Annotated in this window: 41 protein-coding genes, 1 tRNA gene and 4 pseudogenes; 16 read left to right on the plus strand and 30 right to left on the minus strand. The window is 71.9% G+C overall.

Features of this window, described 5'->3' with window-relative positions; genetic code table 11:
• Positions 1–16 precede the first annotated feature (16 nt).
• The 3 genes and pseudogenes from ACFXMF_RS26925 to ACFXMF_RS26935 form a co-directional block, all read right to left on the minus strand.
• Positions 17–802, minus strand: a complete 786-nt coding sequence (locus ACFXMF_RS26925) for a 3-oxoacyl-ACP reductase (protein WP_379990409.1) — start codon at positions 800–802, stop codon at positions 17–19.
• Positions 803–2,260 carry an aldehyde dehydrogenase family protein gene (locus tag ACFXMF_RS26930; protein ID WP_379990408.1) on the minus strand — a complete coding sequence of 486 codons (1,458 nt, stop codon included), beginning with the start codon at positions 2,258–2,260 and terminating at the stop codon, positions 803–805. It lies immediately after the preceding gene.
• An 11-nt stretch (positions 2,261–2,271) separates the two neighbouring features.
• Positions 2,272–3,141, minus strand: a pseudogene (locus tag ACFXMF_RS26935) (hypothetical protein).
• 82 nt (positions 3,142–3,223) lie between these two features.
• Between ACFXMF_RS26935 and ACFXMF_RS26940 the strand changes: the two are divergent.
• Together ACFXMF_RS26940 and ACFXMF_RS26945 are read left to right on the plus strand one after the other, a co-directional pair.
• Complete coding sequence (locus ACFXMF_RS26940; protein ID WP_360320879.1) at positions 3,224–3,967, plus strand: FCD domain-containing protein; 744 nt, start codon at positions 3,224–3,226, stop codon at positions 3,965–3,967.
• 142 nt (positions 3,968–4,109) lie between these two features.
• A pseudogene (locus tag ACFXMF_RS26945) lies at positions 4,110–4,826 on the plus strand (gamma-glutamyl-gamma-aminobutyrate hydrolase family protein); the annotation flags it as partial.
• A 252-nt stretch (positions 4,827–5,078) separates the two neighbouring features.
• Here ACFXMF_RS26945 and ACFXMF_RS26950 read toward each other — a convergent pair.
• The 5 genes from ACFXMF_RS26950 to ACFXMF_RS26970 all read right to left on the minus strand — a co-directional run bounded on the left by ACFXMF_RS26950 (position 5,079) and on the right by ACFXMF_RS26970 (position 9,001).
• Positions 5,079–6,113, minus strand: coding sequence for a Sua5/YciO/YrdC/YwlC family protein (locus ACFXMF_RS26950; protein WP_360320876.1), 1,035 nt, complete (start codon positions 6,111–6,113; stop codon positions 5,079–5,081).
• Positions 6,114–6,339: 226 nt separating this feature from the next.
• Positions 6,340–7,167 carry a phosphotransferase gene (locus tag ACFXMF_RS26955; RefSeq protein WP_360320873.1) on the minus strand — a complete coding sequence of 276 codons (828 nt, stop codon included), beginning with the start codon at positions 7,165–7,167 and terminating at the stop codon, positions 6,340–6,342.
• A gap of 2 nt (positions 7,168–7,169) precedes the next feature.
• On the minus strand, positions 7,170–8,147 hold the full coding sequence (locus tag ACFXMF_RS26960; RefSeq protein WP_360320870.1) for a hypothetical protein: 978 nt from the start codon (positions 8,145–8,147) through the stop codon (positions 7,170–7,172).
• On the minus strand, positions 8,140–8,331 hold the full coding sequence (locus ACFXMF_RS26965; RefSeq protein ID WP_360320867.1) for a hypothetical protein: 192 nt from the start codon (positions 8,329–8,331) through the stop codon (positions 8,140–8,142). The genes ACFXMF_RS26960 and ACFXMF_RS26965 overlap by 8 nt, the downstream gene beginning before the upstream one ends.
• 151 nt (positions 8,332–8,482) lie before the next feature.
• Positions 8,483–9,001 (minus strand): YceI family protein, encoded by a 519-nt coding sequence (locus ACFXMF_RS26970; RefSeq protein ID WP_360320864.1) that lies wholly within the window; start codon positions 8,999–9,001, stop codon positions 8,483–8,485.
• 303 nt (positions 9,002–9,304) lie between these two features.
• Here ACFXMF_RS26970 and ACFXMF_RS26975 point away from each other — a divergent pair.
• Together ACFXMF_RS26975 and ACFXMF_RS26980 are read left to right on the plus strand one after the other, a co-directional pair.
• Positions 9,305–9,484: pseudogene (locus tag ACFXMF_RS26975) on the plus strand (response regulator transcription factor); the annotation flags it as partial.
• Between the two features lie 29 nt (positions 9,485–9,513).
• Positions 9,514–9,957, plus strand: a complete 444-nt coding sequence (locus ACFXMF_RS26980) for an SRPBCC family protein (RefSeq protein WP_360320861.1) — start codon at positions 9,514–9,516, stop codon at positions 9,955–9,957.
• A 109-nt stretch (positions 9,958–10,066) separates the two neighbouring features.
• Here ACFXMF_RS26980 and ACFXMF_RS26985 read toward each other — a convergent pair whose 3' ends face one another.
• Complete coding sequence (locus tag ACFXMF_RS26985; protein WP_360320858.1) at positions 10,067–12,265, minus strand: MMPL family transporter; 2,199 nt, start codon at positions 12,263–12,265, stop codon at positions 10,067–10,069.
• A 255-nt stretch (positions 12,266–12,520) separates the two neighbouring features.
• On the opposite strand from ACFXMF_RS26985, the gene ACFXMF_RS26990 reads away from it, so the two are divergent.
• Positions 12,521–13,237 (plus strand): rhomboid-like protein, encoded by a 717-nt coding sequence (locus ACFXMF_RS26990; RefSeq protein ID WP_360320855.1) that lies wholly within the window; start codon positions 12,521–12,523, stop codon positions 13,235–13,237.
• Positions 13,238–13,304: 67 nt separating this feature from the next.
• Positions 13,305–15,425: a glycogen debranching protein GlgX gene (gene glgX / locus ACFXMF_RS26995; protein WP_379990407.1), complete on the plus strand. Its 2,121-nt coding sequence runs from the start codon at positions 13,305–13,307 to the stop codon at positions 15,423–15,425.
• Between the two features lie 64 nt (positions 15,426–15,489).
• Here glgX and ACFXMF_RS27000 read toward each other — a convergent pair whose 3' ends face one another.
• Entirely contained in the window at positions 15,490–17,502 is a 2,013-nt protein-coding gene (locus ACFXMF_RS27000; protein WP_379990406.1) for a phosphocholine-specific phospholipase C, read from the minus strand.
• Positions 17,503–17,540: 38 nt separating this feature from the next.
• Positions 17,541–18,977: a hypothetical protein gene (locus tag ACFXMF_RS27005; protein WP_360320847.1), complete on the minus strand. Its 1,437-nt coding sequence runs from the start codon at positions 18,975–18,977 to the stop codon at positions 17,541–17,543.
• Positions 18,978–19,771: 794 nt separating this feature from the next.
• On the opposite strand from ACFXMF_RS27005, the gene ACFXMF_RS27010 reads away from it, so the two are divergent.
• Positions 19,772–20,164, plus strand: a complete 393-nt coding sequence (locus tag ACFXMF_RS27010; RefSeq protein ID WP_360320845.1) for a DUF2267 domain-containing protein — start codon at positions 19,772–19,774, stop codon at positions 20,162–20,164.
• Between the two features lie 24 nt (positions 20,165–20,188).
• Here ACFXMF_RS27010 and ACFXMF_RS27015 read toward each other — a convergent pair whose 3' ends face one another.
• Positions 20,189–20,791, minus strand: coding sequence for a TetR/AcrR family transcriptional regulator (locus ACFXMF_RS27015; RefSeq protein WP_360320843.1), 603 nt, complete (start codon positions 20,789–20,791; stop codon positions 20,189–20,191).
• 170 nt (positions 20,792–20,961) lie between these two features.
• Positions 20,962–21,642, minus strand: a complete 681-nt coding sequence (locus ACFXMF_RS27020) for a class I SAM-dependent methyltransferase (RefSeq protein ID WP_379990768.1) — start codon at positions 21,640–21,642, stop codon at positions 20,962–20,964.
• Positions 21,643–21,782: 140 nt separating this feature from the next.
• Between ACFXMF_RS27020 and ACFXMF_RS27025 the strand changes: the two genes are divergently transcribed.
• Complete coding sequence (locus tag ACFXMF_RS27025) at positions 21,783–22,649, plus strand: SAM-dependent methyltransferase (protein WP_360320837.1); 867 nt, start codon at positions 21,783–21,785, stop codon at positions 22,647–22,649.
• Positions 22,650–22,706: 57 nt separating this feature from the next.
• Here the strand turns inward: ACFXMF_RS27025 and ACFXMF_RS27030 are convergent, their stop codons facing one another.
• Entirely contained in the window at positions 22,707–24,152 is a 1,446-nt protein-coding gene (locus ACFXMF_RS27030) for an amidase family protein (RefSeq protein ID WP_360320834.1), read from the minus strand.
• A 261-nt stretch (positions 24,153–24,413) separates the two neighbouring features.
• Between ACFXMF_RS27030 and ACFXMF_RS27035 the strand changes: the two genes are divergently transcribed.
• Positions 24,414–25,532: an MBL fold metallo-hydrolase gene (locus tag ACFXMF_RS27035; RefSeq protein ID WP_360320831.1), complete on the plus strand. Its 1,119-nt coding sequence runs from the start codon at positions 24,414–24,416 to the stop codon at positions 25,530–25,532.
• 153 nt (positions 25,533–25,685) lie between these two features.
• Positions 25,686–26,249 (plus strand): hypothetical protein, encoded by a 564-nt coding sequence (locus tag ACFXMF_RS27040; RefSeq protein ID WP_360320828.1) that lies wholly within the window; start codon positions 25,686–25,688, stop codon positions 26,247–26,249.
• Positions 26,250–26,266: 17 nt separating this feature from the next.
• On the opposite strand, the gene ACFXMF_RS27045 is transcribed toward ACFXMF_RS27040, so the two are convergent.
• Complete coding sequence (locus ACFXMF_RS27045; protein WP_379990770.1) at positions 26,267–27,739, minus strand: MFS transporter; 1,473 nt, start codon at positions 27,737–27,739, stop codon at positions 26,267–26,269.
• 77 nt (positions 27,740–27,816) lie between these two features.
• Between ACFXMF_RS27045 and ACFXMF_RS27050 the strand changes: the two genes are divergently transcribed.
• On the plus strand, positions 27,817–28,401 hold the full coding sequence (locus tag ACFXMF_RS27050; RefSeq protein ID WP_360320822.1) for an XRE family transcriptional regulator: 585 nt from the start codon (positions 27,817–27,819) through the stop codon (positions 28,399–28,401).
• Positions 28,402–28,456: 55 nt separating this feature from the next.
• On the opposite strand, the gene ACFXMF_RS27055 is transcribed toward ACFXMF_RS27050, so the two are convergent.
• From ACFXMF_RS27055 to ACFXMF_RS27080, 6 genes are all read right to left on the minus strand, one after another.
• Positions 28,457–28,576 (minus strand) — tRNA-OTHER (locus ACFXMF_RS27055).
• A gap of 133 nt (positions 28,577–28,709) precedes the next feature.
• Positions 28,710–29,189 (minus strand): carboxymuconolactone decarboxylase family protein, encoded by a 480-nt coding sequence (locus ACFXMF_RS27060; RefSeq protein ID WP_360320819.1) that lies wholly within the window; start codon positions 29,187–29,189, stop codon positions 28,710–28,712.
• A gap of 2 nt (positions 29,190–29,191) precedes the next feature.
• Positions 29,192–30,265: a dihydrodipicolinate reductase gene (locus ACFXMF_RS27065; RefSeq protein WP_360320816.1), complete on the minus strand. Its 1,074-nt coding sequence runs from the start codon at positions 30,263–30,265 to the stop codon at positions 29,192–29,194.
• 111 nt (positions 30,266–30,376) lie between these two features.
• Positions 30,377–30,808, minus strand: a complete 432-nt coding sequence (locus tag ACFXMF_RS27070; RefSeq protein WP_360320813.1) for a GNAT family N-acetyltransferase — start codon at positions 30,806–30,808, stop codon at positions 30,377–30,379.
• Between the two features lie 70 nt (positions 30,809–30,878).
• The gene (locus tag ACFXMF_RS27075) at positions 30,879–31,337 is read right to left on the minus strand and encodes a hypothetical protein (RefSeq protein WP_360320810.1); all 459 of its coding nucleotides are present in this window, start codon (positions 31,335–31,337) and stop codon (positions 30,879–30,881) included.
• A 69-nt stretch (positions 31,338–31,406) separates the two neighbouring features.
• Positions 31,407–31,919, minus strand: coding sequence for a methylated-DNA--[protein]-cysteine S-methyltransferase (locus tag ACFXMF_RS27080; RefSeq protein WP_360320807.1), 513 nt, complete (start codon positions 31,917–31,919; stop codon positions 31,407–31,409).
• A gap of 178 nt (positions 31,920–32,097) precedes the next feature.
• On the opposite strand from ACFXMF_RS27080, the gene ACFXMF_RS27085 reads away from it, so the two are divergent.
• Positions 32,098–33,084 carry an alpha/beta hydrolase gene (locus ACFXMF_RS27085; RefSeq protein WP_360320804.1) on the plus strand — a complete coding sequence of 329 codons (987 nt, stop codon included), beginning with the start codon at positions 32,098–32,100 and terminating at the stop codon, positions 33,082–33,084.
• Positions 33,085–33,206: 122 nt separating this feature from the next.
• On the opposite strand, the gene ACFXMF_RS27090 is transcribed toward ACFXMF_RS27085, so the two are convergent.
• A complete protein-coding gene (locus ACFXMF_RS27090; RefSeq protein WP_360320801.1) occupies positions 33,207–34,070 on the minus strand; it encodes a universal stress protein in 864 nt (287 codons plus the stop codon).
• A 91-nt stretch (positions 34,071–34,161) separates the two neighbouring features.
• The gene (locus ACFXMF_RS27095) at positions 34,162–34,581 is read right to left on the minus strand and encodes a CBS domain-containing protein (protein WP_360320798.1); all 420 of its coding nucleotides are present in this window, start codon (positions 34,579–34,581) and stop codon (positions 34,162–34,164) included.
• A 151-nt stretch (positions 34,582–34,732) separates the two neighbouring features.
• On the opposite strand from ACFXMF_RS27095, the pseudogene ACFXMF_RS27100 reads away from it, so the two are divergent.
• Positions 34,733–34,870 (plus strand): annotated as a pseudogene (locus ACFXMF_RS27100) (TetR family transcriptional regulator); the annotation flags it as partial.
• Between the two features lie 406 nt (positions 34,871–35,276).
• Here the strand turns inward: ACFXMF_RS27100 and ACFXMF_RS27105 are convergent.
• The 6 genes from ACFXMF_RS27105 to ACFXMF_RS27130 all read right to left on the minus strand — a co-directional run bounded on the left by ACFXMF_RS27105 (position 35,277) and on the right by ACFXMF_RS27130 (position 40,002).
• A complete protein-coding gene (locus ACFXMF_RS27105; RefSeq protein WP_360320792.1) occupies positions 35,277–36,134 on the minus strand; it encodes a metal ABC transporter permease in 858 nt (285 codons plus the stop codon).
• Positions 36,131–37,060 carry a metal ABC transporter permease gene (locus tag ACFXMF_RS27110; RefSeq protein ID WP_360320789.1) on the minus strand — a complete coding sequence of 310 codons (930 nt, stop codon included), beginning with the start codon at positions 37,058–37,060 and terminating at the stop codon, positions 36,131–36,133. The genes ACFXMF_RS27105 and ACFXMF_RS27110 overlap by 4 nt, the downstream gene beginning before the upstream one ends.
• Before the next feature lie 7 nt (positions 37,061–37,067).
• Positions 37,068–37,841 (minus strand): metal ABC transporter ATP-binding protein, encoded by a 774-nt coding sequence (locus ACFXMF_RS27115; protein WP_360320786.1) that lies wholly within the window; start codon positions 37,839–37,841, stop codon positions 37,068–37,070.
• A 1-nt stretch (position 37,842) separates the two neighbouring features.
• Positions 37,843–38,880: a metal ABC transporter substrate-binding protein gene (locus ACFXMF_RS27120; RefSeq protein WP_379990771.1), complete on the minus strand. Its 1,038-nt coding sequence runs from the start codon at positions 38,878–38,880 to the stop codon at positions 37,843–37,845.
• Positions 38,881–39,190: 310 nt separating this feature from the next.
• Positions 39,191–39,421: a hypothetical protein gene (locus ACFXMF_RS27125; protein ID WP_360320780.1), complete on the minus strand. Its 231-nt coding sequence runs from the start codon at positions 39,419–39,421 to the stop codon at positions 39,191–39,193.
• Positions 39,422–39,543: 122 nt separating this feature from the next.
• Positions 39,544–40,002: a hypothetical protein gene (locus tag ACFXMF_RS27130; protein ID WP_360320777.1), complete on the minus strand. Its 459-nt coding sequence runs from the start codon at positions 40,000–40,002 to the stop codon at positions 39,544–39,546.
• Positions 40,003–40,202: 200 nt separating this feature from the next.
• Here ACFXMF_RS27130 and ACFXMF_RS27135 point away from each other — a divergent pair, with 200 nt between their 5' ends.
• The 3 genes from ACFXMF_RS27135 to ACFXMF_RS27145 all read left to right on the plus strand — a co-directional run bounded on the left by ACFXMF_RS27135 (position 40,203) and on the right by ACFXMF_RS27145 (position 41,922).
• Positions 40,203–40,805 (plus strand): helix-turn-helix domain-containing protein, encoded by a 603-nt coding sequence (locus tag ACFXMF_RS27135; RefSeq protein ID WP_360320774.1) that lies wholly within the window; start codon positions 40,203–40,205, stop codon positions 40,803–40,805.
• 30 nt (positions 40,806–40,835) lie between these two features.
• The gene (locus ACFXMF_RS27140) at positions 40,836–41,465 is read left to right on the plus strand and encodes a class I SAM-dependent methyltransferase (RefSeq protein WP_360320771.1); all 630 of its coding nucleotides are present in this window, start codon (positions 40,836–40,838) and stop codon (positions 41,463–41,465) included.
• A 220-nt stretch (positions 41,466–41,685) separates the two neighbouring features.
• Positions 41,686–41,922, plus strand: a complete 237-nt coding sequence (locus tag ACFXMF_RS27145) for a DUF2795 domain-containing protein (protein ID WP_360320768.1) — start codon at positions 41,686–41,688, stop codon at positions 41,920–41,922.
• A 66-nt stretch (positions 41,923–41,988) separates the two neighbouring features.
• On the opposite strand, the gene ACFXMF_RS27150 is transcribed toward ACFXMF_RS27145, so the two are convergent.
• On the minus strand, positions 41,989–42,483 hold the full coding sequence (locus ACFXMF_RS27150; protein ID WP_379992752.1) for a hypothetical protein: 495 nt from the start codon (positions 42,481–42,483) through the stop codon (positions 41,989–41,991).
• Positions 42,484–42,547: the final 64 nt, after the last annotated feature.

Below are 42,547 nucleotides of genomic sequence, written 5' to 3' on the forward strand. Positions count from 1 at the left end.
GGCTCCCGCGCGCGGGCTACATCGGGGTGACGTACGCACCCGCGATGCCGCCGTCGACCAGGAACTCGGCGGCGTTGACGAAGGACGAGTCGTCACTGGCCAGGAACGCGACCGCGGCCGCGATTTCCTCCGGCTCGGCGAATCGGCCGACCGGGATGTGCACCAGCCGACGGGCCGCCCGCTCCGGGTCCTTGGCGAACAGCTCCTTGAGCAGCGGGGTGTTCACCGGCCCCGGGCACAGCGCGTTGACCCGGATGCCCTCCCGGGCGAACTGCACGCCCAGTTCCCGCGACATCGCGAGCACACCGCCCTTGGACGCGGTGTAGGAGATCTGCGAGGTCGCCGCGCCCATCACCGCCACGAAGGACGCGGTATTGATGATCGAGCCCCGGCCCTGTTCCCGCATGTACGGCAACGCGGCCTTGCAACACAGGAACACCGAGGTCAGGTTGACCTCTTGGACCCGGCGCCACGCGTCCAGGCCGGTGGTCAGGATCGAGTCGTCGTCGGGCGGCGAGATGCCCGCGTTGTTGAACGCGACGTCGACCGAACCGTAGGTGTCGAACGCGGTCTTGAACAGGGCCTCGACCTGCTCGGCGTCGGTGATGTCGACCCGCACGAAGAGCCCGCCGACCTCGTCGGCGGCGGCCTTGCCGGATGCCTCGTCGATGTCGGCGCACACCACGTTCGCGCCTTCGGAGGCCAGTCGCCGGGCGGAGGCCAGGCCGATACCGCTGCCCGCTCCGGTGACGACGGCGGTGCGGCCGACCAGGCGGCGGCACACGGGGGTCTGCTCGGTCACTCAACTCTCCTCGGTGCTGGTGGACGCGGTGCCGGTGGATCCGGTACCACAGGACTCGCTGCTGATGAACACGTTCTTGATCTCGGTGAAGGCCGCCAACGCGTCCGGACCCAGCTCACGGCCCAGCCCGGACTGCCCGAACCCGCCGAACGGGGTCGAATAGCGCACGCTGCTGTGCGAGTTGACGGACAGGTTCCCGGCCCGCACCGCCCGCGAGACGCGCAGCGCGCGACCGACGTCCCGCGTCCACAACGACCCGGACAGGCCGTACGCGGTGGCGTTGGCCAGCCGGATCGCGTCCGCCTCGTCGTCGAACGGCAGGACCACCGCGACCGGGCCGAAGATCTCCTCCACGGCCGTGCGATCCTCGGCGGACTCGGGCGTGAGCACCGTCGCCGGATACCAGAAGCCCTTGCCGGCGGGCGCCTCGCCGCGGATCGCCGCCGGCGCGTCCTGCGGTACGTAGGAGCGCACCCGCTCGCGATGCGCGGCGGAGATCAGCGGGCCCATCTGCGTGTCCGGGTCCCCGGGGTCGCCGACCCGGAAGGCCCGCACCGCCGGTTCGAGCAGGTCCATGAAGCGGTGGTAGACGTCGCGCTGCACCAGGATGCGGGTACGCGCGCAGCAGTCCTGTCCGGTGTTGTCCAGGAACGCGCCCGGCGCGGCGGCCGCGGCGGCCTCGATGTCCGCGTCGGCGAAGACGATGTTCGCGCTCTTGCCGCCCAGTTCGAGGGTGACCCGCTTGACCCCGGCGGCACACCTGGCCATGATGTCCCGGCCCACGGCGGTGGATCCGGTGAAGACCACCTTGGCCACGCCGGGGTGTTCCACCAGCGCCCGGCCGGCAACCGGGCCGGCTCCCGGCAACACCTGGAACAGGCCCTCGGGCAGCCCGGCGACCAGGCCCAGTTCGGCCAGCCGCAGGGCGCTCAGCGGGGTGGTCTCGGCGGGCTTGAGCATCACCGCGTTGCCGGCCGCGAGCGCGGGGGCCAGACCCCACGCGGCGATCGGCATCGGGAAGTTCCAGGGCGCGATCACCGCGACCACGCCGAGCGGCTCGTGGAAGGTGATGTCCAGGCCGCCGGCGACCGGGATCTGCCGGCCGGTCAGCCGTTCGACGCCGCCGGCCGCGTAGTCCAGCAGGTCGCGTACGTTGCCCGCCTCCCAGCGGGCGTTCCCGATCGGGTGGCCGGCCTCGCGTACCTCCAGTCGGGCGAGTTCCTCGACGTGCTCGTCCACGACGACGGCGAAGCGGCGCAACACGCGGGCCCGCTCGCCGGGCGCGAACGCCGCCCACTTCACGGCGGCGCGGCCCGCCCGGGCCACCGCCGCGTCGACGTCGTGCGCCGAACTCGCCCGGACGGTCGCGATGACCTCTTCGGTGGTGGGATCGAGGATGTCGTGCTGGTGCGGCCCGTCGGGGTCCGGTCGGTCGTGGCGTTCGTGCTGCTGGGACACCGCTTTGATCCTCACATGCGCTCGAAGGAGCGGAATCGCTCCCGGTCGGTCACTGCCGTGTCGTACGCGTCCTGTTCGACCTGCGCCGTGTGCAGGTGGTGGGCCACCACCTCGGCGCCGAAGGCGTGTTCGGCGATGGTCGAGGAGCCCCACGGCTCGGCGGCCCCGCCCGGCGTGCCGAGCACGTGCGGCGCGTCGCCGGTGTAGGCGTCGCCGGGTTCGAGTTCGTGCTCGATCCCGTGCAGGCCGGCCGCGATCATCGCGGCGACCGCGAGGTGGGGGTTGACGCCGCCGCCGGGAAGGCGGTTCTCGAAGCGGTGCGCGTGGCCCGCAGCGCACACGTGCGGTCGTCCGGCCCCCGGGCGACCTTCGACCCGCCCGGTGCCCAACACCGAGTGCTCGACGTTGTATCGGTTGGCCGGCGTCAGGCCGCGGTAGGCGCGGTCCCAGCCGGTCGCGTGCTTGTCCCTGAACAGGATGAACTCGAGTTCGGTGGCCGCGTGTGCGGGCCGGCCGTACTCGGCGAGCCGGCCGAGTCGGCGCCGCAGAATCTGCCGGGGCGAGGCCGCGACCGGGGAACCGTCGTGCCGCAACAGGTCCGCGTCGAGCTGCGCGGTGCCGGGATGCCACGGGGTGCGGCGCACGGTGGCCGGGTCGGGGCACATCACGAAGTCACCGTATCCGCGTTCCCGGGACGACATCGCGTAACCGGCCACCGTGTTCATGTCGGATGTCCGCCGCGAGCAGGTGGTCGCAGCCCTCGGCGCCGTGGGCGAGCGCGTCGTCCAGGCTCGGTGAACGCCGGGACCACCGTGTCGATTTCGCCGGTGTCGACGAGCGCGCAGTCCGTCGACGGACGGCGGGGGCGTTCGGTCTGCCAAGGGAGTGCTTCCTGTCGGTCCAACCGGAAGCCATAAGGTATGGCGGAGAACCATTGATTGGGAAGAGCTGGAGGGAGGGATCGTGGACGAGCAATCCGGGCCGGGCCCGAGCGACGGTCTGGCGCCGCTGTTGCGGCCGGTGCGGGTGGGCAACGGCTTCGAGGAGGCGCTGGAGCAGATCCTCCAGGTGATCCGATTGGGCCTGGTGTCCGAGGGCGACCGGCTGCCCTCCGAACGCGATCTGGCCGATCGGCTCGGGGTCAGCCGGGTGACCCTGCGCGAGGTGCTCAAGGTGTTGGCCGATCAGGGCATCGTGGAGAGCCGCCGGGGTCGCTACGGCGGCACGTTCGTGCACGAGCGCCCGGGGCCGGTCGGCGACGGGTCGGCCGCCGAGTTGCGCCGCCGGATCGCGACCGTGGACGTGGAGGACACGCTGCGCTTTCGCGAGGTGCTGGAGGTGGGTGCGGCCGGGCTGTGTGCGGCGCAGGGGCTGGACCGGGCCCAGGCCGTGCGGTTGCGGGAGGCGCTGGCGCAGACCCGGGACGCGCCGCTGGCCGAGTACCGACGGCGGGACACGCTGCTGCATCTGACCGTGGCCCGGTTGTCCGGCTCGCCGTCCCTGGCCGGGCAGTACGCGGCGGTACGGGCCACGGTGAACGACCTGCTTGACTGCATACCGCTGCTCGTACGTAATCTGGAACACTCGCAGCACCAGCACACCGCACTGGTCGAGGCGATCCTGGACGGCGATCCGGACGCGGCGGCCGAGGTGATGCGCGAGCACTGCGCCGGAACCGCAGCCCTGCTGCGCGGCTTCCTCGCCTGATCCGGGCGCCCCGGCCGCCGGCCGCACCCGCCGGCGCGAAGGACGTCCTCCACAGGCTTGCGCCGCGACGGCCTGTCGAGTAAAGGTGTGGTATCGAACCAATGATTGACCGCCGCAATCCCGAGGAACCGAGCGACCCTGTATGACCAAACCACTGATCGGTATCAGCACCTACCACGAGGAAACCGCCCGCTGGGGGGTGTGGCGGCTACCGGCGATGTTGCTCCCTGTCGACTATCCGACGCACTTCCAACGTGCGGGCGGCCTGGCGGTGCTGTTGCCGCCGGACGCCCCGGAGGCGGCGGCCGAGGCGGTGGCCCGGGTGGACGCCGTGGTGATCGCGGGTGGTCCGGACGTACGGCCCGCCCGTTACGGCGCCGAGCCGCATGCCCGAACCGGTGTCCCGGACGAGGCCCGGGACGCGTGGGAGAGCGCGTTGATCGAGGCGGCGCTGGCCTCGAACACACCGCTGCTGGGGATCTGCCGCGGCATGCAACTGCTCAACGTGGTGCTGGGCGGCACGCTGATCCAGCACGTGCCGGACGTGGTCGGCCACAGTGGGCACACCGGCCCGCCCGGCCGCATGGTGGCGCACGTCGTCACGCCGGTTCCCGGCACGCTGTTCGCTTCGCTGGGCACCGAGGCGTACGAGGTGCCGACCTACCACCACCAGGCGGTGGACCGGCTCGGCCGGGGCCTGGTGCCCGGTGCGCGGGCCTTGGACGGCCTCGTCGAGGCGGTGGAGCTGCCGGGCGAGACGTTCACGATGGGGGTCCAGTGGCATCCCGAGGCCGGAACGGACGCGCGGCTGGCCGACGCGCTGATCGCCGCCGCCCGCCGGCCGCGGCCGATGCCGGTGCCGGAGCCGATGTCGGAGCTGATTCCGGTGCCGGAGCCGATGTCGGAGCTGACGTCGGAGCTGATTCCAGTGCCGGAGCCGATGTCGGAGCTGACGTCGGAGGTACCGTCGGAGCCGATTCCGGTCTCGGAGCCGCTGTCGGAGCCGGCGGCCTGAGGCGCGCACCCGACGGTCGCATTCGCCCCCTCCTGGGGCCGGCGCACCGGCGATCCCGCGGCATCGCTCACCGCCGCGCCCGCCGCCGCCCCGGGCTCATCCGACGGGCGGTGGCGGAGCGGTCGGCCGATCGTGGGTGAGCAGGCCGTCCGCGAGCGGCGCGAGCCGGGCCGGCGCCTCGGCGTCGTCGGTCACGATCGGCTCGCCGGGCGCATCGCCACCGGCGAGCGCGAGCAGCCGCGGCCCGGGCCGATCGTCGACCAGTCCCAGCAGCAGATGGTGCACCGGCGTGTACGGCAACATGAAGCCCAGGTCGGGACGCCCCGGGGCGATCGCCTCCGGCAGCGCCGACTCGTCGGTCCGGCGGAGCCGCAGCGGCACGATCGGCCGGGTCGCGCCGGTGAGCGACTCGCGTTCGAGGCCCCCGATCACGGCATGCGGCTCGATCTCGCCGAGCGAACGGGCCAGCACCGCGAACGGTTCGTCCGCCCGCCCGGTGCGCTCGCGCAGCCGCGCCACCGCCTCCTCGTCGGCCGCGGCGCAGAGCAGGTGATAGCCGCCGATGCCCTTGACCGCCAGGATCTCCCCGTCGGCGAGCATCCGGCGCGCCTCGTCCACGGTGCCGAAGCCGATCGGGGCACCCTGCGCGTCGATCAGGGACAGCCGCGGCCCGCAGGCGTGGCACGAGAGGGAGGGTGTGCGAAAACGCCGGTCGCCGGGGTCGGCGTACTCCCGGGCGCAGTCCGCGCACATCGGGAAGTCCGCCATCGTGGTGTGCGCACGCTCGTAGGGCAGTGCGGTGGCGATGCCGATCCGGGGACCGCAGTCGGCGCACGTGATGAACGGATGCAGGTGGCGACGATCGGTGGGGTCGGCCAACTCGGCCAGACAGCGCGCGCACGTGGCGACGTCCGGCGGGATCCCCGCACGGCGCGCGGCACCCGGCTCCACCGACCCGGACGCCGCGGTCGTGCACGCGGTGTCGCCGCCGATCGCGGGTTCCTCGTCGGTGATCGCCGCGACCGCGACGGGCGCGGGCGGGTCGCTTTCGAGCCGGCGGCCGCCCGAGCCGTCGCCGGCCGCATGATCGTGCCCGTGCCCGGGTTCGTCGAATTCCACCGTCTCGTGCATCGGCTCTCCTGGTTCGCCGGTCCGGCACCTCGGCCCACCGGCTCGACGTGCCCGAGCCCGGGGCTCCATTACAGGCACCGTCGGTGATCCGTCCCGGCACCCACGCCGTGACCGCCTCCCGGCGTACACCATTCGCCGCAACCCGCGACTGGCCCGGTCCGGCGGATCCCGGTGGATCGGGCCGCGTCGTCCGGTGTCGGGCGGCGCGGGCCCACCGGGATCCGGCCTACGTCGTCACCGGGCTCACCACCGCCCGGTCCGCCGGGTCCAGGGACATCGTCGCCTCCAGGAGCGCCTCCAGCGCGGGGTCCGACCACGGGCGCACGGCGGCCAGTGGTGGACGATGCCGCCCGGTGGCGATGTCCTCCAGGATGTCGGCGGCGCCGATCCGCCCGCCGATCACCCGGTCGGTGGCCGGCGCCCGGCCCGTCCACGCCGCCCGGAACGAGGCGCCCAGGCTGTACAGCTCGGCGGCGTCGGTGAGGCGCACGTGGTGTCCGGGGCCGGTGTCCAGGAGTTGCCGGGCGATCTCGGGGGCCGTGGTCAGGTCCATCCCGCCCCGGTAGGGGACCGGCAACGGGAGCAGATCCGGGTGGTGGGTCAGATCGTGGTCGATGAACTCGATCCCGGCCCCCGGGGTGACCAGGATGTTCATCGGCTGGATGTCCCCGTGGTGCCAGCCCATCACATGCAACCGCGCCAGCGCCGCGAACGCCTGCCGGGCCAGCACGAACAATCGATCCGGGAGGCCGGGGCCGGTGCGCCGGGCCGACTCGCACCAACGCCACAGGGTCACCCCGGGGCGCCACTCGACCGCCGTCCACACGCCGTCGTCGACGTGCCCGTGCGCGCCGCCGACCGGATACAGGCCCTGCCCGCGCAGGATGGTCAACACGCGCGCCTCGTGGTGCAGCGACGCGGCGTCGGCCGGCCCCCTGGCCGTCTTGATCCGCCACCCTCCGGCCCGCCAGGCATGCGTGTGATGCGAGGTCAGCGGGCGTGGCCGGTCGGCGATGCCGAGGGTCTCCAACGCGGCGGCGAGCAGCGGATCCATGGTCACAGTCTGGCGGACGCGCAGGTTCCGATGGTGCCGCGCCGGGCCGGGCCCACGCACAGGGTGCGGGCGATCTGTGCCGAGATGGGCAGGCCGGTGGCACTCTCGATCCAGCCGAACTCGCCCACGCAGTTGGTCTCCAGATAGGTCCAGCCGGCCGAGGTGACCACGAAGTCCAGCGCGGCGTACGCCAATCCCAGGTCGCGCACGTGCTCGACGCAGGCCCTGGCGATCTCCGCCGGCGGATCGATCGCCCGGTATCGGGCCGCCTCCAGCGGGACGGCCCGCCAGTCGAGCGCGCCGTCCGTCGTGATCGCCGCGGCGAACACCCGGTCGTCCACGACGGTCACCCGCGCGTCGAACAGTCGATCCTCGACCAGGGCTTGCAGGTAGTGCAGGGTGCCGGCGATGCCGGTCAGATCATCGGAGAGGTGGATCCGGGTGGTCGGGATGAAGGTGGTGTGCCGTTGGGTGAGCGCCTTGACCACGACCTTGTCCCGGTGCGCCGCGATGAACGCGCGAGCCGCCTGCGGATCGCTGGTGAACAGCGTGTCCGGCACGGTGAATCCGTTGCGCGCGGCGGTCGCCAGTTGGGTGGGCTTGTGCAGCGAGGCCGCCACGACGGTGGGATCGTCGATCCACACCTTCAGCGGGTGGGCTCGCAACAGGCCCAGCAGTGCGGTGGTGTTCTCGTCCGCGCGCCAGCGTTCCTCGGCGCGGGCCAGTGCGTCCGGCCGGGTGGGTTTGCGCCAGTAGACCGCACAGCGCTCGTCCAGGGTCACCGACACCCGCCCCGAGGTCAGCACGGTGTGCCAACGGCCGGCGGCGAACCGGCCGGTGACCAACGGGCGTTCGCGCATGCGGCCCGGATCCAGGCGGAGCAGGGCCACGGGGCCGCCGAGGAGGTGCGCGGCCACCATGTCGGCGGTCAGATCCTCCTCGGTGGCCACGATCACGACGCTCGCGTCGCGATCAGTCATCCTTCTTGTATCCCCTGGGCTCCTGGGTTCCGGTGTAGGTGCCCGAGTCGACCGCGTGGATCAACAGCGTGCCGCCCGGGGTGACGTTGACGCACAGGTCGGGATCGTAGTGATGCCGGGGCAGTGCGGGCGCGGCTCGGGTGGGGACGGGGGCCCTGCGGCCGAGAATCAAGGGACCGGGCATGACCTCTCCTGACTGTGGGTGTCCGACGAACCCGAACGGTGCGTCATCTTCATCAACGCCCGGATGGGGCACATCAGTTGCACCTGCATGGCAAAAAGAGACGACCGACCCGGAGCAATCCCGGCCGAAGCCGTGCCGAACGGACGGGCGATCAACGGATCTGCGCGCAGGTGATCTCGACGACCAGGTCGAGATGTCGGCCGGCCATGCCGCGCGAGGCGGTCACCCCGAACGCGGTGCGATCGACGCGGGCGGTCGCCCGGACCGAGAACGCCCGGGGCAGCACGTCGATCGCCACTATCGACACCGGCACCGCTCGCGCGACACCCCGCACGGTGAGTGTGCCGGTCGGCATGTCACGGTCCAAGCGATCGGCGGCGAAGCTGATCGTGGGATGTCGGTCGGCGTCCAGGAAGCGGGCCGAACGCACCACCTTGTCCCGTGCCGCACTGGGCGAGGTGAAACTCGCCGCGTCGATCTCCACCCGCGCCCGGGAGGCGGCCGGTGGCTCCACGACGTCGATCGTCCCGGCCGAGATCGCGAAGCTCCCCCGGACCGGCAGCAGCCCGAAGACGTGCCTGGTCCGAAACGTGATGGTGGAGCCGGCCGGGTCGATCTCGTAGTGGCCCGGCCGGGGAGTGTCGGTCGCGTACTCTCGTCGGGTTTCCATGGATCCATTGCAGCGGGCGGCTCAGGCCGGCCGGTAGAGCCGATCGTCGTCGGCACAAGCGACGAAGTACGGGTCCTCGGCGAGGACATACGACTTTCGTAGGTTTCCGCTCGGCCGAAAGGCCGGCGGAGCACCCACCCCGATGGAGGCGACCTACCGTATGGCCGTGACCGACTGTCGATGGGACCAACGGCACCCGGTCGCCCTCGACGTCGGTTGGCGCTCTTCTTCGCGCCGCTCGACACCGCGGCGACCCTGTGGGGCCTGGTCTGGTGGCCGGCCCACCCCGGTCCGCTCGCCTGGACGATGCGGGCGGCCGAGGTACTCGCGGGCCCGGGCGAGGGCCGGTCCAACGCACAGATCGCGTCCCGCCTGTTCCTGTCGGAGGCCACCGTGAAGGGCTACGTCTCCCGACCGCTCGACAAACTCGGCTGCGCCAACCGCACCCAGGCGGGCCTGATCGCCCACGACGCGGGCACCTGACGCCCGGGTCGACCTGACAGGATGGCCGCATGCCCCTGGTGGAAGCGTCGGTCGAGGTCCCGGTCGATCCCGCGACGGCGTTCGCGATCTCCCAGACCACCGGCGCGGTGCGCCGACGGTGGGATCCGTTCATCCGCAGCCAACGCTTCCTGGACGGCGCGACCGAGCCGGGCAAGGGCGTCCGCACCCTCACCGTCCACCGGGCCGGCTTTCGGATGATCAGCGAATACGTCTCGTACCAACCGCCGACGAACGTGGGCATGCGGATGGTCGAGGGATCGTGGTTCTTCGCCAGGATGGGCGGCGGCCGGCGCTTCACCGCGATCCCGAACGACCCGAACCGCGCCCGAGCCGTCCGGCGCTACAACTTCACCTGCCACCCCCGCTGGTCGGCACCGATCGCCGAGCGCATCGGGACACTCGTGTTTCGACGCGAGATCGAGCACCGGATCGCCCGCTTCGCGCGCGCCTGACCCGGTCGTGCCGGCGGCGATCCGCGACGACCGGGTGCCTCCGGCGGGACGTGATCGAGCGGCGCCCGACTGAGCGACGAGGTGCCCCCGGCGCGGGCGGCGCGGCCGATCAGGTGCCGCCGCCTGCGGCGGATGCGCCGCCGGCCAGGCGTTCCTCCAGGCGCTTGCCCTCGATGTCGGGGTCGGGGACGTATTTGGCGAACCACTGCGGGTGGTACCAGAGCTTGGCGCGGACGATCGCCATCGTCGCCGGGACCAGGGTCAGCCGGACCACGAAGGCGTCCAGGAAGACACCGACCGCGAAGCTGAAGCCGATCGCCTTGATGGTCGGATCGTCGGTGAACATGAAGGCGACGAAGATCGCGAACATGATCAGCGCGGCCGCCGTCACCACCCGCGCGGACAGTGCGGTGCCGCGCGCGACCGCACCGCGCGCATCGCCCGTGGTGGTGAAGTCCTCCTTGATCCGGGAGACGACGAACACCTCGTAGTCGCTGGACAATCCGAAGATGATCGCGAGCATCAGGATCGGCAGGAAGCTGATCGTCTCGGTCGGGGTGATGCCGAAGATGTGCTCGCCCCAGCCCCATTGGAACATCGCAACCTGGGCGCCGAAGGCCGCCCCGACCGACAGCAGGAAGCCGATGATCGACGTGATCGGCACCAGGATGGTCCGAAACGCGAGGGTGAGCAGCACGAACGCCAGCCCGATCACCACGATCAGGAACACCGGCAGCGCGGCGGAGAGCTTGGCGGACACGTCGATGTTGGACGCGGTACTGCCGCCGACCAGGATCGGGGCGCCGACGCCGGCCTCGATCGCCGCACGGTTGTCCCGAATGTGGTGCACCAGGTCGGCGGTGGCGCCGGAGTTGGGCCCGGTCGTGGGAATCACCCGGACCACGGCGACCTGGTCGTTCGTGGCGAGCGGGCCTGCCGCCGCCACGTCCGGCTGCTGTTTGAGCGCGGTCACCAGGTTCTGCATACCGGTCTGATTCACCGGCCCGTCGGCGACCACCAGGAGGGGCCCGTTGAACCCGGGTCCGAAGCTCGCCGCGGTCAGGTCGTAGGCCTTGCGTTGGGTGGAGGACTTCGGTTGCGAGGCGCCGCTGGGCAGCCCCAGTTCCATGCTCGTCGCCGGGATCGCCAGCACGAGCAACAGGCCGATACCGACGACCAGCATCGGGATCCGGAAGCGCACCACGAAACGTGCCCAGGACGCGCCGAAGGTCCGGGCCGGTTCGGTCGCGGTGATCCGCGCAACCTCCTCGTGGTGCCCGGGCCGCAGGCGCGTGTCGATGAACGAGACGACCTTGGGTCCGGCGAAGCCCAGGATCGCGGGCAGCAGGGTGAGCGCGATCAGCAACGCGACCGCCACCGCCGCGGCGGCGCACAAGCCCATCACGGTCAGGAACGGGATGCCCACGACGGCCAGCCCGCACAGGGCGATGACGACGGTGAGGCCGGCGAAGACCACCGAGCTGCCGGCGGTGCCCAGGGCCAGGGCCCCGGACTCCTCGACGGCCATCCCGCCGATCAGATTGTTGCGGTGTCTGAACAGGATGAAGAGTCCGTAGTCGATGCCGCAGGACAACCCGAGCATCAGCGCCACCGTGGTGGACGCGGACGCGATGGTCACCACCGACGCGACGGCGGTCACGCCCATCAGGACGACCACCACACCGATGATCGCGGTGACGATCGGCACGCCGGCGGCCACCACCGCGCCGAACGTGATCAGCAGGATGACCAGCGCGATCGCCAGACCGATGACCTCCGGCAATTCGGAGGGGGTGATCCGCCAGCCCGGGTACACACTGCCCGAGTACTCGACCTCGACCCCGGCCTGCCGAGCCGGTGCCACCGCGTCCTTCAGCGCGTCCAGGGTGGAGTCCTCGACGTCGGCCGGCTGCACGGAGTACTGCACCCAGCCGAGCGCGACCTGCTGGTCCGGTGCCACCCCCTGATCGGTGAACGGGTCGGACACCGACACCACTTGCGGCACCGTCCGCAACTGGGCGACGGCCGCCTCGATGCCGGCCTGCGGACCCTGGTCGGTGACCTTGGCCGTGCCCTTCGCGGCGAACACCACCTGGGTCTGGGCGCCGCCGAGCGCAGGCAGCTTCTCGTTCAGCAGGTCGGTCGTACGCTGCGACTCGGTCCCGGGGATCGTGAACGTGTCGTCGGTCTTGCCCCCGCTCACCGTCGCGAGCACGACGGCGGCCACCGCAACGGCCAGCCACACCGCCAACACGAGGCGCCGATGCCGAAACGCCCATTGCCCCAGCCGGAACAGATAGGTGGACAAGCCGCTTCCCTCCGCACCGACCGACAGGCCGCAACCCCTGCACGGACCGCCACACGACGCCCCGCACCCGCATTCCTGATTCGCCCATATTTTCCCTGTTTCGCCCCATCGATCCGCGTCGACGCGCCGACGAACCCGAGGCCGGCGCCGAACCGAACGGCGCGTCGGAGGGCCGGACGAGCCCGCGCCCACGTCGGGGCCGGAACACCGCGGGGGTGGTCTTCGTGGTTGTATCGAGCGGACGTCCGACTCCCGATGGGAAGACCATTGCCCCTGCCCGGCCCGGATTCGACCCGGCGAGCCCTCGGTGCGGTCCGGAACTGGCTGGTTTCGGCTCCCGGTACCTATCTCTGGCTGCTGATCCTCCATGTGACGACGGCCGATCTGTATGTGCGGCTGACCGCCGACGAGCGCATCACCTTCCTACGGCACCGGAGCACGAACCTGCACAACCTCGACGTCGCGCCGCTGCGGGTGTTGGTGGCCAGCGCCGTGTGGGACCAGGGGATGCATCTGCTCAAGTTCACCGTGATGTTCACCGTGTTGTGCGCGGTCGCCGAGCGGTGGATCGGGACTCGGCGATGGCTGGCCGTGGTCGCCCTCGGGCACGTGGGCGCCACCCTCGTCAGCCAGGCGATCGTGCTGGCGCAGATCCACGCCGGCACCCTGCCGCAAAGTACGCGGTTCCAACTGGACGTCGGCCCCAGCTACGGATACATGGCCGTCGCGGGGCTGCTCTGCTACCGGATCGTCGGACCGTGGCGCCTGCCCTACTTCGCGGGCCTGGCCCTGTACGTCGTCCTACCGCTGCTCGTCCACCGCGACTTCACCGCGATCGGACACCTCAGCGCGGTATTGATCGGGCTGTGCTGCCGCCGGCTCACGCGCGGACGACCGAAGTGGGACTCGGGGGCGTGGTGGCGCGCGACACGTCCGCGCCTCGACCCGCGCCTCGTGCTCGCGAAGCGGTGACGAGACACGACGTCGCACCATGCCGTTAATGGGATTTTTGTCCGAAATGAACGGCTAATCTCCCTGCATGCACGCATGGAATGGCAGGTCCCAGCCCCTCGGCGCCACCTTCGACGGCTCGGGCACCAACTTCGCGGTGTTCTCCGAGGTCGCCGAGCGTGTCGAGCTCGCGCTGATCGACGACGACGGCACCGAACGGCGGGTGCCGCTGCCCGAGGTGGACGGCTTCGTGTGGCACGGGTACCTGCCCGGCGTCGGTCCGGGCACACGCTACGGGTATCGCGTCCACGGACCGCACGATCCCGACCGCGGGCATCGTTGCAACCCCGCGAAGATCCTGATCGACCCCTACGCCAGGGCGATCGACGGCACCACCGACGGCGACCCGTCGCTGCTCGACTACCGCCCCGAGGCCCGGGATCAACAGAACACGTCGGACAACCTGGGTCACACCATGTTGTCGGTGGTGACCGATTCGACCTTCGACTGGGGCGACGACCGCAGCCCGAACCGGCCGTACCACGAGACGGTGATCTACGAGGCGCACGTCAAGGGCATGACCCGCACCCATCCCGACGTCCCGGAACACCGACGCGGCACCTACGCCGGCCTCGCCCACCCCGCCGTGATCGAGCACCTGACCACCCTCGGCGTCACCGCGATCGAGTTGATGCCGGTACACCAGTTCGTCCAGGACGGCTCGCTGCTCGACCGAGGGTTGTCGAACTACTGGGGCTACAACACCATCGGCTTCCTCGCCCCGCACAACGCCTACTCGTCCTCCGGGACCCGAGGCGAACAGGTCACCGAGTTCAAGGCGATGGTCAAGGCCCTGCACGCGGCCGGGATCGAGGTCATCCTCGACGTCGTCTACAACCACACCGCCGAGGGCAACGAACTGGGCCCGACCCTGTCCTTCCGCGGCATCGACAACGCCTCGTACTACCGTCTGGTGGACGACGATCCGGCGCACTACTACGACACCACCGGCACCGGGAACAGCCTGCTGATGCGCCACCCCAACGTGCTCCAGTTGATCATGGACTCGCTGCGCCACTGGGTCACCGAGATGCACGTCGACGGCTTCCGCTTCGATCTGGCGGCCACCCTGGCCCGGCAGTTCCACGAGGTGGACCGGCTCTCCGCGTTCTTCGACCTGGTCCAGCAGGATCCGGTGGTCAGCCGGGTCAAGTTGATCGCCGAGCCGTGGGATCTGGGCGAAGGCGGCTACCAGGTGGGCAACTTCCCACCGCTGTGGAGCGAGTGGAACGGCAAGTACCGGGACTGTGTACGCGACTTCTGGCGCGGTACGGACGGCGTGTTGCCCGAGTTCGCGGCCCGGCTGACCGGTTCCTCCGACCTGTACACGAGCGAGCATCGCAGGCCGCTCGCGGGCGTCAACTTCGTCACCGCACACGACGGCTTCACCCTGCGCGACCTGGTGTCGTACAACGGCAAGCACAACCGGGCCAACGGCGAACAGGGCCGCGACGGCGCCGACGACAACCGCTCGTGGAACTCCGGCGCCGAGGGCGACACCGACGACCCGAGCGTGTGCGCGCTGCGCGAGCGCCGCCAACGCAACCTGCTCACCACGCTGTTCGTCGCGCAGGGTGTGCCAATGATCGCGCACGGCGACGAACTCGGCCGCAGCCAGCAGGGCAACAACAACGTGTACTGCCAGGACAACGAGATCGCGTGGATGGACTGGGCCCGGGCCGCCGCCGACCCGGCCCGCCGGAACCTGCTGGAGTTCACCCGCGGCCTGGTCCGACTCCGCGCCGCGCACCCGGTGTTGCGCCGCCGGCGCTTCTTCCGCGGCGACGGCGCCGACGGCCCGGCCGACCTGCTGTGGTTCCGCCCGGACGGCGCGGAGATGACCGGGGCGGACTGGAACCGCCCCGACGCCCGCTCGGTGGTGGTCTTCCTCAACGGGGACGCCATCTCCGAACGCGACGCACGAGGCGGGCCGATCGTCGACGACTCGTTCCTGTTCGTGCTCAACGCCCACTACGAGGGCATCGAGGTCCGCATCCCGGTCCTGCGCGACGGGGGCGACGTGTGGCACGTCGCGGTCGACACCGCCGACCCGGACGGCGCCGACGAGGTGGAGGTCAAGGCGGGCGGCGTCCGGACCGTGCGGGCGCACAGCGCCCTCGTCCTGATCCGGCGCCGCCACCCCGAATGAGCGCGGCCCGCGTCGCCTCGCCGCCGGGCTTCCGCACGGCGGGGCGACGCGGACCGGCCGCCGATCAGTCCCGGTTCGACGGGTGGAGCGTACCGGCGTAACGGCGGGTGAACCCGTCCGCCGCCGCGACCGTGACGTCGTAGCGGCCGTGCGCGTCGGTCGGCCACGTCACGGTGTCCCGGTCCCGGGCGCCGACCCACTGATCCCGGGCCGTGCCGCCGAAGTCGTTCGGCGTGATGGTGAACCGCAGGTCGGTGTCACCCTCGTTGCCCAGCCGCAGTTCCACCCGGCCCGCGTCGGGCCGCCGACCGTGCAGCGTGGCCCGGACCGAGGGCACGGCGATGTCGCGCTGCGGGTCGCGGACCACGGTGCCGGCGAAGCGCCGGACGAAGCCGTCCGCACCGTGCACGCTGAAGTCGTAGACGCCGTCGGTGCCGGCCGCGTCCCACACGTAGGTCGCGCTCTTGCCCGGTGCGACGGTGAACGGGGTGCCCGCGAACGGGAGCACGATGTTGGGGAACACGGTGAAGTGATAGGTCACCGTGCCCTCGTTGGCCAGCGTGCACTGCACCCGGCCGGTCTTGCGGTCGACGGTGACATCCCCCCAGGGACGGTACGGCAGCGGCCGATGCGGGCGGTAACCGGGTTCCTGGGTGGGCACCTGCTGGGCGCCCGCCGCCGGCAGTTTGACGCCGGGCAGCGCCTTGGCCGCGTCCGCCTTGGCGATCAAGGGGTTGGTGTCCGGCAGCGCCGGAATCGTGTAGTCGGGGCGGGTGAAGTCGAAGCACGAGGTGAGGTCGCCGCAGACCGCGCGGCGCCAGGCGGAGATGTTGGGTTCGTTCACCCCGGTCACCGTCTCCAGGAAGCGCAGCACCGAAGTGTGGTCGGCCACCTGGGAGTTGACCTGACCGCCGCGGCTCCAGGGCGAGGCGATCCACAGCGGTACGCGCGAGCCCAGGCCGATCGGCCGGCCGCCGACGAACTCCTCGGGGGTGCCCGGCTCGGGCATCGGCGGCACCACGTGGTCGAAGTAGCCGTCGTTCTCGTCGTACATCAGCAGGAACACGGTGTGCTTCCACACCTCGGGGTTGGCGAACATCGACTGCATCGCGGTGTTCACCCAGTGCGCGCCGTAGTTGGGCCCGGCGTCCGGGTGTTCGCTGAACAGGTAGGGCGCGACCAACCAGGAGACGGTGGGCAGCGTGCCGTCCTTGCAGTGCGCGTCGAACGCGGTCAGGTCCCACTTGGTCATCGCGTTGATGTAACGCGGGTCGTCCTTGGGGAAGTTGTGGAACTGCTTGAAGTAGGACAGGCCGTTGTCGTCGTAGTCGCCGTAGCGCTCGTCCTTGCTCGGGTTGTGGTAGACGCGCCAGCTCACCCCGGCTGCGGACAACCGCTCGGCGTAGGTGGTCCAGTCGGCGACCGGGTTGTCGGTGACGGGGGTGTTGTCGGTCCACGGGCCGGTGGTGCCGTCCCGGCCGGGTCCGGCGGTGCCCGACCACAGGTAGAGCCGGTTCGGGTCGGTGGGGCCGTTGAGCGAGGTGAAGTAGGCGTCGCAGACCGTGAACGCGTCGGCGAGGGCGTACTGGTACGGGATGTCCTCGCGGGTGAAGTAGCCCATCGAGCGTTCGCCCTTGGCCGCGACCCAGCGGTTCTGCGCACCGTTGTTGACCGCGGTGTGGCCGGTGCTCCAGTCGTGCGGGAGGCCGCCGGCGTTCTGCGCGTTGTACTTGGTGGAGTCCATCCGATACGGCAACAGGTAGCCGCCGTCGGTGCGGCCGGGGTGCGGCTGGCGGAACACGTCGTCGCCGTTCGGCAACACCAGGCCCTGGCGGTCGGCGAAGCCGCGCACGCCGGCGAGGGCGCCGAGGTAGTGGTCGAAGCTGCGGTTCTCCTGCATCAGGATCACCACGTGCCGAACGTCCTTGATACTGCCGGGCTTCGGCCGACGGGCGGCGTCCGCGGCGGGATCGGGTGTCGGGTCGGCGTACGCGGGGGTCGCGGTGAAGCCCACCGCGCCGGCCGCGCCGACGGCGGCGGAGGCGCCCACGAAGGAGCGGCGGCTGAACTCGGTCATGACGAAACGGTCCTTTTCGGAAGGGGAGGGGACGCGGGTCAGGCGCGCAGCGTGAAGGTGGCGACGGCGGCGGCGTGGTCGCTGGGCCAGCCGTTGCCGGCGGTGCCCGGGATCGGCTTGGGCCAGCCGGTGACCAGGCTGTGCGCCTCCTCGGCGGACAGCGGTCCGGCGGTGTGCAGCGCGTCGATCCGGTCCTGCGGTTGGGTCGGGTCCACCGGCGACCAGGTGTTGCCGGGCTCGCGCGCCGGGTCGTGGTGTCGGTCACGGAACACGTCGGCCAGTCGGGCCTGTTCGAGCAGTTGGGTGACCGGCCAGCGCACCGGCCCGGACGTCCCGTGCGCGCCGGCGGTGCGGGCGGTCCAGTCCAGGTGCGAGGGCGAGGACAGGGCGCCCGCGAGCAGTACCGGGGTGTCCCGGGCGGCCCGCAGGTCGGGCGCCATCGCCGCGACCAGGGCTCCGGCCTGGCGGTAGCGCAGGCTCGCCCGTTCGGCCGCCTCGGCCTGCGCGGGGGTGCGGCCGCGCCGAATCCCGATCGGCCCGTAGTCCCCCTCGTCCAGGCGCGTGGTCCACACCCGGACGGCACGCACCCCGGGCGCCCGCACGGTCGCCGCCACCGCCGGCAGCTCGGCGCTCGCCGGGCGCGGGTCGGTGAGCGGGTGCCGGCTGATCAGCGCGAGTCCGGCCGGGTCCTCGTGGACCGCCCAACCCAGCGCCTGGGCCACCGCCTTGCCCAGCACGCCGCCGGTGTCCTGCAACGCCAGGACGTCCAGCTCCTGGGTCAGCGCGAGCCGCAACACCTTGGTCACCGCGCCGTCCACGTGCTTGCCCGCGTCCCACGCGTCGAGGCCGGCGACCTTGAGCGTGACGGCGCGCGCGTTGCGCCGGACCGGTATCTGCACGGTGAGCTGCGAGGTGGCGCCGGTCGCGCCGTCGCGGCCTTCGACCACGAGGACGCCCGGCCGGCGCGCGCCGGTGCGCGGGGCCTCGGCGGTGACCACGCCGTCGGTACCGACGCCGAGCCACCCGTCGCCGCCGCGGGCCCGGAAGGTGACGCCCTGGCCGGACTGTTGCCCGTTCGAGGCGGTCCACAGCCCGGCCAGGCGCACGGTCGCGGTCTCCCCCGGGGCGATCGCCGCACCGGTGACGGTGTCCACCGCGAACCGGGGCCGGGGCGGCACCGGCCGCACCGCGAAACCGAACGGCGTGGTCTGCGCCAGGATGCCGTAGCCGTCCTTGGCCAACAGGTAGGCGGTGTAGGGGCCATCCGTAAGGCCCTGCGTGTCGATGGTCACCTCGCCCTCGGCGGTGGTGACGTACTTCCAGGCCAACGACCCCCCGCTGCCCGGCTGCCGAGCCCCGTCGTAGACCCCGACCCAGTTCTTCGCGTGCGGCGCGTCGGTGGCGAACCGAAAGGTCAGCGCATCACCCTCCTTCGGCACGGTGGGACGCAGAAGAGTGAGCAAACTCCCTGACATATCGTCAATTCCTTTCCACAACAGAGGCGGCGACGTCGAGACGGAGAACGGCACCCGAGCACCCGAGCACCCGAGCCGAGGCCGGGACCGGCGGAGCCGACGACTACGGGGCGAACCGGCGTGCGCGCGGTGCAACTGCGCCCGCTCGTGGGCGAACTCGGGACCTGGGAGTCGTGTCCGGAACAGGGCCGACGGTGATCGAGATGTTGCGGCCACGGAAGGTGGGCACGGAAATGCTCCAGGCGGAAGTCGAGTTGTCTGTACAACTCGGCTCAGTAGGCCGGCACCCGATGGCCGGGGCGTGAACACATCCGCACCGCCGGGCAAGCTTCACGGGAAGAGCCGGCGCTCCCGGACCGGGCCACGAGGGCGAGTGCCGCCCCGCGCGATCGGCGGCACGGCGGACGGAGCAACAACCGGGCACCCGCCGGCTTCGGCCGCCGGGTGGGCCGAGCAACGATACGCAGGGCGATGGGTCGGACCCGAAAGGTCACGACGCACACGGGCGGAGAGGCCCACGCTCCCGCGCCGGGCTGAGTCTCCGCTTGTCAAGTCTCCTACGGAGAGTTATAAGGTGGAGTGCACCTTCTGTGCCCAGGCCCCCTCCGTGGCCCGAGAAAAATGGCGCGTGGCAGCACGGCGCGCGGCGCCGGACCACGACGGGTCCTCCCCGGCGCAGAGGTCGGTGCGGACCGCCGCACCGGCGTCCCGAGGCCGCCCGTCCCGGTCGCCGGCCGGCCCGCCCGCCCCGATCGCCTCGACGGCTGACGGAAGACGGAAGAAGGGCCGATACGATGCCGATGCGATGGGAATCCTTCCTCGCGGCAGTCCAGGAGCGGGGCGAATACTCCTCCCCCGAGGAGGCGGAACGAGCCGTCCGGGTCGTCCTCGCCCTCCTGGGCGCACACCTCGTCGGCGGCGAAAGTGCCGAGCTGGCCGCCCGGCTCCCCGAGACCTGCGCCGTGGTGCTGCTCAACCCGCTCCCCGCACACGAGCCACTCAGTGCCGACCGCTTCGTCCGGGCCACCGGCGCGTGGATCGAGGGCGCGACGGACGAAACCGCGAAATGGGACGTCGGAGCGGTACTCAGCGTCGTGGCCGACGCCACCGACGAAAATCTGATGAGCCGCCTGCTCCTGCAACTGCCGCCGGGCTACGACATGCTCTTCGGCCGCCCCCGACGCTGACTCGTCGGGTCGCGCCGCGGTGGCTCAGGCCGGTTCGACGCGCAGGAACCGGGTGAGCAACAGCCGCAACATCGGCGCCTGCTCCAGTGGGGCGAAGCCCGGATCGGTCGCCAGCCGTGCGAAGACCCCGTCGATCTGAGCCGCGATCCAGGTCGCCGCGTCGTCGGCGTTCAGCCCGGCGTCGATCCGCCCGGCCGCGGCGGCACGACGCAACAAATCGGCGATGCCGGACCGGAGTTGGCGGTCGTTGCGGGCCACCAGCGCGGCGATGCCCTCGTCCCGCTGGGCCTCCGCCGCGGTGTCCAGCGCGAGACCCGCGAACTCGGGGTCGGCGGCCAGCTCGACGACCGTGTCGATCAGCGTGAACAGCGCCGCGAGCGCGTCCTCCTCGGCGACCAGCCGTTCCAGGAACTCTGCGGTCTGCACGCCCTCGCTCTCGATCAGCGCCACGATGATCGCGTGCTTGCTCGGGAAGTAGTGGAAGAGATTCCCCGGACTCATCCCCGCGCGTTTGCAGATGTCCGCGGTCCGGGTGCCGTGGAAGCCCATCTGCGCGAAGCAGGACGCGGCGGCCTCCAGAATCTGGCGTCGCTTGGCTGCGTGCTTGACGGGATCGACGGTGCGCATGGGGCACTCACTCTACCGCGCACCCGCCGCCCCGCGTCGCCGGCCGGCCGGCGACGCGCAAACGCACGATGAGCCGGAACCGGATCGACGGATCACCGGCGAGGCTCCGACAAGATCGACCCGCGGCCGCCGCCGGGCCTCCGCCCGGGCCGCACTCCCCCGGCCCCTCGTCACCCCAAAGGTTCCGCCGCGTGCTCCGCCCCCGGTTTGCGCGCCAGGAAGACCGCGTGCCGCCGCTTCACCCCGTCGCCGGGCTCGCATTCCAGCCGCGCGGTGACCACCAGCCCGGCCCGCCCCAACAGGCCCACGATCTGCTCGGCCGGCAGGAAGTACGACGCGTAGGAGACCGGATGTCCCCCGTACGCCCGAGTCGGCCGCACCTGCTCGCCGTCCCCGATGTAGTCGCCCAACATGAGCCACCCACCGGGCGCGAGGGTACGGGCGAATTCGGCGAAGACCATCGGCAGGCACTCCGGTGGCGTGTGATGAATGACGAAATAGCAGAGAATCCCGCCGAGTTCGTCATTCGCGATGTCCAGCGCGGTCATCGATCCCGGCACGAACCGCAGTTCCGGATGGGCCCGTCGAGCCGACTCGATCATCCTCGGCGACAGGTCGACGCCGAAGGCGGCCAACCCCAGCGAGGCCAGATACGCGGTCACCTGCCCCGGCCCGCAGCCCAGATCGGCGACCGGCCCACGGTCCGCGACCCGCACGAGTTCGGCGAACGCGCCCAACATCGAGCGCGACAACGGATCCAACTCCGCCGGCGCCTTCACCACCCGGGCGTATTCATCGCAAACAGTGTCGTACGACCGCCGAATCGCCGCCAAATAGGACGGCTCGACCATCCGATCAACCCCTTCCACCAACGCGAATCCACCGCAACAACCGGCCCGGGCCCGCCGATTCGTCGCACGCCGGCCCGAACTGCCGTTCGTCACAGTAGTCTCGGCACAACCGTGCCGGTGGTTGTCCGAAGGGTGAACCCGTGACGTCGATATCGCACAACGACGAGGACGCCTGGCGGCTGCCGCGTCTGGACGAGGTCGAGGCGGAAACCGTCCCGGCCGGGATCGATACGAGCATCCCGCACACCGCGCGGATCTACGACTATCTCTTGGGCGGCAAGAACAACTTCGCCGTGGACCGCGCGGCGGCCGAGCACATCCTGGCCGCGATGCCGGATCTGCCCACCACGCTCCGGCTCAATCGGCTCTTCCTCCAGCGCAGCGTGCGCTACGCCGCGCGGCGCGGCATCCGGCAGTTCCTGGACATCGGCACCGGCATCCCCACCGGCGGCAACACCCACGAGGCGGCACACCAGGTCGCGCCGGACGCCCGGGTGGCGTACGTGGACAACGACCCGATCGTGCTCGTGCACGGTCGGGCGCTGATGACCGACGCCGGCCCGGGACGCACCACCTTCACCCGGGCCGACCTGCGCGACCCGAAGGCGATCCTGACCGCACCCGAGGTGCTGGAGGTGATCGACTTCGCCGAGCCGGTCGCGCTGATGCTGGTCGCCATCCTGCACTTCGTCAGGGACGAGGAGAACCCGGAGCAGATCGTCGCCACACTGCGCGACGCCCTCGCCCCGGGCAGCATGCTCATCCTGTCGCACGCGTCCTGGGACGCCGACCCCGCTCGTGGCCGGGCCGGTGCGGCCGGCTGGAAGAACGCCTCCGCCGAGATGACCATGCGCGACCACGATCGGGTCCGGGCCTTCTTCGACGGCTTCGAGCTGGTCGAACCACCTGGTATCCGCCCGCACTGGAACCCGGACGGCGAACCCGAGGATGCCTTGGACTCCCTCGAAAACGTATGGGGCTACGGCGGCGTCGGCCACCTGCGCTGAACCGCGGCACGGGTCGACGGACCCGAAGGCCCGTCGTCCCGACATCGGCCGCCGTACTCAGCCCCCGGCCGGCCCGGTCGGCCACGGCGCCTGCCCCGGCCACGGCGCGGCCTCTTCCAACTGCGCCGACAGTCGCAGCAGTTCCGCCTCGGCCCCGAGCCGACCGGTGAGCTGGATCGCCACCGGCAGGCCCGCCTCGTCGAAGCCCGCCGGCACGCTCGCCGCGGGCAGCCCCGAGACGTTGAACACCGAGGTGAACCAGGTCATCTTCGCCGCGTGCGCGTACATGCTCGCCGGGTTGCTCGTGTCCAACACCCCGAGTTCGGGTACCGGAACACCCAACGTCGGGCTCAGCCACACGTCGTGGGTTTCGAAGAACGGCGCCACCTCGCGACCGATCCGAACCACCGTCTGCAGCGCGCGGACCAGATCCTGGCCGCGCATGCCGACCGTGTTCTCGCGGATCACTCGGGTGAACGGTTCGAGGTCGTCCTCGCGCAATTCGCGGCCCAGTTCGGCGAGTCGGTCGTCGATCTGGGTGTTCGTGGCCGCCGCCATCACCTGGCCGAGGGCCCGGCCGGTCGCCGGACCGTCCCACACCGGCGCGCCCTCCTCGACCCGATGGCCCAACTCGGCGAGCAGCGCCGCCGTGCGCTCAACCGCCCGAACGGCCGCCGGGTGGGCCGGCGTTCCGTCCACACTCGCCGTCGCGAAGCCGATCCGCAGCCGCCCCGGCGCGGTGTCCAACGCGGCCAGGAAGGATCCGGCGGCCGGCATCGCCAGCGTGGCGTACGGCTCGCCGGCGACGGGGCCGGCGGCAACGTCGAGCAGCGCCGCGGAGTCGCGGACCGTACGGGTGACCGCGTGCGCCATCGCCAACGGGTAGGCCAGCGCGGACAGACCGTGGTCGTCCGGAACCCGGCCGCGCGAGGGCTTGAGCCCGAACAGGCCGCAGCACGCCGCCGGAATCCGAATCGAGCCGCCGCCGTCGTTGGCGTGCGCGGCGGGCAACATCCCGCCCGCGACAGCCGCCGCCGAGCCGCCGGAGGAACCGCCCGTCGAATGGGTGGTCCGCCACGGGTTGCGCGACGGGCCGTGCAGAAGCGGTTCGGTACTGGCGTTCTTGCCGAATTCGGGAGTGTTGGTCTTGCCCACGATCACCAGTCCGGCGCGGCGGTAGCGGGTGGCCAACTCGCCGTCCCGCTCGGCGACCGCGTCGGCGAACAACCGCGAACCGTGCGTACTCACCATGCCGGCGACATCGCAGGCGAGGTCCTTCACCGCGAACGGCACACCCCGCAGCGGCCCGTCGGGCAGGACCCCCTCGGCCTCGGCCCGAGCCGCCTCGAACCGGGTGGCCACGAACGCGTGCAGCGCCGGGTCGCGCTCCTGGATCCGAGCGATCACCGCGTCGAGAATCTCGATCGGCTTGACCGTGCCCTGCCGCACGAGATCGGCCAACCCCACCGCGTCGTTGTCGTCCAGCAGTTCACCGGTGTCCATGGTGGTGCCTCGTTTCGATCGCCTCGATCGATCGCCTCGATCGATCAAATGCATGATGCAGTCAAGCAATCGAGATGACAAGGACGACAATCGACCGACCGTCGGCATGACCCCCGTCCCGACGGGAATCGCGATTCGGGGAACGTGTCACCCCCGCTGTCGGTTGAAGACCCGAGGGAGACACGATCCGGGGGCGACGCGCCGCGAGCACGGGGCGCCCCGGGACGACACGACCCGAGGCCGACACAGGGAGAGTGGACGATGGCACGTAACGTAGCGGCTCGGCGACTGGTCGCGGGCGGGCTGGCGCTGGCCGCCGCCGGGTGGGCCCTGCGGGACGTCCCGGCGGAATTCGGTGGGCGGGCCGAAGGAGAGCGGCTCGCCCGCTTTCTGCGCTCGCCGCAGTTCCACGAGGGCGCGTTCCGCAACCCGGTGCCCGCCGATCTGGTCGCGGCCGGCAGCGCACCGCAGCTCATCGGCCAGATGCTCCGCAATCGCGACGAGCGCCGCCCCGCCGCCCCCGTGCCGCTGGTCACCTCGCCGAGCACACCGCCGGCCCAGGACGGGCTGAGCGCCGTCTGGTACGGCCACGCGACCACCCTGGTCGAGATCGAGGGCCGCCGGGTGTTGTTCGACCCGGTCTGGAGCGAGCGGGTGTCCCCCAGCCAACTCGTCGGCCCGCGCCGGCTGCACCCGCTCCCGATCCCCTCGGCCGCGCTGCCGACCCTGGACGCGGTGGTCATCTCGCACGATCACTACGACCACCTCGACCGGGCGACGGTACGCACCCTCACCGCCACCCAGACCGCGCCGTTCCTGGTACCCCTGGGCATCGGCGCCCACCTGGAGCGCTGGAACGTACCCGCCTCCCGCATCATCGAACTCGACTGGGAGGAAGACGCCGTCGTCGCCGGCCTGCGCTTCACCGCGACCGCGGCCCGCCACTTCTCCGGTCGTACCCTGCGCCGCAACGACACGCTCTGGGGCTCGTGGGTCGTCGCCGGCACCCGACACCGGGTCTTCTACGCCGGCGACTCCGGCTACTTCGACGGCTACGCCCGCATCGGCGCGGCGCACGGCCCGTTCGACCTGACCCTGATGCCGATCGGCGCCTACAGCCCGAGTTGGCCCGACATCCACATGAACCCGGAGGAGGCGATCACCGCCCACCTCGACCTCGGCGGCCGGGTGTTGCTGCCGGTGCACTGGGCCACCTTCAACCTGGCGCTGCACCCGTGGGCCGAACCGGTCGACCGCCTGTGGCGCGAGGCCAAGGCCAAGGACGTTCAACTCGCCGTCCCCCGCCCCGGCGACCGCATCGACACCGCCACGCCGTCCCAGCCGACCCCCTGGTGGAACCTGCTCACCAACACCGCCTGACCACGCTTCGCGCCCCGTACCGGCGCGCGACCCGGAGGCGAAAGGCGGAGGAGGGCGGGGGCGGAATACGGAATACGGGGGAAAAGCCTCGGTGGAGACCTCCCGGACCGCAGTAGCATCGGCCGCCTGTGATCTCAGCGAGGGGAGCATCGCGTGCGGGCGATCGTGGGCGTGACCGTATCGGCCGTCATCCTGTTGGCGGCCTGCGACGACACCGACTCCGCGAAGGACCGAACCGCGCCTCCGCCCTCGACGACCGCACCCGGCGCGGTCGTTCCGCCGCCGGCGACATCCGCACCGCCGGCATCGACCGCCTCCGGCGCACCGAGCCCGGCGGCCCCGTCCCAGACCCGGGCGGCACCGCAGGGCCGGTCGACCGAGGCGGCGATCCAGCGCTACGAGCAGTACCTGCACGCCGTGGGCCGCGAGGACCTCACCACAGTCTGCGAAATCGCCGGCCCGGCGGCCAAGCAGGCCGAGCGGGAGGGCGCCGGCCCGTGCACCGCGTCCTTCCCGATCACCTTCCAAATGATCTCCCCCGCGCAGAAGAAGGCCCTGCAAACCGCCACGGTCGACCCCAAGCTGGTCTCGGTGCGTCCGCCCGACAAGGTGCACGTCCCGGTCGGAGCGGTCCGCGCCACCGTCCGGTTCTCCGAGAGCGGCCTCGGCGACATCACCCTCCAGTACCTCGACAACGCGTGGTACATCGTCGCCTGACCGGGCGGGCCGACCCACTACCGCGCGCCCCGGGCCACCCGACGCGCGGACACCCGGCCGCCGACCGCGATGCCCCACGCGAGCACGAGCAACAGCGCGGCGACCACGAACGTGGCCCGCATCCCGTCGGCGACCGCCCCGCCCCGCGCCGTGGTGACGTCGTCGGTGCCCGACGCGAACGCGAACACCGCGCCCATGACCGACGTTCCGGTGATCAGCCCGAGATTGCGCGACAGGTTGAGCATCCCGGACACGACACCCCGTCGGTCCGGTGGGACATCGGCCAGCACGGCGGTGTTGTTCGCGGTCTGGAACACCGCATAGCCGGCCGTGACGACCACGATCGGCACGAGGTAACCGGCCACGCCGAACGACGCCGGTGACATCGACAACCCGAACGCGCCGACGGCCATCGCACCGAGCCCGACCACGGTCATCCGAGTCGCGCCGAACCGGTCCGCCAGGCGACCGGCCGACACCCCGATCAGCGCGGCGACCACCGGACCGACCGACAACACGAGCCCGACCAGGGTGTCCCGCAGCCCGAGCGTGCGGGCGAGGTAGAACGGCCCGACCACGAGCGTGGCCATCATCACCGTCGACACCAGCACACTCATCGCCAGGCTCCCGCCCAGCATCGGTTCGCGGAACATCGCCGGCCGGATCAGCGGTGCGTCCGCCCTCCCCTGGGCCCGAACGAACAGCACGACCCCGATGACGGCGGCGAGCAGCAGCGCCACGTTGAGTCGGCCGAAACGGCCGTGCCCGAGCGTCATGGCGAGCGCGTACGCCGCGAGCGTCAGCGCGAGCAGCAGCGTGCCCAGGTAATCGAAACCGGCCCGCGCCGTCCCGGCCTCGCGTCGGTCGATCGGCAGATGGCGGTACACCAGGACCAGCGTCACCAGGCCCAGTGCCGCGTTGACGAGGAAGATCATCCGCCAGCCGGGTCCGGCCAGCAACGCACCGCCCACGGACGGGCCGAGCGCGGTACCGATCGCGGACATCGTGCCGAGCAGGCCCATCGCACGCCCGGTCCGCGCCTTGGGCACCGTCTCGCCCACGAACGCCATGGTCAGCGCCATCATCGCGGCCGCGCCGAGGCCCTGCGCCGCCCGCGCGGCGATCAGCAGCCACAACGAGGGCGCCAGGCCGCACAGGACCGAGGCCACCGTGAACAGCAGGATCCCGGCCGACAACAACCGGCGCCGACCGAACAGGTCGCCGAGCCGCCCCACGCCGACGATCACGGTGGTGATGGCGAGGAGGTAGGCCAGGACGACCCACTGCACCGCCTGGAAGGAGGCGTCGAACGTGCCGGCCAGGGTCGGCAGCGCGACATTGGCGACGCTGGTGCCGAGCGAGGCAGCCAACATGGACGAGGACAGCCCGGCCAACGCCCAGCGCACCGCCGCTGCCTGCTTCGCACCGCCGGTCACCGCCTCGGTTGCCGGCGCGTCGGTCGTGCTTCGGGTTGCACCGTGTGGGCTCATGCCGAGGAGGGTGTCCGCACCGCACCCTCCCGGCAATTCTTGTTGCCATTTTCGGGACACCGGAGTGGAATGCCCCCATGGACAACGCACCGGCCCATCAAGCGGTCCTGGACGCGGTCGCGCCACGACTGCGGCGCCTGCGCGCCCACCACGGCCTCACCCTGGCCGCGCTCTCCGCGGCGACCGGCATCTCCAAGAGCACCCTGTCCCGGCTGGAGTCCGGCCAACGCCGGCCCAGCCTGGAACTGTTGTTGCCACTGGCCGGCGTCTACCACGTACCGCTGGACGACCTGGTCGGCGCGCCCGAGGTCGGCGACCCCCGCGTACGGCTGACCCCGCGCCCGCTGCCGAGCGGCGGCACGTCGGTGTCGCTGACCCGAACCCCAGGCCCGCTCCAGGCGTTCAAGATGATCATCGCCGACCGGGGCACCGAGCCGAATCTGCGCACCCACGAGGGCTACGAGTGGCTGTACGTGCTCACCGGCAGACTGCGCCTGGTACTGGCCGACCACGACCTGGTCCTCGGCCCGGGCGAGGCCGCCGAGTGGGACACCCGGCTGCCGCACTGGTTCGGCAGCGCGGACGGCCGCCCGGTCGAGATCCTCAGCCTCTTCGGCAGACAGGGCGAGCGCATGCACGTCCGCGCCAAACCGCACTCCTGACCACCGGCGGCGGCGCGTGCCGGGCACCCCGGCCACGACGCGCTCGGGGCGGTTGCGGTGCCGACGGGATTCGAACCCGCGGAAGGGGACGGGCAGGCCCGCCCGTTACCCCCTCGATCGACGCGACGGGAACCTCCGCCGCGTCGATTGCAATGGGCCGCTCTGCCACGGCACCCCAACCTGCGGAACCGCGCAATCCCGCTGGGGGTGAGCGTAGTTGCGCGGCACGCGCGGGCCACCCGATTTTTCGCCGCGGCGCACCGGGTCGGGGCCGCCCCGGAGGATCCCGGCGCGGCCCCGAGAGGCACTCAGTGGCTCGGCAACACGCACACCGAGTCGAGCCCGAGCACGTGGTTGAGCCGACCGAAGGCCAGCCAGGACCCGATCGCCATGCTCAGCTCGACGATCTCGGCCTGGGTGTAGTGCGCGGTCATCCGGGCCCAGAACTCGTCGTCCAGGTTGTGGTGGTCCACCGCGTACCGCTCGGCGTATTCGGCGGCCAACCGGGTGCGGTCGTCGAAGACCTCGGTGGTGCGCCACTCGGTGACCGCGACGTCGAAGCCGTCCTCGACCTTGTCCCCGTCGCGTTCGGTGCGCCAGTCGAGGCAGAAGATGCACCCGTTGATCTGGGCGATCCGCAGCCGCGCGGCCTCGAATTCGCGCAGGCCCAGCTTCGAGGCGTCGTAGACCTTCATCGAGAACGTGGAGGCCGCGATGCCGATCTCGGGCACCATCTCCGCCCACACGTAGGCGAGCGGGTCCTTGTCCTCGGGAATGTCGATCTGCATGGTTACTTCCTTCCGAGCTTGCCGACTGCGGGACGGAGCGGAATGTCGAGCGCGTCGTAGAGCCCGGGTTCGGCGGCGACCAGCCAGTCGATGGCGCCGACGAGTCGGCCGACCGCGGTGGCATTCCCGCCCGCCGACCGGTTCGTGCCCTCGTCGGTGGCCTCGACCGTCACCTCGATCCGCGGGCGTCCCTCGATGACCACCCGGTGGGCCCCGTCGCCGTTGGGCGGTGTGGGCCAGTCCGGCGCGCAGGAGGGGTGGATCCGGGTCACGTGCTCGATCACGATCCGGGGCTCGCCGTCGACGATGCCCTGCACCTCGAACCGCACCGCGCCCTGCGTGCCCGCCTCGAACTCGCCCATCGTCGTGGTGCGTACCGTGCTCTCCAGCGGCCGGCGGTCCATCGTCTCCCGGATCTCGTCCAGTTCGACGCCCAACGCCCGTGCCATCAACCGGATTTGCCCGCCCCACACCATGGTCGGCATGTCCGGCCACAACATCGGCGCCCCGTAGTCCATCGGCTGCCCCATGCCGACCAGATTCCGGACCGAGTCCTCCTGGTCGTAGGTGGAGTAGTCGAAGATCTCCTGGCAGCGGATCGCGTCCACGGTGGTGCCCAACCCGCTGATCAGCAGCGGCAGTACGTCGTTGCCCCAGCCCGGGTCCACGCCGGAGACGAACAGCGACCCGCCGCCCGCCGCGATGGCGGCAAGTACCGGCTCGCGCAACTCCGTTGGGGCGTTGCGCTGGTCGTAGAGCGCGTACAGGGCGGGGGTGACCACCACGGCACCGGCCCGGATCGCCCGGACGATGTCGTCGAGCGCCTCGTCGGGACGGATGTCGCCGGACGCGGCGTACACCACCGCGCCCGGCCCGGCGGCCAGCACCGCGTCGATGTCGTTCTCGGCCGCGACACCCAACTCGTGGTCCAACCCCGCCAGTTCACCCGCATCGCGGCCGACCTTGTCGGGATTGTGCACCAACACCGCCGCGAGCTTCAGCGCCGGATGCGCCTCGACGGCGCGGATGGCCGCACGGCCGACGTTCCCGGTACCCCAGACAACCGTGGAAATCATGCGCTGGAGGGTAGCGAGGGCCCTCGACGGTTCATAGGGCCACGACCGGAAAAGATGACCGGTTGGCCGAGCCCGCGTCCGACGCGGGCTCGGTCGCCGTGCCCGGACGGCTCACTGTTCGCCCAGGACCATCCACGTGTCGGTGGCGCCGAGCGGTACGAAGCCCACCTGCGCGTAGACCGCGTGCGCGTCGGCTGTGGCCAGCATCAGGCGCCGTATGCCGGCGGGCGCGAGGTGGTCCCGCACGTGCGCGGCCAACGCGGTGCCCAGGCCCTTGCCCCGGACGTCGGGCGCGATGTACACGTCGCAGAGCCAACCGAAGGTGGCCCCGTCGGTGATCACCCGGGCATAGCCGACCTGGGCCCCGGAGGCCGTGTCGTAGACCCCGAAGTTGAGCGACCCGGCGATCGCCGTGTCCAGCTTCTCCCGCGTGCGCCCCAGCGCCCAATACGCGTCGAGCGACAACCAGCGGTGGATCAGCGCGGCGTCGAGCCGGGTCGGGTCGGTCGAGATTTCGTAGCCGTCGGGCAGGTGAAAGTCCATCCCCGGATCCAACCAGCCGGCCCCCGCGGACGACCACCCGTTAAACGGCCGCCCGTTGTCCGGGCCGCGTTCAAAGTGTGGGCACCAGGGCCTCCGCGCGCGCCCGCAGGCCGGGCACCCAGTCCCGCCCGGGGGTGATCAGGCGCAGCCGGAGCAGGTGGCCTCGGCCGGGGCCGGGGGTGTCGCGTTGCAGGGTGCCGGTGACGCAGTCGAAGGTGGCCGCGTCCGTGTGCCGGACGAAGAAGGCCGGGCCGGCGATCCCGGCGAGCAGTTCGATCGCGTCGGCCAACAGGCGGGGGCTGCGCGGTCTGGCGTGCTCGACGTCGACGGCGTAGACGCCGTCCGGCAATACGGTGGCGCCGCGCAGCCGCCAGGGCGACCCCGGGAGATCGCAGGCGACGCGCAGTCTGGGCAGCAGATCCGTTGCGGGATCCGCCGCCGGCCAGCCCGGCCGGGTCGTCTGCTCGGCCAACTCGTGCAAGGCGTCCCCGGGCGCCTCTTCACCCGACACGCCGAAGAAATCGTCCATGACAGTCACTGTAAGTCGAAGAGTCGTAACCGGCTTCCCCGCAGCGCCCGGGTCGACCCGCGTCGGGGCTCAGAACAGCCGGGCGGCCCTGGTGCTCTCGGATTCCTCCAGTTCGAGCAGCCGTCGCTTGCGTTCGAGTCCGCCGGCGAAGCCGGTCAGCTTCCCGTCGCTGCCGACGACGCGATGACAGGCCACGATGATCGAGATCGGGTTGTGCCCGACCGCCTGGCCCACCGACTGGGCCAGCGCCTTGTTCCCCAACCGCTCGGCGAGTGCCCCGTAGGTGGTGGTCTCGCCGAACGGGATCTCCCGGAGCATCGCCCACACCTGCTCCTGGAACGCATCGCCGTGCGTGGCGATGGGCAGGTCGAACGCGGTCCGGTCGCCGTCGAGGTACTCGGCCAATTGGGTCGCCGCCGCCGCGAGCAACGGGTCCCGGCGATGATCGACCCGCCGGCCGAGGCTCTCCTCGGGAGGCAGGTACCAGTGTTGCGGGAAGTAGAGGCCCACGATGGCATCCTGCGCCGCCACCACGGTGAGCCCGCCCAGCGAGGTGTCGACGATCGAGTGCCGTGTGTCCATGGTGCCGATCTCCCCTGTCGCGATGTGTGTGTGCCCATCCTTCACCCCCGCGTCCGCCGACCGCGCGGAGCCCGCGGGATGTGCGATCCGGGCGCGGTTTGCCGAAGCGGCAAAGAAGTTTGTGACGGTGGAAAAGTCGCCACATGATCGGGGTCCGCACCCAGACCCGGGAGTTTTCATGACACGGCCTGCCCACACCGCGGCCCCCGTCCATCGCCTGATCCCCTCCCCCGCCGGCCGCATCCATCTGGTGGAGCAGGGCACCGGCCCGCTGGTCCTGCTCGTACACGGGTTCCCCGATTCCTGGTACGGCTGGCGCCGGCAACTGGCCGACCTGGCGGCGGCCGGCCATCGGGCGGTCGCCATCGACGTCCGGGGCTACGGCCGCTCGTCCAAGCCTTCGGACGTCGCCGCGTATCGAATGCTGGAGCTGATCGAGGACAACGTCGCCGTCGTCGAGGCGCTGGGCGAGCGTTCGGCGGTGATCGTCGGGCACGACTGGGGCTCGACCATCGCCGCCGGGTCCGCGCTCGTGCGGCCGGACGTCTTTCGCGCGGTCGGGTTGCTGAGTGTGCCGTACACCCCGCCGGGCGGGCCGAAGCCCGGTGACGTGTTCGCGGCGATGGGCGGCGAGGAGGAGTTCTACGTCCGGTACTTCCAGGAGCCCGGCCGCGCCGAGGCGGAGATCGAGCCGGACGTGCGGGGGTGGCTGGCCGGGTTCTACGCCGCGCTGTCCGCCGACACGATGCCGGCCGCCGACGCGCCGGACCCGCACTTCGTCGGCCGCGGCGGCCGGTTGCGCGACCGTTTCCCCGAAGGTCGCCTGCCGGGGTGGCTCGACGAGGCCGATCTCGACGTCTACGCCGGTGAGTTCGAGCGGACCGGGATGACCGGCGCGCTCAACCGCTACCGGAACATGGACCGGGACTGGGCCGACCTGGCGGCCTACGCCGGCGCGCCGATCACCCAGCCCTCGCTGTTCCTGGGCGGCGCCCTGGACGCCTCCACCATGTGGCTGTCCGACGCGATCGAGGCATTCCCCACCACGCTGCCCGGCCTGGTCCACTCGCGGATCCTGGACGGTTGCGGCCACTGGCTCCACCACGAGCGCCCCACCGAGGTCGACCGGCTTCTGGTCGACTGGCTGGCCGGCCTACCGAGCTGACAAGTCCCTTGCCCGGAAGACGGGTTGCCAGCACGCACCGACTCCGGCACGGGCTCGGGCGGTGAACAGACGTTCGGTGTCGACCGCGACATCCGGTGGGTCGGGCCCGGCCGAAGTCGCGGTCAGAGCACCGGGACCACCGCCACCGGGCAGTGGGCGTGGTGCAGGACGGCGTGCGTGGTCGGGCCCAACCTCATCGGCAGGGGGCCGTGTCGTCGGTGCGAGGCGACGACCACGAGGGCGCCGCCGGTGGACACGCAGACCAGGTCGCGCCCGGCCGACCCGTTCATCACCACGGTGTCCACCGGCAGTTCGGGATACTCGAACCGGATCGGATCGAGCACCGTGTCGACCATCCGGCCGCGCTCGGCGGCGATCTCGTCGACGTCGTACATCGACGGCAACATCAGGCTGGGCGCCAGGCCCGTCACCGGGAGCGCCCACGAGTGCACACCACGCAGCCCGCCCAGCCGGAGCGCCCGGTCCGCCGCGAACTCGGCGGCCGGTCCGTCCTCGGGGCCGGCGATGCCCACCACCACACCGCTCGCGTCCTCGGCCGCGTCGGCGTGCACCACCACGACCGGGCACGACGAGTGCGCACACACCCGCAGCGACACCGATCCCAGCAGCAGGCCGGTGAAGCCGCCGTGACCGCGACTGCCCATCACCATGGTGTCCGCGCGGGCGCTCGCCGCGAGCAGCGATTCGGCGGCGTCGCCCTCACGGACCGAGCCCTCCACGACCGCTCCGGCGAAGCGCGCCCGCACCCGGGCGCAGGCGGCGTCGACCAGCGCGTGTGCCCGCTCGCGCAGCTCGACCCGATGTCGGTGGCCGAGCCCGCCGACCGGCACGGCGGTGACCACGTACAGCGGTACCCGCCGGGCGACGGCGTCCTGCGCGGCCCAATCCAGGGCCCGGTCGGCGGCGGGCGAACCGTCGTGACCGACCAGGACCCCGAGAGCGACTTCGCTGTGTGTGGACGACATGGCATTCACCTCGACGGGGCGCTCGGCACACGCACGGCCCGGCACGCGCATCGCCCGACACGCGCACGGCCGCGTCGCGTGGATTCTCCCGCTAGCGCGCCGCGTAGACGTTCTCGGCGAAGGCGGCGATCTGTTCCTCCGAGAGGTGTCGCGCCACGTCCGCCTCGCTGATCATGCCGACCAGGCGCTTACGCGCGATCACCGGCAGTCGACGGATCTGGTGCACCTGCATCTCGCTCAGCACCTCGGCGATGTCCGCGTCCGCGTCGATCCAGCGGGGGGTGCCCTCGCACAGCTCGCCGGCCGTGACGCGCGCCGGGTCGTGGCCGGCGGCAAGGCACTTGATGACGATGTCGCGGTCGGTGATGATCCCGCACAGCCGCTCGTTCGCGTCGCTGACCGGGAGCGAACCCACGTCGAGTCGGCGCATCAGTTGCGCGGCCCGATCCAGCGTCTCGGTCTGCGGAATCCACTGCGCACCCTCGTGCATGATGTCCTTGGCCATGGTCATGATGGTGCCTCTCGTCAGGCCCGCCGACGGCAGCACACCGACCGCGGGCTCGGGACCACGCCGCGAGCGCCGTGACGCGGTCCTTCCATCGTCTCCGCCCCACTCCCGGTCGGCCACCCGGGTGAATGACGGCCCGACCGGAACACCCTCGATGGCGCCCGGCGTGGGGTCGGGGTCGGCGGCAGGTGGGCCGGGCGGCGGACGAAGGTGCTCGGCAGACCGCGACATCGCCGCCCGCGCGGGCACCACGCCGGCGACCGTGTACCGCTATGTCGGGTCCAAGGACCGGCTGTTGCACGATGTGGTGATCGAATGGGCCGAGCGAACCGCCGCCCACCCGGGCGCGGTGACCTACCGGGGCGGCGCGGCCTTCCGGGACATCGTGCGTCGGGTGGCCCGCGATCCGGCCCTCGTCGAGGCGGGCATCGTCTCCTTCCGCGTCGACGCCTCGGCCGACGACGGACCGGCCCGGTGGCAGGGGCTGTTCACCGCGTTCGTGCGGGCCGCGCCGGACGACCCGGGCCGGCCGGACGACGAGGGCAAGGCGCCGGCCCCGGGACACGTCCTGGTCGCCTGCCTGCTCGACATCACCTCCGGCCGCACCCACCCGGAGCAGACCTGCGCCCACATCGACACGGCGGCACACCCGATCTTCCGCCGACCCGCCGCGCCGCACCCCGAACCTCCGGGCGGGTTCAGCCGATTGCGCCGGTCGACGGGCCGGTGGCGGGTCGGCGTTCGACGAGGCGGGCGAGCAGGCCGTGCCGTGGGGACAGGAGCAGGGAGAGCACGAAGACGGCGCCGGCCACCAGCGCGATGGTCGCTCCGGCGGCGACGTCGTAGTGCCGGGAGATCTCCAGTCCGGCCGACGCGCTGCCGATGCCCAGTGCGCCGGCCAGCACGGTGGTGCGGGCGAGCGAGTCGGTCCACAGTCGGGCGGTGGCGGCCGGCGCCACCAGCAACGCCATCGTGAGCATGATGCCCACCGCCGGGGTGAGCACCACGATCACGGCCTGGACGATCAGCAGGAGCAACAGGTCCAGCGCGGTCACCGGATGCCCGGCGGCACGCATGCCCTCGTGGTCGAACGCGGCGAAGGTGAGTTCCTTGGCGCACAGGCCGAGCACGAGCAGGATCACCGCCGCGGTGCCGGCCGTGACCACGAGGTCGTGGGTGTCGACGGTGACGATGGAACCGACCAGGAACGCGGAGAGTTTGCGGTCTCCGGCGGGACCGGCGGCAACCAGGGCGGCGCCCAGGGCGAAGCCGGCCGCCAGGATCACCCCGGTCGCACCGGACGCGGTCCGGCCCGGTCGTCGGGTCAGGCCGACGACGGCCAGCGACAACACCACGCCCACCGCGGCACCGCCGAGGTAGATGTCCAGGCCCAGGATCGAGGCGAGCACGACGCCGGGGAAGGTGGCATGGGTCATCGCCATGGCGTGGAAGGCCAGCTTGCGCAGCACCACCTGCACGCCGACGACGCCGGCGAGCAGACCGACCAGACCGGCCTCGGCGTAGGCGCGGTGGGTGTACGTGTCGAACCAGGTCATCGGGGGCTCCCGGTCGGCCGGGGAAGACCCGACGGGGCGGGCATTCCTGCGGCCGGTGCGTGGGCGGACGCGCGCAGGCCGCGCCGGCGGACGAGGCCGGCCGCGACCAGGGCGAGCAGGTAGGCCGCGACCAGGGTCAGGACGACGGTCGGCCCGGTGGGCAGCGCGACGTCGTGGTCGATCGAGGCGGTGTAGCTGATGATCAGGCCGAAGTATCCGCACAGCACGGCCGAGCCGACGCCGATCGTGACGATCGTGCCCAGTCGGCCGCCCAGGGTGCGGCCGATGGCCGCCGGGACCACCAGCAGCGCCAGCACCAGCGCGGTGCCGATGGTGCGGACCGCGGCGACCACGGTCAGCGCGATCACCAGGTTCAACGCCAGGTCCAGCGCGCCGACCCGGTGGCCGGCGGCGCGGGCGGCCTCGACGTCGAAGCTGCGCAGGAACAGTTCTCGGCCGAGCGCCGCGAGCACGGCCAGACACAGCACGGCGACCACCGCGGTCTCGACGATCTGCGTGCGGGAGGTGTAGAGGATCTGGCCGAACAGGAAGGTCTGCAGGTCGGCGGCATAGGAGTGGCTGCGCGAGACCACGATCACCCCGATCGAGAACATCGCGGTCAGGACGATGGCCAGCGCGGCGTCGTCGCTGGTGCGCCGGTTGCGGGTGAGCAGGGTCAGTACGCACGCGGTGATGCCCGCCGCGATCAGCGCGCCCTCGAAGACGCCGTCGGCGCCCTGGAGGGCGAAGCCGATCGCCACGCCCGGGAATACCGTGTGGGTGAGCGCGTCGGCGACGAACTCCAGTCGGCGCAGCGCGACGAACGCGCCGACGGTGCCGCACAGGACGCCCAGGATGGTGAGTTCGATCAGGGCCCGGGTCAGGTAGGGGACCCGGAAGGGCTCCAGGAGCAGGGTGGTGTCCACGGCAGCCTCAGCCCGGGGTGACGACGAGGCGCCCGGCGTCGAGTTCGAGGACCTGTCCGCCGTAGCAGGCGCACAGCAGTTCCGACGTGAGCGCGGACTCGGTTCGGGTGAAGGCGAATTGCCTGCGGTTGACCAGACAGGTCTGCTCGCACAGCCGTTGTGCCACGGCGAGGTCGTGCGTGCTGACCAGGACCGCGGTGCCGGCTGCCTTGGCCCGGGCGAGGGCGTCGATCAGGGCCTCCTGGCTCACCGCGTCGACGCCGTTGAACGGCTCGTCCAGGACCAGGATCGGCGGTTGCGCGGAGAGCGCGCGGGCCAGCAGGACGCGCTGGCGTTGGCCCCCGGACAGGGCGCCGAAGCGGGTGTTCGCGCGGTCGGCGAGGCCGACCAGGGCCAGCGCCTCGTCGGCGGCGGCCCGATCTCGGCGGCCGGGTCGCCGCAGTCGGCCGATCAGCCGGTAGCGGCCCATGAGCACCACCTGGCGTGCGGTGACCGGGAATTCCGGGTCGAGATCGGCCGCCTGCGGTACGTAGCCGACCAGCGCGCGGGCCGCGGCCGGGCGGCGCCCCGCCACGGTGACCGCGCCGGCGACCACCGGAACCAGGCCCAGGACGGCCTTGATCAGCGTGGACTTGCCGCCGCCGTTGGGACCGACCAGGGCCACCGCCTGGCCGGCCGGGACGCGTCCGTCTACCCGACTCAGGGCCGGGGTGCGGTCGTAGGCCATGGTCGCCTCGGTGAAGCGCACGGGATCCGGTGTGGTCTCGATGGGCTCGCTCACCTCAGCCCCGCAGTGCGGCGACGATGGTGTCGGTGTTGTGCGCCTCGGCCGTGAGGTAGGTGGCCCCGGCGGAGCCGGGCGCGCCGAGCGAGTCGGCGTAGAGCGAGTCGTCGCCGTCGACGACCTTGACGCCCGCCTCCCGGGCGATGGTCGCGGCGGTCTTGGGCGGCAGCGCGCTTTCGGCGAACACCGCCTTGGCGCCGGTGGCCTTGATCCTGGCCACGACGTCCTCGATCCGGCTGCCGGAAAGTTCGGCCTGGTCGTCGAAGCTCGGGATGATCGAGCCGACGAACTCCAGCCGGTAACGGTCGACGTAGTAGCCCAGCGCGTCGTGGTTGGTGACCAGTTTGCGGTTGGCCGCCGGAATGGTGTCCAGCTTGGCCCGGTTGTCGGCGTCCAGGGCGTCGAGTTTGGCGCCGTAGCCGGCGAGGTTGTTCTCGTACACCTTGGCGTTGGCCCCGTCGGCGTTGGTCAACGCCTTGGCGATGTTGGTCACCATCACCTTGGCGGCCTGCGGGTCGTGCCAGATGTGCGGATCGTACTCGCCGTGTTCCTCGTGCTTCTCGGGCTCCGCCAACTTCCCGTGTTCCTCGTGTTCCTCGTGCTCGCCCTTGCGCAACTGCACCCCGACGGAGGTGTCCACGACCGGGCCCTCGAAGCCCGCGGCCCGAACCGCCTTGGGCAACCACGCCTTCTCCATGTCGACGCCGTTTTGTACGACCAGCTTGGCCGCGCGCAGCGCGTTCAGGTCGGCCGGCGTCGCCTCGTACTCGTGGGCGCTCGCGTTGGCCTTGATCAATTGGGTCACCTCGACCCGGTCGCCGCCGATGTTGCGCACGAAGTCGGCGACCTGCGTCGTGGTCGCGACGACCTTGATCCGGGGCCCGGTACCGGCACCGGCCGCCGGTCCGGCGGACTCGATCCGATTCCCGCCCTTGCCGTCGTCGGTGTCCTTGTCGTCGGAGCCGCACGCGGTGAGGGTTCCGGCGGTCAGGGCGGTGGCGGCGACGGCGAACATCGCGCGGGTGGATATGCGCATGAGAACTCTCCAGGCAGGGGTGTATCGACGCATCGATCGGCGGATGTCGCCTCGATCGTCCGATAATGAAAACCATAATCATCTGAGAAACCCGTGTCCAGGCCGGGGCCGAGCGCGGCCGGGGACCGGGGAGAGCCCGGCCGGGGTCGAGCGCGGGTCGGCATCAGGCGCTCGGGTCGAGGAATTCCTCGAACGGTCGGTCACGGCGCACCGATGGCCCGGATGGGATGTGCACGGGCGACGACACCAAAAACGCCGGTGTCCCCCGGCACGGGTGGGCCGGGGGACACCGAGGTGGGGCGGGCGGGTGCTACGGCCTCGACGCCGCAGCCGGTGGTTGTGGATCGGCCCGCCGTTCGGCCGCGGCGCCGGCGGCGCCGGTCGGATCGCCCTCCGGGGTCGTTGCTTCGGCCGCGGTCCGGCCCGAAGCGGCCGTCGGCACCGGGGTGTCCGAGGTCGCGGCGGTGCCGGCGCCGGCGGCGGAACGGACGGCTTCGGCGCGCACGAGGGCGCTCATGAGCAGATATGCGTCAAGGGGCATGGCGGAATCTCCCGGGTTCGCGGGGCTGAGGAATCGAACGCGGACACGCCGGTCCGGCCACGCGCCCCGGGGGTGTCCGGCGGACGGGACCCGGACGGCGGTGGCTCGGCGGCGGTGATCGCTCAGCAGCGCAGGACGACGGTCCGGACCGGGGTCGGTCCGGGCAGGCCCGCGGCGGTACGGGCGCGCAGTTCGCCGGCCAGGGCCGGATCGGCCGGCCGGGATCCGACGGTGCCCACCGGGGCGGCGGCCGACGCGGTGGTGGAGTGGTGCCGCGGCCGGGCGGTGGCCGACGTGCACGCGGGGCCGACGGCGGGGCCGTGCCGGCCACCGGTCTCGCCGGCGGGCGTGGCGCTGCGCACCGAGTGGTCGCCGGGCGGCCCGTCGCCGGGCACGTCGCCGGTGACGGACGAGGCGGCGCGGCCGACCGTGCCCACCGCACAGCGGTCCGGATCCGGCGCGACGCGGTGTGCCACGCCGGGCACGTGGGTCGCGTGCAACAGGGCCATCAGGGCGATCAGCACGATCACCCCGAACACGCCGTGCCGGGCGGAAACGCCACCGGCCGCGACCTGCCCCATCCTGACCTCCCTCGGTACCGCTCTCCGAGAGAACCTCCGATTTCCGCCGTCGGCACGGCAACGAGGCCGAACCGACCCGGATTTCACCCGATCCGGCGAATCCACCCCACCGGGGACCGCCGTATCGACGCCGATCGACCGCCGGCCGCCACCATCGGCCGCATGGACCATCCGTCCGCTTGGCCGATACCGTCGGCCGCATGGACGACACGGCCGCACCCCACAGACCCACGCTGCGCAAGGATGCCGCGCGCAATCGGCGCCGGATCCTGGACGCCGCGCGCGAGCTGGTGCGCCGGGGCAGGCCGCCGCAGCTCAACGCGGTCGCACTGGCCGCCGACGTTGGCGTCGGCACCGTCTATCGGCACTTCCCCACCCCCGAGGCGCTGCTCGAGGCGCTCGCCGCCGACCGGTTCGCGGAGTTGATCCAGCACGCCCGCCGGGCCGCCGAACTGCCGGATCCGCGGCAGGCGCTACGGGGCTTCCTGGCCGCCGCGCTGACCGCCTACACCCAGGACGAGGCGTTCACCGCGGCCGCCTTCGGCCCCGACGCCGCCACCACCGAAACCGTGGAGCTGCGCGACCATCTGCTGCGCGCGACCGGCGAGCTGCTGGCTCGTACGGCCGGCGCCGAGGCGCTGCGCCCGCCCCTGGGCCCCACCGACCTCCAGCTCATGCTCTGCGGCCTGGGCTTCGCCATCCGACACTCCCCGCACCGGAACGACCCCGAGTCGGCGACGCGCTACCTGGACGCGCTCCTGGACGGCGCCCTGGTCGCGGCGGCGGGAGATGCGACCGACTGACGCCGGGAGGGGCTGTGGCAGGGTCGGGGCATGCCCTTCGATCACAACGACCACTACCATCCGCTGCTGTTGCGCCAGGTGCCGAGGAACAGTCGCACGGCGTTGGACGTGGGCTGCGGCACCGGGCGGTTCGCGCGCCGGCTCGCCGCCTCGGGCATCGCGGTCGACGCGATCGATCCGGCCGAGGAGGCAATCGCCGAGGCCCGTCGTCCGACCCGGGCCGCGCCGAGTGCGCCGCGTCCACGCTTCCGGTGCGCCGACGTCACCGAAATCGAACTGCCGGCCGGGCACTACGACTTCATCTCGTGCCTGGCGAGCATCCACCACGTCCCGTTCGACACCGTCGCCGGCCTGCGCGACGCGCTCGCGCCGGGTGGGGTCCTGGTGATCCTGGGTTGCCACCCCGAGCACACCCCGCTCGACTGGGCGTACAGCCTGGCCGCCGTCCCGATCAACGCCGCCGCGCGGCTCGTCGTGGCGGCGAAGGAGCGACGCGGCGGGCGCGCCGGCGCACCCGAGCCGGCCATCACCGCGCCGGTGCGTCCGCCGACGATGCCGTTGCCGCTGATCCGGCGGGAGGCCGCGGCGCTGTTGCCCGGCTGCACGGTGCGCCGCTTGCTCTTCTGGCGCTATCTGCTCGTCTACCGCGCCCGGGGCTGACCAGCGCCGTCCGCGGGAATCCTGATCCGACATGGTCGGGCCGGGGCGGCGTATTATAGCTCTGGAACGGAAAACCGCCGGCGCCCCGGGATCCGAGCCCCCACGACACCTCGTCTGGCTCGTGTGCCAGGCGGTCCAGCGGGTCGGTCACCGGCGCCTTCGGCGCGACCGGCCGCCGGGCCACACAATCGACAGTGCCGGGTGGTGGTCTGGAGGAGTCATGCGCCGCACTGGCGATTCGACATTGTTGATGGAACCCGACGCGCTGCAGTGTGCGCTGTTCGGCGTGCAATTCCCGGCCCGGCCGGCAGCCCTGACGGCGGCGGCCGCGACGAACGGCGCCGCGGCCTGGGTCACCCGGGCGTTGGCGATGTTGCCGGAACGCCCCTACGAGGGGCCGAACCAGGTCTGCATGGCCCTGTGCGGCCGACACGCGGCCATGGACCCGGGCCTGTGACGCCGCCGGGGCGGACGAGGCGGCGGCCGGATTCCCGGGTGTCGCCGTCCGGCGTCGTGCGGTCGCTCACCGTCGCACGGTCGCGGGGGCCTCAACTTCCAGGTGACGCCGCCCGGCGCGACCCCGGTACTCCAGCACCACCCAACCGAGCCCGCCCAGCACCCGCGCGCACTCGCGCAGCGCCGTCTCCGCCTCGTGGCGTGCACCGCTCCCCCTCGGGCCCGGCCACTCCACCCGGACCACCGCGGGATGCTCGGTCGCGGTGACGCAGTAGCCGGTCGCGGTGCGTTCGCCCCGCTCGTCGACCGCCGACGGCGGCACCCCGGCCGCCTCCAACGACAGGCCGATCGCCCGCACCATCCGCACCCGCTCCCACTCGGCGGGCACCGAACCCGGATCGGCAACCACCGTGTTCACCACCGCGCGAATGCGCAGCAACGCGTCGAACGCGTCCCGCACCGCCGCCGCCCGCTCCGCCGTCCCCGCGCCGAGCGCCGCCGCCGGCCGCACCTCGGCACCGGTCGCCGGCTCGAAGCCGCCCGCCGCTTCCGAAGAGACCATGCCCCCAGCGTAGGTGCGCCTACAGGAGGGGCAGACCGACGCGATCCTCACACACGGTTCGCTC

This window comes from Embleya sp. NPDC059213, from assembly GCF_042754445.1.
GTDB lineage: Bacteria > Actinomycetota > Actinomycetes > Streptomycetales > Streptomycetaceae > Embleya.

What these genes read in the sequence shown, in the direction of transcription:
- ACFXMF_RS26955 (WP_360320873.1), bottom strand. Translation starts at nt 7,167, where the DNA reads ATGGATCCGCTGCTCGCCGCCGCGTTGGAGACCCTCGGCATCGCCGAC.
- ACFXMF_RS27145 (WP_360320768.1), top strand. Translation starts at nt 41,686, where the DNA reads ATGCGCCGCACTGGCGATTCGACATTGTTGATGGAACCCGACGCGCTG.
- ACFXMF_RS27050 (WP_360320822.1), top strand. Translation starts at nt 27,817, where the DNA reads ATGGACAACGCACCGGCCCATCAAGCGGTCCTGGACGCGGTCGCGCCA.
- ACFXMF_RS27060 (WP_360320819.1), bottom strand. Translation starts at nt 29,189, where the DNA reads ATGCAGATCGACATTCCCGAGGACAAGGACCCGCTCGCCTACGTGTGG.
- ACFXMF_RS27085 (WP_360320804.1), top strand. Translation starts at nt 32,098, where the DNA reads ATGACACGGCCTGCCCACACCGCGGCCCCCGTCCATCGCCTGATCCCC.
- ACFXMF_RS27095 (WP_360320798.1), bottom strand. Translation starts at nt 34,581, where the DNA reads ATGACCATGGCCAAGGACATCATGCACGAGGGTGCGCAGTGGATTCCG.
- ACFXMF_RS27035 (WP_360320831.1), top strand. Translation starts at nt 24,414, where the DNA reads ATGGCACGTAACGTAGCGGCTCGGCGACTGGTCGCGGGCGGGCTGGCG.
- ACFXMF_RS27130 (WP_360320777.1), bottom strand. Translation starts at nt 40,002, where the DNA reads ATGGGGCAGGTCGCGGCCGGTGGCGTTTCCGCCCGGCACGGCGTGTTC.
- ACFXMF_RS27075 (WP_360320810.1), bottom strand. Translation starts at nt 31,337, where the DNA reads ATGGACGATTTCTTCGGCGTGTCGGGTGAAGAGGCGCCCGGGGACGCC.
- ACFXMF_RS27090 (WP_360320801.1), bottom strand. Translation starts at nt 34,070, where the DNA reads ATGTCGTCCACACACAGCGAAGTCGCTCTCGGGGTCCTGGTCGGTCAC.
- ACFXMF_RS27015 (WP_360320843.1), bottom strand. Translation starts at nt 20,791, where the DNA reads ATGCGCACCGTCGATCCCGTCAAGCACGCAGCCAAGCGACGCCAGATT.
- ACFXMF_RS27000 (WP_379990406.1), bottom strand. Translation starts at nt 17,502, where the DNA reads ATGACCGAGTTCAGCCGCCGCTCCTTCGTGGGCGCCTCCGCCGCCGTC.
- ACFXMF_RS26990 (WP_360320855.1), top strand. Translation starts at nt 12,521, where the DNA reads ATGGGAAGACCATTGCCCCTGCCCGGCCCGGATTCGACCCGGCGAGCC.
- ACFXMF_RS26950 (WP_360320876.1), bottom strand. Translation starts at nt 6,113, where the DNA reads ATGCACGAGACGGTGGAATTCGACGAACCCGGGCACGGGCACGATCAT.
- ACFXMF_RS27010 (WP_360320845.1), top strand. Translation starts at nt 19,772, where the DNA reads ATGCCGATGCGATGGGAATCCTTCCTCGCGGCAGTCCAGGAGCGGGGC.
- ACFXMF_RS26980 (WP_360320861.1), top strand. Translation starts at nt 9,514, where the DNA reads ATGCCCCTGGTGGAAGCGTCGGTCGAGGTCCCGGTCGATCCCGCGACG.
- ACFXMF_RS27005 (WP_360320847.1), bottom strand. Translation starts at nt 18,977, where the DNA reads ATGTCAGGGAGTTTGCTCACTCTTCTGCGTCCCACCGTGCCGAAGGAG.
- ACFXMF_RS27020 (WP_379990768.1), bottom strand. Translation starts at nt 21,642, where the DNA reads ATGGTCGAGCCGTCCTATTTGGCGGCGATTCGGCGGTCGTACGACACT.
- ACFXMF_RS26970 (WP_360320864.1), bottom strand. Translation starts at nt 9,001, where the DNA reads ATGGAAACCCGACGAGAGTACGCGACCGACACTCCCCGGCCGGGCCAC.
- ACFXMF_RS27045 (WP_379990770.1), bottom strand. Translation starts at nt 27,739, where the DNA reads ATGAGCCCACACGGTGCAACCCGAAGCACGACCGACGCGCCGGCAACC.
- ACFXMF_RS27080 (WP_360320807.1), bottom strand. Translation starts at nt 31,919, where the DNA reads ATGGACACACGGCACTCGATCGTCGACACCTCGCTGGGCGGGCTCACC.
- ACFXMF_RS27150 (WP_379992752.1), bottom strand. Translation starts at nt 42,483, where the DNA reads ATGGTCTCTTCGGAAGCGGCGGGCGGCTTCGAGCCGGCGACCGGTGCC.
- ACFXMF_RS27140 (WP_360320771.1), top strand. Translation starts at nt 40,836, where the DNA reads ATGCCCTTCGATCACAACGACCACTACCATCCGCTGCTGTTGCGCCAG.
- ACFXMF_RS26960 (WP_360320870.1), bottom strand. Translation starts at nt 8,147, where the DNA reads ATGACTGATCGCGACGCGAGCGTCGTGATCGTGGCCACCGAGGAGGAT.
- ACFXMF_RS26965 (WP_360320867.1), bottom strand. Translation starts at nt 8,331, where the DNA reads ATGCCCGGTCCCTTGATTCTCGGCCGCAGGGCCCCCGTCCCCACCCGA.
- ACFXMF_RS27120 (WP_379990771.1), bottom strand. Translation starts at nt 38,880, where the DNA reads ATGCGCATATCCACCCGCGCGATGTTCGCCGTCGCCGCCACCGCCCTG.
- glgX (WP_379990407.1), top strand. Translation starts at nt 13,305, where the DNA reads ATGCACGCATGGAATGGCAGGTCCCAGCCCCTCGGCGCCACCTTCGAC.
- ACFXMF_RS27135 (WP_360320774.1), top strand. Translation starts at nt 40,203, where the DNA reads ATGGACGACACGGCCGCACCCCACAGACCCACGCTGCGCAAGGATGCC.
- ACFXMF_RS27070 (WP_360320813.1), bottom strand. Translation starts at nt 30,808, where the DNA reads ATGGACTTTCACCTGCCCGACGGCTACGAAATCTCGACCGACCCGACC.
- ACFXMF_RS27105 (WP_360320792.1), bottom strand. Translation starts at nt 36,134, where the DNA reads ATGACCTGGTTCGACACGTACACCCACCGCGCCTACGCCGAGGCCGGT.
- ACFXMF_RS27065 (WP_360320816.1), bottom strand. Translation starts at nt 30,265, where the DNA reads ATGATTTCCACGGTTGTCTGGGGTACCGGGAACGTCGGCCGTGCGGCC.
- ACFXMF_RS27030 (WP_360320834.1), bottom strand. Translation starts at nt 24,152, where the DNA reads ATGGACACCGGTGAACTGCTGGACGACAACGACGCGGTGGGGTTGGCC.
- ACFXMF_RS27125 (WP_360320780.1), bottom strand. Translation starts at nt 39,421, where the DNA reads ATGCCCCTTGACGCATATCTGCTCATGAGCGCCCTCGTGCGCGCCGAA.